The organism is Comamonas sp. BIGb0124, assembly GCF_003752175.1.
Lineage (GTDB): Bacteria > Pseudomonadota > Gammaproteobacteria > Burkholderiales > Burkholderiaceae_C > Comamonas_F.
Genome location: NZ_RJVF01000010.1, coordinates 286658 through 343648, shown reverse-complemented (window position 1 = coordinate 343648; position 56991 = coordinate 286658). Strand labels below are relative to the sequence as shown.

Here is a 56991-nt window from a genome sequence, read left to right as displayed (position 1 = left end):
GCGTCGGAAGACAGGGCGGCCCTGGACGGCGGCCCGGCCGGCGGCGACGGCTCCACCGACCCGGCCGCACACGACGCCGCACGCGAGGCCGGCCCCGACGGCGCGGCTCCCGCTGCGGCTGCGCATCCTGCCCCGCCGCCGGCCGCCGAAGCCGAGCACGATCCGGAACCCAGTCTCCAGCGCCAACTGGCTCAGCGTCTCAATTTCGACCTCGAAGGCGGTCATGGTCATCTGATCGTGCTGCGCGACAGAGCCGGACGCGAGCGCTGGCAGCGTGCGCTGCCGCAACTGCGTGCCGCCGGTGTCGCCGCCCGCTGGCTGGAGGCCGACGAGGTCCGAGGCCTCGAGCCCGGCATCCAGGAAGAAACGCCGCTGGCCGGTGCGGTGCTGCTGCCCGAAGACGAGGTCGGCAACTGCCGTCAGTTCGCCCTGGCCCTGCGTGCCGAGGCCCAGCGCCTGGGGGTGAATTTCCTGTTCAACCGGCGAGTCGTTTCGATCGAGCCGCGCGAAGGCCGCACGGCCTGGTCGCTGCGTCTGGCTTCGGGCGAAGAGCTGACGACGGAACATCTGGTCCTCTGCAACGGAGCGGCGGCGCCCCGGCTGCTGCAGCCGCTGCGCATCGCGCTCGATGCCCGCCCGCTGCACGGCTACACCTGGAGCGCGGCGCTGCGCGAGCCGCTTCACGCGCCACGCCATGCGATGGTGACGGATGCAGCCCGGCAGGCCAGCATCAGCCGCATGGGTCATCGCATCCGCGTGAGCGGGGCCTACCGGCTGGGCGTCCACGACGAAGGCCGGGACGAAAGCGCGCTGCGCGAGATCCACCAGAGCCTGACCGACTGGTTTCCCGGCGCTGCATCGCGCGACGCCGGTGCGCAGATGTGGCGCTCGACCGTGCTGCAGACAGCCAGCGGCCAGCCCATCGTGGGCAGCAGCGAACGACGCAACCTGTGGTTCAACCTGGGCCACGGTCTGCAGGGCTGGTCGCAGAGCCTGCCCTGCGCCAACCTGTTGGCCAGCCAATTGCGCGCGCTGCGCTGAGGGCCGCGCCAGACGGATGGCAGCCGATGCCCGGCTGGGGTTTAATAGGCGGCATGCAAGCGATCCCGCATGGCCTCGGGGCCACGAACACCGTGCTGGTGGAAGCTGGCCCGCGTCTGCCGCTGTTCGACGGCTGCGCCACGCGCCGCCTTGAAAAGGACTGGCAGGCCGCATTGCCCGCGCACACCCTCATGGCCCGGGCCGGCCTGGCGGCGGCGCGCCTGGCACTGGCCTTGAGGCCCCACGCGCAGCGCATCTGGGTGGCGTGCGGCCCGGGCAACAACGGTGGCGACGGCCTGGAGGCCGCCCTGCACCTGGCACGCTGGGGCAAGGCCGTTCACCTGACCTGGCTGGGCACGCCCGAGCGCACGCCGCCGGACAGCCACCGCAGTTGGGCGCAACTGGAAGCCTGGCGGACGGCGACCGGCACCACCGCACTGCAGTGGGCCGAAGCCCCGCCGGAGCGCTTCGATCTCTGCATCGACGCCTTGCTGGGCATCGGCGCCCAGCGTCCTCCCGAAGGCCGGGCAGCCGCATGGATCGGCCATATCAATTCGGGCCGGGAAGCGGGCGCCACGGTGCTCAGCCTCGACCTGCCGTCGGGCCTGTTCGCCGGCTCGGGCGTCGCGCATGACTGCCATGTGCAGGCCACCGACACGTTGAGCCTCTTGACGCTCAAGCCGGGGCTTTTTACCCACCAGGGGCGCGACGCCTGCGGGCGCATCTGGCTGGATGACCTGGGCACCGACAGCCAGACGCCTGAGGGCAAAGGCGTGCCGACGGCCTGGCTCAATCCGGCACCGGCGAACACCGTTCAGGCCCATGCCAGTCACAAGGGCTCACGCGGCGATGTGGTGGTGGTGGGCGGCGCCCCCGGCATGACCGGAGCCGCCTGGCTGGCATCGATGGCGGCCCTGCATCACGGCGCCGGGCGGGTCCATACCGTCTTGCTGGACGCGGCTGACACCGGTGCACCGGCCTTCCATCCCCTGCAACCCGAACTCATGACGGCGGAGCTGGCCGGCCAGGACCTGGCACGCCCTCGTTCGGCCGTGGTCTGCGGCTGCGGCGGCGGCCGGGCCGTGCAGACCGTGCTGACCCGGGTGCTGGCCGACAGCGCACGGCTGGTGCTGGATGCCGACGCCCTCAACGCGCTGGCCGGGGACAGCCGCACGGCCCCAGCCTGGCGCCGGCAACTCGCGCAACGCCACGCGGCGGGCCGATCGACGGTGCTCACGCCCCATCCACTCGAGGCGGCGCGCCTGCTGGGCAGTGATACGGCCCACGTGCAGGCCCACCGGATGAGCAGTGCGCAGAAGCTGGCCGAAACCTACCGGTGCACCGTGGTCCTCAAGGGATCGGGCACCGTGATCGCCGCCGCCGGGCGCACGCCCCACATCAATCCGACGGGCAACGCACGACTGGCCACGGCCGGAACGGGCGATGTGCTGGCCGGACTGATCGGCGCGGAGCTGGCCGGTGGCCACTCCGATTTCGAAGCGGCCTGCCGCGCGGTGTACCACCATGGCCATGCCGCAGGGCCGCTCGACGACGACGGCCCAGCCCTGACCGCGAGCGTGCTCGCCCGCGGCGGCTGAACCACAGGGGTGAGCGGCGCCGCCGCCGCATCAGGCACAATTTGGGTGCGCCGCACGCAGGCGTACCGGCCCTCGAGGCCTTCGCCCGCCCTGGCAACTCGCCATGGCGCGGTGCTCCCGTCCACTGTCCGCCACGCCCTTCATCCCGTCCCGTTACCCCCTCGCGACCCATGCACGAGCTGTTTTCCATCACGCTGACCGTTCAGGACGTCCTGCGTTTCCTGGTCGGCATGATGACCATTTTCTGCCCCCCGGTGGCGATTTCGATCTACACGCCGGTGGCCAAGAGTTTTTCGCGCGAGGACCAGCGGCTGATCGCCAAGCGCATGTTCTATGTGCTGTCGGGCGTCCTGGTGATGTTTGCGTGCTTTGGCCAGATTCTGTTGCGTGCGCTGGGCGTGACCAGCGTCGCACTGAGCCTGACGGGCGGCCTGGTGCTGGTGCTGTGGGCCATTCCCATGATGATGGGCCAGGGCCATACCGGCGGCGACACCCACAAGAACGCTGAGCTCGCCGCTCGGCTGCAGACCGACTGGCGCTCGGTCATCGCCATCCCGCTGGTCTTCCCGTTTTCGGTGGGCGGGGCCTCGGTGTCCTTCATCATCGCCATGACGGGCCGTTACAACACCGTACCGGACATCCTGATCCTGTCGCTGGCCTGCGTGGCCATGGCGGCCTTCATGGCCCTGACTTTCCTCATCAGTGGACCGCTGTCGCTGCGGCTGGGCAAGGTCGGCATGGAGCTGACCAACCGCGTGGCCGGCATCCTGCTGACCGCGATCGCGCTGCAGATCGTGGCACAGGCCCTGCGCGAGCTGTTCCCCGGCCTGGCCACGACCGCCAACTGATTCCGGCACCTCTCGCCACGGGGGGCGGCCCGTTCCCTCTGCGACAATCACGCGCCATGTCTTCTGCCCCTTCCGCTCCCCCTTCTTCGCCACGCACGCCGGTGCCTTTTTTCGATGTGGTGGTGATCGGTGCCGGCGCGGCCGGGCTGTTCTGCGCCGGCCAGGCCGGACAAGCCGGCCTGCGTGTCCTGGTCGTCGACCACAGCGAAAAGGTGGCCGAGAAAATCCGCATCTCGGGCGGCGGCCGCTGCAACTTCACCAACCGCGAGGCCAGCCCGGCCCAGTTTCTCAGCGCCAACCCGAACTTCTGCCGCTCGGCGCTGACGCGTTATCCGGCCTCGAAATTCATCGACCTGGTCCAGCGCCACCGCATCGCCCATCACGAAAAGCACAAAGGCCAGTTGTTCTGCGACGACAGCAGCGAGTCCATCATCGACCTGCTGCTGCGCGAAGCCGAGGCCGGCCGGGTGCAGCGCTGGCAGCCCTGTGCCGTACAGGCGGTTGCGCATCGCCCCGACACCGGGGGCCAAGCGCCCGGCGCGGCCGCCTACGTGCTGGACACCGACCGCGGACCCGTGCACTGCACGGCCGTGGTGGTGGCCACCGGCGGGCTGTCCATCCCCAAGATCGGCGCCACGGACTTCGGCCATCGGCTGGCGCGGCAATTCAAGCTGCGCGTGACCGAGACCCGGCCGGCCCTGGCCCCGCTGACTTTCGACGCAGCGCACTGGAAGCCCTACGCCTCGCTGGCCGGCCTGGCGCTGCCTGTGCAGATCGTCACCGGCAAGGGCAAGGCGCGCGGAGAATTCCTCGAGGATCTGCTGTTCACGCACCGCGGACTGTCGGGCCCGGCCGTGCTGCAGATTTCGAGCTTCTGGCAACCCGGCGCGCCGCTGCGCATCGACCTGCTGCCCGACGTGGACGTGCAGCAGGTGCTGCTGGCCGCCAAACAAGCCGGCTCACGCAAGCTGCTGGCCAACGAGCTGGCCCAGAACCCGGCGATCGGTCTGCCGGCACGGCTGGCCGACACCTGGGTGCAGGGCCAGGAGGCATGGCAGCGTGCGGTCAATGCCTGCACCGACAAGGCACTGGTGCAACTGGCCGATAGCCTCAAGCACTGGGAGATCACGCCCAACGGCACGGAGGGCTACCGCAAGGCCGAGGCGACGCTGGGTGGCGTCGATACGCGCGACCTGTCTTCGCAGACCCTGGAATCGAGTCAGCCCGGCCTGTATTTCATCGGCGAAGTGGTGGACGTGACCGGCTGGCTGGGCGGCTACAACTTTCAATGGGCCTGGGCCAGCGCCCATGCCTGTGCACAGGCCCTGGCCCGTGCCCATGCAACGCCACGGGCCTGACATCCCGCACATAAAAAAGCGGCCGGAACCTGGGTTCCGGCCGCAAAAACATGATCTGGCATGCGTGTCCAGATCAAGCCCGCCTTCACTTCTCGCCGAAGTGACTGGTGCAGGCCGCATCGCATCGAAGCGGCTGCATGGACACAGACTGTGCCCGTACGGCCACGCAAGGACAAGGAATGCGTGCGCATATCGATATCTGTCCCAGCGCTTGCAGCCTCCCTGCCGCTATCGGAACTCTGCTTCGTTTTTGATATCCCACCACGTGTTTCCGACTCGCGCGATCGCCCGTGGCATCCCGGCTCGCCGCCGGAGCCACGTATGATGACGCGCGCACCTGCAGACCGGCGCCCGCCGCCAGCATGCGTGTGCACCCCGCCCTCCCCACAAAGCCATGAAACGACTTTCCCAATATTTTCTGCGCGGCCTCGTCGCGCTGCTGCCCATCGGGCTGACCATCTATCTGCTGTTCCTTTTCCTGTCGTGGTCTGAAAACCTGGCGCGTCAAGTCATTCAACCCATCTTCGGCAGCCTGTATGTGCCGGGCATGGGGCTGATCCTCGGCGTGGCGGCCGTGTGCGCCGTGGGCTTTGCGGTGAGCAAGGACTATCTGTCGAAGGTGATGGAGTTCATCGAGCTGCCCTTCAACAACCTGCCGGTGATCAAGAGCATCTACAGCTCGCTCAAGAGTTTTGCCGACTATTTCTCGCCCCAGGAAAAAGACAAGCCGCAGCAGCAGGTCGTGGTGGTCCGTTCGCCGAACCAGGACATCGAGATCATCGGTCTGGTCACGCGCGACAGCCTCTGGGCCCTGCCCGACGGCGTGACGCGCGAAGACCGCGTCGCCGTCTACCTGCCCATGAGCTACATGATCGGTGGCTACACCTTCTTTGTGCCGCGCGCCTGGGTGACGCAGATCGACATGTCGGTCGAGGAAGCGATGCGCATGTCGCTCATCGCCTGGATGTCGGGCAAACAATCGGCCCAGGCCGTCGGCCCCGTACCGCCCGTCGAGCCGATCGAGCCGCCGCCCGCCGGAACCGTCCCGCCGACTCAACCGACCACACCGACCCGGCCGACCCCGCCCGTTCCGCCGGTGCCTCCGGTGCCTCCGGTGCCGCCGCACACGCCGCCTCAGCCCTGATCCGATTGCCGGCGGGCGGTGCGCCGCTGGCTTCGCACGCCGCCGCGGGCAGGCCGGGACGGGCAGCCTCGGGCGACAGGCCGAACACGTGAACCCCGTATTTGCGCGACAGAGACGATATAGGCGCTATAATGTCGGGCTTTGCTAGCAAACCCGGGCTGATATCCGGGGGTACCACGCGCGAAGCCCGATCTTCTTCGCGCACATATTTCGGAAACCATTACGTAATGACCACTATCCGCGTTAAAGAAAACGAGCCGTTTGACGTCGCACTGCGTCGCTTCAAGCGCACCATTGAAAAGCTGGGCCTGCTGACCGAACTGCGCGCACGCGAGTTCTACGAGAAGCCCACGGCTGAACGCAAGCGCAAGAAGGCAGCCGCCGTCAAGCGTCACTACAAGCGCGTTCGCAGCATGCAGCTGCCCAAGAAGCTGTACTGATACGATCACGGTCGCACTGAAGGCTCTGCACACGCTGCAAGGTCTTCGGCAGGCCCGATGAACCCGCTCCAGGGACGCTTGGTGCGGGTTTTTTGTTTCTTACCAGGAAAACACCATGAGCCTCAAAGCCCAGATCACCGATGACATGAAGACCGCCATGCGCGCCAAGGACAGCGTGCGGCTGGGGACCATCCGCATGCTGCTGGCCGCCCTCAAGCAAAAGGAAGTGGACGAGCGCATCGAGCTCGACGACACCGCCGTGGTTGCCGTGGTCGACAAGCTGATCAAGCAGCGCAAGGACTCGATCGCCGCCTACGAGCAGGCCGGCCGTGCCGACCTCGCTGCCATCGAACAGGCCGAACTGCTGGTGCTTCAGGCCTACCTGCCCGCCCGCCTGTCGGCCGAGGAAGTCCAGGTCGAAGTGCAGGCCATCGTGACCGAACTCGGCGCCAGCGGCCCGGGCGACATGGGCAAGGTGATGGGCGCCGTCAAGACGCGACTGGCCGGCAAGGCCGAAATGGGCCTGATCTCGGCCGCCGTGAAGGCAGCGCTCGCCAAGGGCTGAGCGACTGCCCTTGCCCTGCCGCAGCCGGCGTCATGCCGGCTGCCAGGCGAGTTCGGTGGATTCGCCCGCCACGGCCCAGGCTTCGACCACCAGCTCGCTGTCCGCACCGGCGGCAAACGACTGGCCCGGCAGCAGGACATGGTCGACCGCCTGCGGACCGGAAGCGGTACGCCGCAGCCGTGCAGCCCAACCGAAGCGGGCCTGCGAGGCGGGGGGCCGCACGGTCAGCCAGACCCGGCCCGACGTGACGAACAAGCGGCCCGGCGCGGCCGGACGAAGCGTCTCGGCGATGCCGGCCTCAAGGCGCCAGGCGGTATAGGGGCCGTTCGCCAGGCTGGGGGCAGACGAACCTGCCGCGCGTGGCGAAACGGCCTTGCAGTCCGCCGAGGATGGCGCGGAGAGCAAGGAATCGAGAACCAGGGTGTGCATGACGGACTCCGCAGCAGGATGGAATGCCACCTGCGGTCTGCCGGACTTCGCCGCCGTCGTCACACCGGGTCACGACGGGGAAAAGGCACTCGACAGCCACGGGCATGGCGATGTATCGGTTCCGGAATCATCCTGCGCGCGCATCGGCCAGTCCAATGAAAGCGGCTGCCCCGATTGATGGTAAAAACGCATCAATCCCCGAACGGCCGCCCCAGCGGCACCCGACATGAGCCGTCCCACTTCCCTGCCGCTGCGCACACGCCCCTTGCAGATCGGCCATCTGCGCGCATTCGAAGCCGTGGCCCGTCACCTGAATTTCCGCGCGGCGGCCGAGGAACTGTCGTTGACACAGTCGGCGGTGAGCCGGCAGATCCAGTCGCTGGAGGAAGAAGTGGGCGTGCCGCTGTTCTACCGCCACACCCGTGCCGTGGAGCTGACGAGCGCGGGCGGTCAACTGCTGCAGGCCACCACGGCTTCGCTCCAGCGCATCGATGCCAGCGTGCGGCTGATCCGCCAGAACGCCGGACGGCGCAGCGTGGCGATCACCACCTGGGCCTCGTTTGCCTCGATGTGGGTCATTCCGCGGCTCGAGGCATTCCAGCATGCCCATCCCGACATCGACATCCGCATCGATGCAACCGATGTGAGCATCGACCTCGACACCGCCGATGTCGATCTGGCCTTGCGTTATGCACGCCCCAGCCACATGCCGCCTTCGGCCATCCGGCTGTTCGGCGAGCAGCTGACGCCGGTGGCCAGTCCGTGGCTGCTCAAGAGCGGCCCGCCGGTGCACGAGCCGACCGACCTGCGGCATTTCCCGCTGATCGAGGCAGGCGACGCGCACCGCACCCTTCACCTGGAGTGGCTGACCTGGCGACGCTGGTTCGAGCAGCAGTCGCACAACCATGTCGAAGCCAAACGCTGGCTTTATTTCAACTATGCACACCAGATCGTGCAGGCGGCCGTGGCGGGCCAGGGCATCGCGCTGGCGCGGCTGCCTCTGGTGGCGGACAGCCTGGCGCGCGGCGACCTGGTCGAGGTGCTGCCGGGCCGCCGCATGGATTCACCGCTGTGCTACTGGCTGATGGTCGGCCCGCGCAGTGCCGCGCGGCCCGAGGTGCAGGCCTTCAAGGCGTGGCTGACCGAAGAAGCACGGGCCAGCCGGGAGGTGACCGGCGACAGGCAGGACCCCGATACGCTGGACGACCTGGACTGACGCTGCCTCAGCGGTCTTGACCGGTCGCGGGGCCGGCCCAGACCACGCCGTTGTCGTTGAGGATGGCGTCGAGTGCGACGTCGTGCGCCTCGGGCTCGAAATCGGGCAGGAACCCGTGGGTGTAGCCCAGGCCGACCGTCAGCGGAGCCGGCTGCAGCGTGGCGAGCGTGCGGTCGTAGAAACCGCCGCCGTAGCCGAGCCGGTAGCCGCCCGCCGCGTAACCCACGCAGGGCACGAACAGCAGGGTGGGCACCACGATCTCGGTGTCTTTGGGTTTGGGAATGCCGTAGGCGTCTTCTTCCATCGGGCAACCGGGATACCAGGCGTGGAAGATCAGGGTCTTGTGGACCTTGTCGACCACCGGCAACCCGATTTTTCGGGGTGACCGGCTGGCCAGGCTCTGGTGGGCCAGAGGCGGCATCTCGGTCGCCTGTGTCGCGGGCTCGGAACTTTGTGCCAGCGTTGCCCCCAAAACAGCATCTTCTTGCCAGCGATAAAGCGCCGGCAAGGGATCAAACTCCCCTTTGATCGGCCAGTATGCGCCAATAATGGTATCGGGCCGGTCGATCAACCAGAACCGCATCACGCTTTGCAGGCGTTCGGCCAGTTCGAGACGATTGGGCAATGCCAGACGTTCCGAGACCAGTCGTTTCCTGAGTTCGATCTTGCCTGCTGCCTTATCCATAAATCCTCTCATGCGCCATCAGACTCGAGCCATTCTGACACTGTTGTGCAGCGCTGCCGTGCTCCACTTGCCCGCATCCGCGCAAATTTCGCCGCTGAGCGCCCCGGTGACGATCTCGGCCAGCGACCAGGCCGTGCTCGACATGAACGAAGCCTACCGCAAGGGCGACAAGAAACGGCTGGCCGAGCTGCTGCCCCTGGCACGCGGCAATCTGCTGGAGCCGTGGGCGGCCTACTGGGCGCTGAGGGCCCGGCTCCGGGAAGCGCAGCCGGCCGAGGTCGACCAGTTCCTGCGCCAGTATGCCGGCACCTACCAGGAAGACAGGCTGCGCAACGACTGGCTGCTGCTGCTGGGCCAGCGCCGCGACTGGGCCGGTTTCAAGGCCCTGCACGGCGCGTTCCGGATGAACGACGACCCGCAGGTCCAGTGCTACGCCCTGCTGGTCGAGCGGCTGGACCGCGGCACACCGGTGGCCGCGCCGGTGGCCGAACGCTGGCTGGCGGCACGCAACGACGAGGATGCCTGCACCACGGCTGCCGAACTGCTGGTCAGCACCCGCGAGATGCCCGAAGCCACCGTCTGGCAGAAGGCCCGGCTGGCCATCGAGGCCAACCGGCCCGAAGTGGCCCGCAAGGCCGTCGGCCTGCTGTCGGCCGATCTGGGCAAGCAGGTCTCGGTGCTCAACGGCAACCCCGCGCGTTACCTGGCCCAGAGCGCCTCCAGCGACGACCGCCAGAGCCAGGAACTGGCACTGCTGGCGATCATCAAGCTGGCATCCAGCGATGCCGACAGTGCGGCGGCCCAGCTCAAGGGCGGCTGGGAGCGACGGCTGACCGCCGAGGAACGCGCCTGGGCCTGGGGCCAGATCGGCAAGCAGGCCACGCTGTCGCTGTCGGGCCAGGCGCTGGGCTATTTCACGCAGGTCAAGAGCCGGGACCTCAACACCGACCACCTGATCTGGAAGACCCGTGCCGCGCTGCGGGCGGGCGACTGGGCGCAGGTGAAGGAAAGCATCGAGGCGATGGATCGCGAGACCCGGTCGGACAGTGCCTGGGTCTACTGGCACGCCCGCTCGCTGCAGGCCCTGGGCCGTGGCGACGCGCAGCAGCAGGCGGCGCGGGCCTACGCCTCGATCGCCGGAACCTCGGGTTTCTATGAAATGATGGCACTCGAGGCCCTGGGCCGCCCGGTGACGCTGCCGCCGCAGCCTCAGGCGGTCACGCCGAGCGAACAGGCCTGGGCCCTGCGCGAGCCGGGCCTGCAGCGCTCGCTGCAGGCGATCGCGATCGGGCTGCGCGGCGAAGGCGTGCGCGAATGGAACTACACCATCGCCCTGGCCCAGCCCGGCGGTCTGCCGGACCGCCAGTTGCTGGCCGCTGCGCAACTGGCCTGCGAACGCGAGATCTGGGACCGCTGCATCAACACCAGCGAACGCACACGCGAGCAGGTCGACATCCTTCAGCGTTTCCCGCTGCCGCTCAAGGACCTGGTGGTGCCGCGCAGCCTGGCCATCGGACTGGACCCCGCCTATGTCTACGGCCTGATCCGGCAGGAAAGCCGTTTCGTGACACATGCCCGCTCGGGCGCCGGCGCTTCGGGGCTGATGCAGGTGATGCCGGCCACCGCACGCTGGACGGCACGCAAGATCGGCATGACGGACTTCGCGCCCTCCCGCATCAACGAACGCGAGGTCAACGTGACGATCGGCACCGCCTACCTCAAGCTGGCGCTGGACGACTTCGACGGCTCGATGGCCATGGCCAGTGCCGCCTACAACGCCGGACCGGGACGGCCGCGCAACTGGCGTGCACCGGGCGGCACCGGCCCCGTGCTGGAAGCCGCGATCTGGGCCGAGAACATTCCGTTTGCCGAGACCCGGGACTACGTCAAGAAGGTGCTGGCCAACACCACGCTGTATGCGGCGCTGCTGCACGAGCCGCAGCAGTCGCTGGTGGCACGGCTGGGCCAGGTCGGACCGCGCCCGTCGAACGATGCGCCGATCGATGCGGACCTGCCCTGAGCGCCTTGCGGGCTCAGGGGCGGCTCTCGCCGTCCGGGACGATCAGGAGGCGGACGGGCTGCCGGTGACCAGCAAGGCCCGGATATCGGCCAGCTTGGCCTTGATGGTCCGGGTGTGCGCCGGTCCCATGCGCAGCAGCGTCTTCTGCGCCACGGACAGGCCCTCGAGCGCCGGATCGGCATACCGGTAGGTGACCCAGGGCCGGACGGTATCGGCATGGGCCTCGCCGGCCGCCGGCAGGCGAACCTCGACCGGCCCGGCCGGCTCGGGCGTGCGCAGCAGTTCGTCGATGGCGGTGAGCACGCTGTCGTTGAGGTAGTAGCTGGCGTAGTTGTGCCCCAGGCTGGCATAGGCCTTCTGCAGCAGCGGATAGGCCCGCACATAGGCGGAGACCAGCCGGGCGGTATCGGTGGCCATCAGCAGTTGCACCAGCGGATCGTAGCGGCGGGCGTTGTCGGGAGCGATGAAGGTCTTGCCGTTCTGCTCCACGGTGGCGAAGCGGCCTTCCGTGGTCCGCACCGGCCAGAAGGCCGAGGGCAACTGGTGGCGCGGCAGGTCGACCGAGCTGCGGGCCAGGCGCCGTGCGAAGTCTTCGACCGGGAAAAAACGCTGCTGCGCCTCGAGCCCCACCAGGGACGTCAGCAGGTTGAAGACATAGATCTGCGAGGCATCGCGATCGAGCGGCAGATTCGTGTCGCTGGTGACACGGGTGCCGTCGGGCAGCGTCAGGGCGGTGACGGGGTGCACGGCCTGGGGCAGTGCATACGCCACGGCCTGCTGGGGCGTGCTGCGGCGGGCGATCTCGCCGTCCGTCAGCGTCTCGATCGGGCGCGGCGTGCGTCCCATCGCCATCCACAGCAGCAGGGCCGCGGGCAGGAGCACGATCAGGCCGAACAGCACATAGCGGCCGGGCGAAATCTTGCGCTTGGGGGGCTGGGCGGCGGGCGGGGGTCGGGTCGGATCGGTCATGCAGGGGGATCGCTGGGGCGCGCAGGCGCGCCGGTTTCTCAGAGGATGAGCAGGGCTCGGAAGTCGTTGACGTTGGTGTGCGTGGGCCCGGTCACCAGCAGGTCGCCCAGCGCGTCGAAGTAGCCATAGGCATCGTGGCGGGACTGGTGCTCGTCGAGCTTGAGGCCCAGCGCACGCGCGCGTTCGAGCGTGTCGGGACCGACGAACGCACCCGCATTGTCCTCCACCCCGTCGATGCCGTCGGTGTCTGCGGCCAAGGCGTGGACGGCGGCATGGCTTTGCAGGCCCTGGACCAGGCCCAGGCAGAACTCGCCGGCACGTCCTCCGCGGCCGGGCTTGGCGCCCTCGCGGCGCGGTCCGACGGTGACGGTGGTCTCGCCGCCCGAGAGGATGACGCAAGGCCGCGCAAAGGGCTGGCTGCGCAGCGCGACGGCACGTGCGAGAGCGGCATGGACTTTGCCGACTTCACGCGACTCGCCTTCGATCTCGTCGCTCAGGATATGGACCGCGAGGCCCGCCTCGCGCGCCAGGGCGGCTGCGGCTTCGAGCGATTTCTGCGGCGTGGCGATGAGGTGGACCTCGTGCCCGTCGAACAGTGCGTCGCCGGGCTTGGGGGTCTCGAGCCGACCCTGGACCAGGGCCTCGCGCACGGCGGCCGGCAAGGCGATGCCGTAGCGGTCGAGAATGGCCAGCGCGTCGGCGCATGTGCTGGCGTCGGGGACCGTGGGACCGCTGGCGATGACGGAGGGCTCGTCGCCCGGAACGTCGCTGATGAGCAGCGTGACCACGCGGGCCGGCGCACAGGCCTGGGCCAGACGGCCGCCCTTGATGCGCGAGAGGTGCTTGCGCACGCAATTCATCTCGCCGATGCTGGCGCCGCTGTGCAGCAGCGCCTGGTTGAGCGCCTGCTTGTCGGCCAGGGTGAAGGCACCGCCCTCGATGTCGGCAGGCAGGGTGAGCAAGGCGGAACCGCCGCCGGAGATGAGGCAGATGACCAGGTCGTCGGCGCTCAGCCCCCCGGCAAGATCCAGGATGCGTGTGGCCGCGCGCAGCCCGGCTTCGTCGGGGACGGGATGCGATGCTTCGACGACCTCGATCCGGCAGCGAGTGCCTTCGGCCTGGGGCGGCGTGTGGCCGTAGCGCGTCACGACCAGGCCCGAAATCGGCCGGTCGGCGGGCCAGAGCCGGTCGAGGGCCTGCGCCATGGCCCCGGCGGCCTTGCCTGCACCCAGCACCAGTGTCCGCCCGGCGGGCGGGGACGGCAGGCAGGCGGCGAGCCCTTGCTCGGGCAATGCTTCGAGAACGGCACGCTCATAAAGCGCCTGCAGGAATTCGCGCGGCTGGCTGCGGTAGTCGGGCACGGCACGGGAAAACGGCGGGGTCATCGAGTCTCCTTTTGTTCGAGATGGCCTGGACCCCCGATGCTAAAGCCTTGAAGGCCTTGAAGGCCTCGAAGGCCTTCAAGGCCTGCCGGCTTGCCGCCTCACCCCGCCGGCGGGACGCTGCCGGAGATCGCCTGCAGCAATTGCGCCGCGACGGCGACGGCAATGACCTCGGGCTCCTTGCCCTGGATGCCGGCCACGCCGATCGGGCAGGTCACGCCGGCGATCTCTTCTTCGCTGTAGCCGCGGCGGCGAAGGCGACCGGCGAACGTCGCCCATTTGCTGCGGCTGCCGATCAGGCCCACGAAAGGCAGATCGGCACGACGGCGGCGGCGATCGAGACAGGCCATCACCACCTCGAAGTCCTCGGCATGGCTGTAGCTCATCACGAGCACGTGACTGCCCGGCGGCAGGTGGCCGACACCGGCCTCGACGGGATCCGAGAACTCGCAGTGCAGATTGGGCGGCATCGCGGCCACGGCGGCGTCGGCCGCCGAAAGGCCAAAAACGTCGTCGCGGCTGTCCATCCAGTGCACGTCGAAAGGCAGCCCGACCAGCACATCGACCAGCGCACGTCCGACATGCCCGCCGCCGAACAGGCCGACCGGCACCAGCACGGCCAGCGCAGCCTGTTCGAGCTCGGACAGTCGGGCCAGGGCCAGCGGCTCGAAAGCCAGCGCGACGCGGCCGCCGCAGCACTGCCCCAAGGACGGCCCGAGCGGAACATCGCGCGTGCCGGGCAGTGCCCCCGCCGGCGCTCCCTGCGCCAGCCAGGCCCGCGCCTCGATCAGCGCCTCGTACTCCAGCCGGCCGCCGCCGATGGTACCCACCAGGGCCTGGGCAAACACGGCCATCCACGCGCCGGCCCGCCGCGGCGCCGAGCCACGGGTGCCGGCCACCCGGACCAGACAGCCCGTCTCTCCCTGCGCCAGGCGGGCACGGCACAGTGCGATGTCGGCCAATATCGCCATGGCGCTGCTCAGGAGCCCCGGTAGGTGGAATACGTCCAGGGACTGGTCAGCAGGGGCACGTGGTAGTGCTGCTCGGGATGGGCCACGCCGAAATCCAGGTTGACGACATCGAGGAACGGCGGCTCGGGCAAGTCCACGCCGCGGGCCCGGAAATAATCGGCGACGGCAAACGACAGCCGGTAAGTGCCCGCCAGCAGTTCGCCGTCGGCGTACAGCGGACCGTCGGTGCGCCCGTCGCGGTTGAGCACGACGGTGCGGACGGGCTCGGCCTGGCCCTCGCGGATGCGGTAGAGGGTGACGGTCATGCCGACGGCAGGACAGCCGTTGACGGTGTCGAGGACATGTGTGCTCAATCCCATGGTTCTTCTCCTTGCGCAAAGTGTATACACTTTAGCCACATACAACTATCATGCCAGGCATGGAAATCCTGACTTCATCGGATGCGGACCCCGGCGCTGCGTCGTCGACCACCGCGATCGTCTCGGCGCTCACGCAGGCCATCCTCGAACACCGGCTGGCGCCGGGCAGCAAGCTGGCCGAGCAGAAGCTGGCCGACCAGTTCGGGGTCTCGCGCACGCTGGTGCGGCAGGCGCTGTTCCAGTTGTCGCAGCAGCGACTGATCAAGCTCGAGCCGGCACGCGGCGCGTTCGTGGCGGCCCCCTCCGTGGCCGAGGCGCGCGAGATCTTTGCCGTTCGCCGCATGCTCGAAGCGGAAATGACACGGGCTTTCGCACGTCAGGTGACGACGGCCAAGATCAAGGCCCTGCGCCAGCACGTCACACGCGAGAAAGCGGCCCTGGAGGGCCACAACGTGAAGGATCGCACCGAACTGCTGGGCGATTTCCATGTGCGCATGGCCGAACTCATGGGCAACGAGGTGCTGGCCCAGTTGCTGGGCGAGCTGATCTCGCGCTGCGCCCTCATCACCATGATGTACCAGAGCAGCCATGCCGCCGCACATTCGCACGAGGAGCACGGCGACATCGTCGAGGCCCTGGCCTCGCGGGACACCGAGCGCGCGGTGCAACTGATGCTCGACCACCTGTCCCACGTCGAGGACAACCTGGCACTCGAGCCGCGGCGCCGTTGAAGCGGCATGGCCCGATTCCTGCAGGCAGCCCCCGAACGCACGCCACCCGTCCCGTCCGAAACATCCGTCCATTGCGCACCATCATGAGTCGAAACTACGCCTCCAACACCGACTATCCCCGCGACCTCATCGGTTACGGCCGCAACCCGCCGCAGGCGCAATGGCCGGGCCAGGCCCGAATTGCCGTGCAGTTCGTGCTGAACTACGAGGAAGGCGGAGAGAACGCCACGCTGCATGGCGACGCCGGATCGGAACAGTTCCTGTCGGAAATGTTCAACCCGGCCAGCTACCCCGACCGCCACATGAGCATGGAAGGCATCTACGAGTACGGCTCGCGGGTGGGAGTCTGGCGCATCCTGCGCGAGTTCGAGAAGCGGCAACTGCCGTTGACGGTGTTCGGCGTGGGCATGGCGCTGCAGCGGCACCCCGAGCTGACCCAGGCCTTCGTCGAACTGGGCCACGAGATCGCCTGTCACGGCTGGCGCTGGATCCATTACCAGAATGTCGACGAAGCCACGGAGCGCGAGCATTTCCGGCTGGGCATGGAGGCCATCGAACGTCTGACGGGACAGCGGCCGCTGGGCTGGTACACCGGCCGCGACAGCCCGCGCACACGCCGCATCGTGGCCGACGACGGCGGCCTGGCATACGACAGCGACTACTACGGCGACGACCTGCCTTTCTGGATGGAGGTGCAGCGGACCGACGGCCAGGTCGTGCCGCAGCTCATCGTGCCCTACACGCTCGACACCAACGACATGCGTTTTGCCCTGCCCCAGGGTTTCTCGCAAGGCGACGATTTCTACACCTACCTGCGCGACAGCTTCGACGTGCTGTATGCCGAAGGCGAACACACGCCGCGCATGCTGAGCATCGGCATGCACTGCCGGCTGCTGGGCCGTCCCGGGCGGCTGATCGCGCTGCAGCGGCTGCTCGACCACATCCAGAAGCACGACCGGGTGTGGATCTGCCGCCGCATCGACATCGCGCGGCACTGGCAACAGGTGCACCCCTACCGCGCCTGAGCCCGCCGCCGCAGCGGCTCGCGCCCCGACCTACCGACCCTGGATACGCCCATGCCCACGCTCACACTGGATCTGCTCAACAGCCTGCCCGCCGAGGAGGCCGCAGCCCGGCTCGACGGCCTCTACGAACACTCGCCCTGGATCGCCGAGGCCGCGCTGCGCGAGCGGCCGTTCCGCGGCCTGGCGCAGTTCCAGCATGCGCTGGCGCGAGCGGTGACCCAGGCCCCGCGCGAGGCGCAACTGGCGCTCATCCGCGCCCACCCGGAGCTGGCCGGAAAGGCCATGGTGGCCCGCACGCTGACCGCCGAATCCACGAACGAACAAGGCAAGGCCGGGCTCACGGCCTGCACGCCCGAGGAGTTCGACCGCATCCAGCAGCTCAACGCCGACTACAACAGCCGCTTCGGTTTCCCCTTCATCCTGGCCGTGCGGGGTCCGCGCGGCAGCGGCCTGGGCAAGCAGGCCATCATCGAGACCTTCGCCCGCCGGCTGCGCAACCTGCCGGACTTCGAGTTCGACGAAGCGCTGCGCAACATCCATCGCATCGCCGAGATCCGCCTGCAGGACAAGTTCGGCATCGAGCCTGCGCTCGGCCAGGCGGCCTGGGACGGCATGGAGACCCTGGCCCGCTACACCGATGCGGGCTACGAGGCGCTGGGCCAGCTCACGGTGACCTATCTGACCGAGGCCCACCAGGCCTGCGCACGCCATCTGGCCGAGCTGATGCGCGAGACCGGCTTCGACGAGGTGCACATCGATGCGGTCGGCAATGTCGTGGGACGCTACCTCAGCGAGGACGCCGAGGCCAAGACGCTGCTGACCGGATCGCACTACGACACGGTACGCAACGGCGGCAAGTACGACGGCCGCCTGGGCATCTACGTGCCGCTGGTGTGGGTTCGCGAGCTGAGGAAACAAGGGCGCCGTCTGCCCTTCCACATCGAGCTGGTGGCGTTTTCGGAAGAAGAAGGACAGCGCTACAAGGCGACGTTCCTGGGCTCCAGCGCGCTGACCGGCGATTTCCGTGCCGACTGGCTCGAGCAGCACGACGCCGAAGGCATCACGCTGCGCCAGGCGATGCAGTCGGCCGGTCTGGACCTGTCGGCGATTGCCGGCCTGCGCCGCCAGCCCGACGATTACCTGGGCTTCGTCGAAGTCCACATCGAGCAAGGCCCGGTGCTCAACGAACTCAATCTGCCCCTGGGCATCGTGACCTCGATCAACGGCAGCATCCGCTACGTAGGCCGGATCGAGGGCATGGCCAGCCACGCCGGCACCACCCCCATGGACCGGCGGCGCGACGCGGCAGCCGCGGCGGCCGAGCTGCTGCTGTATGTCGAACAGCGTGCCGCGCTGGACGGCGATTCGGTCGGCACGGTCGGCATGCTGCAGGTGCCCAACGGCTCGATCAACGTGGTGCCGGGTCTTTGCCATTTCAGCATCGACCTGAGGGCGCCCAACGATGCGCAGCGCGATGCCCTGTCCAACGACGTGCTGGCCCGGCTGCAAGAGATCTGCGCGCGGCGCGGTGTCGCCTACACGCTGGAGGAAACGATGCGGGCTTCGGCCGCGCCCAGCGCCCCGGCCTGGCAGGTGCGTTGGGAAAACGCGGTCGACGCCCTGGGCGTACCGCTTCACCGGATGCCCAGCGGGGCCGGGCACGACGCCATGAAGCTGCACGACATCCTGCCGCAGGCCATGCTGTTCGTGCGCGGCGAGAACGCAGGCATCAGCCACAACCCGCTCGAGAGCAGCACGGCGGACGACATGCAACTGGCCATCGAGGCGTTCGGCGGCCTTGTCGACACGCTGGCTCGCGACATGCGCAAGACGGCATGACCGGCCGCGTGCCGATCCCCTCCGATCCGATCAGACTCCCCTCCACCACTCCATTCCGGGCCGCAGGCCGGCCGCCATCCATGAGCACCCTCCCCTCCTCTCCTTACACCGCGCTCGACGCCTGGGTCGACGCCCATTTCGACGAACAGATCGAGTTCCTGCAAGCCCTGGTCCGCGTGCCGACCGACACGCCGCCGGGCAACAATGCGCCGCACGCCGACTTCACGGCCGAGTGGCTCGAGCGCTGGTCGCTGAAGGCCGAGAAGTTTCCGGTGCCCGAAGCCGAGGTGCGTGACTACGGCATGGCGTCGATCACCAACCTCATCGTGCGCCGCCCCTACGGCAGCGAGGCAACGCAGCAGCACCCCATCGTCGCCCTCAACGCGCACGGCGATGTGGTGCCGCCCGGCGAAGGCTGGACCTACGGCCCGTACGACGCCACGGTGGCCGACGGCCGCATCTACGGCCGCGCCACGGCCGTCAGCAAAAGCGACTTCACGACCTTCACCTTCGCACTGCGTGCGCTGGAAGCGGTGGCCCGCCCCAGCCGCGGCACGCTGGAGCTGCATTTCACCTACGACGAGGAGTTCGGCGGCGAACTCGGCCCGGGCTGGCTGCTCAGGCACGGCCACACCCGGCCCGACCTGCTGGTGGCCGCCGGCTTCTCGTACGAGGTGGTCACGGCGCACAACGGCTGCCTGCAGATGGAGGTCACCGTGCACGGCAAGATGGCCCACGCCGCCGTGCCCGACACCGGCGTCGATGCGCTGCAGGCGACCGTGAAACTGCTCGACGCCCTGTATGCACGCAACGCCCACTACCGCAGCGTGACCTCGCAGGTCGAGGGCATCACGCACCCCTACCTCAATGTCGGCCGCATCGAAGGCGGCACCAACACCAACGTCGTGCCCGGCAAGGTCAGCTTCAAGCTCGACCGGCGCATGATTCCCGAGGAAAACCCGGTCGAGGTCGAGGCCGAGATCCGCGGCGTCCTCGAGCAGGCGGTGGCCGGCCTGCCCGGCATCACCGTCGACATCAAGCGGCTGCTGCTGGCCCACGCGATGAAGCCGCTGCCCGGCAACGCACCGCTGGTCGAAGCCATCCAGCGCCACGGCGAAACCCTGTTCGGACAACCCATTCCTGCGATGGGCACACCGCTCTACACCGATGTCCGCCTGTATGCCGAACAGGGCATTCCCGGCGTGATCTACGGCGCCGGCCCGCGGTCGGTGCTGGAGTCCCACGCCAAGCGCGCCGACGAGCGGCTCGAGCTCGAGGACCTGCGCCGTGCCACCAAGGTGCTGGCGCGGGTGCTGGCCGATCTGCTGCCGCAGGACGCCGCTGCGCCTTGAGCCAGGGGCAAGCCGCCCCCGCCAGGGCGGCGCACGAACGCATGTCCAGACTGGGTCTTGTTTACGTGCGAGAATGAGCCGGTCATGCCAGACGGCGGGTGATCGACCGGCCGCCTGGATACGGTCCGCCCTGGAAAACACCCGGCCCTGGCGGCCCGTTTCTTGCACCGAGGCCTGCCCGGCATTGCGCCACGCAGGTCGCATGGCGTGCCCGGCACGCCTGTTTACCGTCTTTCCGTCCGTGTCAAACCCAGCATGAGCAAACAACTGTCCCCGGCCGAACAGGCCCTGCGCGAAGCCGCGCTCGAATACCATCGCACGCCCGTCCGCGGCAAGATCGCGGTCACGCCGACCAAGCCCCTGTCCAACCAGCGCGACCTGTCGCTGGCCTACTCGCCGGGCGTCGCCTACCCCTGCCTGGACATCCAGGCCGATCCGTCCCTGGCCGCCGAGTACACCTCGCGCGGCAACCTGGTGGGCGTGATCACCAACGGCACGGCCGTGCTGGGCCTGGGCGACATCGGCCCGCTGGCCGGCAAACCGGTGATGGAAGGCAAGGGTTGCCTGTTCAAGAAATTCGCCGGCGTCGATGTGTTCGACATCGAACTCGCCGAACGCGATCCGGACAAGCTCGTCGAGATCATCGCCTCGCTCGAGCCCACGCTGGGCGGCATCAACCTCGAGGACATCAAGGCGCCGGAGTGCTTCTACATCGAGAAGGAACTCTCCAAGCGCATGAACATTCCCGTCTTCCACGACGACCAGCACGGCACGGCGATCATCTCGTCGGCCGCCCTGGTGAACGGCCTGGAACTGGTGGGCAAGGACATCGGCGCGGTCAAGGTCGCCGTCTCCGGCGCCGGCGCGGCGGCCATCGCCTGCCTGGACGTGATGGTCGGCCTGGGCGTCAAGCGCGAGAACATCTACGTGGTCGACTCCAAGGGCGTGATCTACGAAGGACGCCCCGGCGGCTTCGATGCGTCGAAGGCAGCCTACGCACAGCACACCGAAGCACGCACGCTGGCCGACGTGGTCGACGGCGCCGACGTGTTCCTCGGCTGCTCGGCACCCGGCGTGCTGACGGTCGAGATGGTCAAGACCATGGCCGCCAAGCCCATCATCCTGGCGCTGGCCAATCCCGAACCCGAGATCCGGCCCGAACTGGCCAAGGCCGCACGCCCCGACTGCATCATCGCCACCGGCCGCTCGGACTATCCCAACCAGGTCAACAACGTCCTGTGTTTCCCGTACATCTTCCGCGGCGCGCTCGATTGCGGCGCCACCAAGATCACCGAGGAAATGAAGCTGGCCTGCGTGCGCGAGATCGCCGCGCTGGCCAAGGCCGAGACCAGCGACGAAGTGGCTGCCGCCTACGCGGGCCAGGAGCTGTCGTTCGGCCCTGACTACATCATCCCCACGCCCTTCGACTCGCGCCTGATCCTGAAGATCGCGCCGGCCGTGGCCCGTGCGGCTGCCGCCTCGGGCGTGGCCACGCGCCCGATCGCCGACATCGAAGCCTACCGCGACAGCCTGACGCAGTTCGTCTACCAGACGGGCATGTTCATGCGCCCCGTGTTCGCCACGGCCAAGGCCGCCGCCAAGAAACGCGTCGCCTACGCCGAGGGCGAGGACGAACGCGTGCTGCGTGCCGTGCAGGTGGTGGTCGACGAGAAGCTGGCCGAGCCCATCCTGGTGGGCCGCCCCGCCGTGATCGAAGCACGCATCAAGAAGGCCGGCCTGCGCCTGCAGCCCGGCAAGGATGTCGAGATCGTCGATCCGGAAGACGATCCGCGTTTCCGTCAGTACTGGGAAACCTACCACGGCATCATGGGCCGCGACGGCGTGAGCCCCGAGACCGCCAAGGCGGCCGTGCGCCGCTCGAACACGCTGATCGCCGCGCTCATGGTGCGCCTGGGCGATGCGGATGCGTTGCTGTGCGGTCTGGTCGGCCGCTACGACGGCCACCTCGAGCACGTGCGCAACGTGATCGGCCTCAAGCCCGGCGTGCCCGAACTGGCCGCGCTCAACGCGCTGATGCTCGAGAACCACACGCTGTTCATCGCCGATACCTACATCAACGAAGAACCCGACGCCGAGCTCCTGGCCGGCATCGCCAAGATGGCAGCCGAAGAAGTGCAGCGTTTTGGACTGCCGCCCAAGGTGGCTTTCCTGTCGCACTCGAACTACGGCTCGTCCAAACGCAAGTCGGCGGTCAAGATGCGCCAGGCGCACGAACGTTTCCTCGAGATCGCCCCCGGCATCGAGAGCGACGGCGAACTGCATGGCGACGCGGCCCTGTCGGAGAGCGTGCGTGCCAGCTCGCTCAAGGACCACACGCTGCAGGGATCGGCCAACGTGCTGATCTGCCCGAACCTGGATGCCGCCAACATCCTCTTCAACGTGCTCAAGACCACCAGCGCGCAAGGCGTGACGATCGGCCCGATCCTGCTGGGTGCGGCCGCTTCGGCTCACGTGCTGACGTCGTCGTCCACCGTGCGCCGCGTGGTGAACATGACGGCACTGGCCGTGGCGGACGCCAACAGCAGTGCGCAGTGAGCCCTGCGCAGCCTTGACCCGGGCCGCGCGGTGACTGCCGCTTGAGCCCCACCGCCATCCGCTCTCGGACTCGGGATGGCCTAAGAACAGCCGGTTCGCCGAAAGGCCAGCCGGCTTTTTTTCGCTTAGGGGACGCAGAGGACGGCGGCGTCGGGCCGAATCGGCTCAGCGCCGAGCCGCGGGCACCGGCGCGAACAGGCTGCGCAGGTCGATCTCGGGTTCGGCCTGCTCGGGGCGCAGCAGCCGGGCCGCGTACTCGCCGATGTGCGCGGCCATGAGGTGAGCCGCGCGGTCGTTGTCGCCGGCCTCGATGGCGTCGAGGATGGCGGTGTGTTCATCGGCCGAACAGGCGGAGTGGGACGGCGCCTCGTACAGGCCGATCATCAGCGACGAGCGCGCCACCAGGCTGGCCAGCAGGTGCTGGATTTCGGTGTTGCCGTGAACCTTGGCGAGTCCGGTGTGGAAGTCGCCCGACAGGCGGACCCAGCGTTTCCAGGGGCCCTGCTCGCGCACGCGATGCTCCTCGCCGACCCGCTCGCGCAACGGGGCCAGTGCCTGGCCCAGGGCCCCGGCCTGCGCCCGCCGGGCCAGCTCGGCCACCATGCCCTGCTCGACGATGCGGCGGGCTTCGAAGACATGATGGGCGTCCTGCAGGCTGGGGGCCGCGACCGATGCGCCCCGGTTGGGCTGGAGCTCGACCACGCGTTCGTGCGACAGGCGCAGAAACACCCGGCGCAGGATGGCACGCGTCACCCCGAAGGCCTCGCACAGCGGCGCCTCGACCAGCCGGGTGCCGGCGGGAAGCTTGTGATCGAGGATGGCGTCGTAGATGGCGTCGCGGATGTGGTCGTCAGTGGCGGCATCGGGCAAATCGGAATCGGGGGGAGAAGAGTCGCGGGTCATCGAGGAGCGGTTTCTGGCCGGACGAGAACTGCCGGCAGCGAAGTCTCGATGATAACGAAATGGATTGTTTTCAATCCACCCGTGTTTTGCAACGTCGCGCCAGGGCAGGCTGCGCCCTCTTTTGGACGCCATCTTGCACACAAGATGTGCAAGGCAAGCGATGCATCGAACATCTTCGCCGCGCACCAAGCTGGAACCAACCGCACCAGATTGACCATCATTCAGTACCAAAATGGTTCACGGGGCAAGGAAAGCGCAGGCACCGCACACCGAACCCGCAGGAAAAGGCGTACTTTTTCATTCCCGCACAAAGACAGGGCGGATCGACGGATTGCATACACTTTTTCAAAACGACTTTGCATCGAGATGCAATCCGGGCATTGATTTTGCATACCAGTTTTCCACGGCCTTCCGCCACCTCTTCATTTGGAAAACCAGGAGCCTTTCATGCGCAAACGTACCTTCGTCCAGTCTGCCATCTTTGCGGTCACGGCCGCCACATGGGGACTGGCCCAGGCCCAGACCACGTCGCTGAAGTTCCAGCTCGACTGGCGTTTCGAAGGCCCCGCGGCCTTCATGACGTATCCCGCCGCGCAAGGCATCTTCAAGCAAGCCGGCCTGGACGTGACGGTGGACGCGGGCAACGGCTCGGGCGGCACGGTGACGCGCGTGGCGTCGGGCGCCTACGACCTGGGTTTTGCCGATCTGGCCGCGCTGATGGAATTCCACGCCAACAACCCCGATGCGCCCAACAAGCCCGTGGCCATCATGATGCTCTACAACAACACGCCGGCCTCGGTGATGGCACTCAAGAAGAGCGGCATCAAGACGCCCGCGGATCTGGCCGGCAAGAAGCTCGGCGCGCCGGTGTTCGACGCCGGCCGTCGTGCGTTCCCCATCTTCGCCAAGGCCAACAAGGTCGAGAACGTGGCCTGGACGGCCATGGATCCGCCGCTGCGCGAGACCATGCTGGTTCGCGGCGACATCGATGCCATCACCGGCTTCACCTTCACCTCGCTGCTCAATCTCGAAGCCCGCGGCGTCAAGGCCTCGGATGTGGTGGTGATGGCCTATCCCGACTATGGCGTCAAGCTGTATGGCAACGCCGTGATCGCCAGCCCCAAGCTGCTCGCCGAGAAGCCCGAGGTGGTCAAGGCCTTCCTCAAGGCCCTGGTGCTCGGCGCCAAGGACGTGATGGCCAAGCCCGACGCGGCCATCGCTTCGGTCAAGGCCCGCGACGGCATCATCAACACGGATCTCGAGACCCGCCGCCTGAAGATGGCCATCGACACCGTGGTCAACACGCCCGATGCACGCAGCGAAGGTTTCGGCCAGATCAATGCCGGCCGCCTGGCGCTGATGGCCTCGCAGGTCTCGGACGCCTTCAACACCAAGACCCGCGTCGACGCCACCAAGGTCTGGAACGGCAGTTTCCTGCCCACGGCAGCCGAACTCGACGTGCTGCCCAAGAAGTAATCCGACGATCACTCGAAGAACCGCCCCATGCAAGAAACCGCATCCCGCCCCTTCGTCGATTTCCGCGACGTCTGGCTGGCCTACAACGACGAGTTGCTGCGCGCCAACCACTTTGCCGTCGAAGGCATCAACCTGCAGGTCAAGGAGGGCGAGTTCATCGCCATCGTCGGTCCGTCGGGCTGCGGCAAGTCGACGTTCATGAAGTTGACGACCGGTCTGCGCATGCCGTCGATCGGCAAGATCTTCATCGACGGCCAGCCCGTGACGGGACCGCTGAAGATCTCCGGCATGGCTTTCCAGTCGCCGTCGCTGCTGCCCTGGCGCACGACGGTGGACAACGTGCTGCTGCCGCTGGAGATCGTGGAGCCCTACCGCTCGACGTACAAGGCCAAACGCAAGGAGTACGAGGAACGGGCACGCCGGCTGCTGCAGAAGGTGGGCCTGGGCGGTTACGAGGACAAGTTCCCCTGGCAGCTCTCGGGCGGCATGCAGCAGCGGGCCTCGATCTGCCGCGCGCTCATCCACGAACCCAAGATGCTGCTGCTCGACGAGCCCTTCGGTGCGCTCGACGCGTTCACGCGCGAAGAACTGTGGTGCATTCTGCGCGACCTCTGGACGGAGCAGAAATTCAACGTGATCCTGGTGACGCACGACCTGCGCGAATCGGTGTTCCTGGCCGACACGGTCTATGTGATGAGCAAGAGCCCGGGACGGTTCATGGTTCGCCGCGAGATCGAGCTGCCGCGCCCGCGGGAACTCGAGGTGACCTACACCAAGGAGTTCACCGACATCGTGCTGGAACTGCGCGGCCACATCGGCGCGATCCGGCAAGGTGCGTCCACCGCCGGCGGCTCGGCCGTCATCGGCCAGTGAGGGCGATGCACGCCCGCGCCGCCGCCCTCTGGCCCCGTACATCTCTCGTCTCGCCATGAACAAAAAACAAGTCGAAATCTGGTCGCCCTGGATCCTGCTGGCCGCGACCATCGTGCTGTGGCAGATCATCTGCTCGGCCTTCAATGTCTCGGAATTCATTTTCCCGAGCCCGCTGCGCATCTGGGACCAGTTCCTGGAGTTCAAGTGGATCATCGCCGGCCACGCCTGGCGGACCTTCTGGGTCACGATGGCAGGCTTCGGCATCGCCATCGTGGTGGGCGTGCTGCTGGGCTTCGTGATCGGCAGCTCGCGCCTGGCCTATGCCGCGGTCTATCCGCTGATGACGGCTTTCAATGCACTGCCCAAGGCGGCCTTCGTGCCGATCCTGGTGGTGTGGTTCGGCATCGGCATCGGCCCGGCCATCCTGACGGCTTTCCTCATCAGCTTCTTCCCCATCATGGTCAACATCGCCACCGGCCTGGCCACACTCGAGCCCGAGCTCGAGGACGTGCTGCGCGTGCTGGGCGCCAAGCGCTGGGACGTGCTGATGAAGATCGGCCTGCCGCGCTCGCTGCCTTATTTCTACGGTTCGCTCAAGGTCGCCATCACGCTGGCGTTCGTCGGCACCACCGTGTCCGAGATGACGGCAGCCAACGAAGGCATCGGTTACCTGCTGATCTCGGCCGGTTCGGCCATGCAGATGGGCCTGGCCTTTGCGGGTCTGATGGTGGTGGGCGCGATGGCGATGCTGATGTACGAGCTGTTCAGCTTCCTCGAAAAGCACACCACGGCCTGGGCGCACCGCAGCACGCACGGCGAATGAGCACGGCCATGACCCTGGATTTCCCCGCACACGTGCCGCTGGCGACGGACCAGATCCTGCAGGCCCTGCGCCGCTGCAACGAGGTGGCACGCCAGGCCATGGCCGAAGGCCACCATCCGTTCGGCGCCCTGCTGCTGGCACCCGACGGCGTGACCGTGCTCGATACGCAGGGCAATGTCGACACCGTCAACCATGCCGAGTCGGTGCTGGTGCGGCGTGCGGCCGCGCAGTACGACGCCGACTACCTGTGGGCCTGCACCCTGGTCAGCAATGCCGAGCCCTGCGCCATGTGCGCGGGCACGCAGTACTGGGGCAATATCGGGCGCCTGATCTATGGCATCAGCGAGACCCGGCTGCTGGCGCTGACCGGCGACCACGGCGAGAACCCCACCATGGCCCTGCCCTGCCGCACGGTGTTCGCCAGCGGGCAGAAGCCGGTCGAGGTGATCGGCCCCGTCGAAGCCATCGAGGACGAAGTGGTGGCCATGCACCGGGACTTCTGGCCTGCGCGCTGAAAGACGTGCCGGGCCTGGGTTAAAGTCCGGCATGCTGCCTGTTTTTGCTCCCCTCACACCCGGCGTCCGCCTGGCCGACCAGGTCGCCCGACTGCTGGAAACGGAAATCCGCGACGGCCGGCTTCAGCCGGGCGACCGGCTGCCCACCGAGGCCGTCCTGGTCGAGCAGTTCGGCGTGAGCCGCACCGTGATCCGCGAGGCCCTGTCGCGCCTCAAGTCGGTCGGATTGATCGAGTCGCGCCAAGGCAGCGGCGTGTATGTGCAGGCCGCCGGCATCGAGCCGCTGCAGTTCGACCCCGCCCATTCGGCCTCGCAGGAAGCCGTGATCCAGATCGTCGAGCTGCGCCGCGCGCTCGAAGCCGAAGTGGCGGAGCTCGCGGCGTACCGTCGCACGCCGGACGACATCGAGCGCATTCGTGCGGCCGTGGACGAGCTGGCACAGGCCGTGCGGTCGGGCCGCGACGGCGTGGCCGAAGACGTCGCTTTCCACCGCGCCATCGCACAGGCCGCCGGCAATCCGTTTCTGATCCGTACGCTGGACTACCTGGCCCAGTTCCTGAGCGGGGCCACCCGTGTGACACGCGCCAACGAAGCGCGCCGAGTCGACTTCGCGCAAGCGGTGACCGAGGAACACGACCTCATCGTGAAAGCCATCGAGGCCGGCGACGCCACGGCTGCCCGCCATGCAGCAGCCTCGCACATGAACAATGCGATTACACGTATCCGGCTGGCCGACCCCTCGTTCTGGGCGCAGGACGGCGGCCGACTGGCACGCGAACTTCTGGGAAAACCCTCTTAAATAGTGGAAAACCCTAGCATCTGTTCGCCATCACGTCTGCACAGGCTTTCTCCCTCTCCATTCGGCGTCGGCCAATAAATTTGCAAACCTAGGGTTTACCCTTTGTTCTGGCGTGTAACTTAATTTGTATGATGACCATACAAATAATGGGCCTCGCCGGTGCGCGAAGCTTTTTCAAAACGCTTAGAGGAGACCCTCAGGTCATGTCCACCCTTGCATTACTGAGCATTGCTGCGGCCAGCATCGGGCTGCTGCTGCTGTTGATCATCCGCTTCCAGGTTCAGGCTTTCGTGGCCCTGCTGGTCGTCAGCCTGCTGGTCGCCATCGCCACCGGCATTCCCATGGGAGACATCGTCCCGACGCTGATCTCGGGCATGGGGGGTACGCTGGGCTCGGTGGCCATTCTTGTCGCGCTGGGTGCCATGCTGGGCCGCATGATCGAGGTCTCGGGCGGCGCCAGCACGCTGGCCAACCGCTTCACGCAGATCCTCGGACCCAAACGGGTGCCGGCGGCGCTGACCGCCTCTGCACTGGTGCTGGCGATTCCCGTCTTTTTCGATGTCGGTTTCATCATCCTGATTCCCATCGTCTACGGCTTCTGCAAAGCCGCGGGCGTGAATCCGGTGAAGTACGGCCTGCCGGTGGCCGGCATCATGCTGGCCGTGCACGTGGTGGTGCCGCCGCACCCGGGCATCGTCGGGGGTGCTGCCGTGGTGAGCGCCGACGTGGGCTGGATCACGCTCATCGGCCTGGCGATCTGTGTGCCGCTGGCCTGGCTGGCGCAGTATGTGGGCCGCTGGCTGAACCTGCGCGAATACACCATGCTGAAGACCACCGCCGAACAGTTCGAGCAGTTCGGCTCGTCGCCAGAAACGTCCGACACCGCCTCGACCAAGCGTCCCAGCGTCGGCGCCATCCTGGCGTTGATCCTGATTCCGCTGGGCCTGATCATGCTGGGTACCACGGGTGCAACGATGCTGCCCAAGGGTGACCCGGTTCGTGATGTGCTGTCGTTTATCGGTGCACCCGTGTTCGCGCTGATGGTGGCCATCGGCCTGGCTTTTGTGCTGCTGGTGCGTCCGCTGGGCTGGAGCCGCAGCCACACCAACAACGTGATGGAGTCCGCCCTGCCGCCCGCCGCCACGGTGATTCTGGTCACAGGCGCAGGCGGCGTGTTCGCCAAGGTGTTGACCGTGAGCGGCATCGGTGCGGCGCTGTCGCAGAGCCTGGCCGCAACGGGCCTGCCGCTCATTCTGCTGGGCTTTCTGATCTCGCTGGCGCTGCGCGCCGCGCAAGGGTCGGCCACCGTGGCCATCCTGACCACCTGCGGCCTGCTGGCCGAAACCATCGCTTCGGGCAGCTTCACTGCATTGCAGGTCGCCTTGCTCGTGGTGGCCATCGGCTTCGGCGGCCTGGGGCTGTCGCACGTCAACGATTCGGGCTTCTGGATCGTGACCCGTTACCTGGGCCTGAGCGTGGCCGACGGGCTGCGCAGCTGGACGGTGCTGACCACCGTGCTGGGCGCCGCCGGCTTCCTCCTGACCTGGGCCATCTGGGCACTGGTCGTCTGACGACCTGCCTCCCTGTTTTCATTCTCTCTGTAGGAATCTTCTCGACATGACCACCAAGAACGTCGGCGTCATCGGACTGGGCGCCATGGGCCTGGGCATCGCCAAAACCCTGCGCAACAATGGCTACAACGTGCACGCCTGCGACGTGCGTCCCGGCAGCGCAGCCGATTTCGCCAAGGACGGCGGCGTGGCCTGCAGCTCGCCGGCCGATCTGGCGGCACGGGTCGATGTGGTGATCTCGGTGGTGGTCAACGCCGCGCAGACCGAGTCGGTGCTGTTCGGCGAACAGGGCGCAGCCGCGGCCATGAAGGCCGGCAGCGTGTTCGTGATGTGCTCGACGGTCGACCCGAACTGGTCGATCGCATTGGAAGCCCGCCTGGCCGAAGCCGGCATCCTGTATGTGGACGGCCCGATCTCGGGCGGCGCGGCGAAGGCGGCTTCGGGCCAGATGACGATGATGACCTCGGCCCGGCCGGAAGCCTATGCGGTGGCGGGCGAGGTGCTCGACAACATGGCGGGCAAGGTCTACCGCCTGGGCGACCAGGCCGGCGCGGGCAGCAAGGTGAAGATCATCAACCAGTTGCTGGCGGGCGTGCACATCGCGGTGGCGGCCGAAGCCATGGCCCTGGGCCTGCGCGAAGGCGTCGATGCCGCCGGCCTGTACGAAGTGATCACGAACAGCGCGGGCAACAGCTGGATGTTCGAGAACCGCATGGCCCACGTGCTGGCGGGCGACTACACGCCGCTGTCGGCCGTCGACATCTTCGTCAAGGACCTGGGCCTGGTGCTCGACACCGCGCGCGCCAGCAAATTCCCGCTGCCGCTGGCGGCGACCGCGCACCAGATGTTCATGCAGGCCTCGACGGCGGGTTACGCCAAGGAAGACGACAGCGCCGTGATCAAGATTTTCCCGGGCATCACCCTGCCCGCGGGCAAGGAGTGACGGCATGACGACACACGCTCCCGCCACGCTGCGCATCGGCTGCATTGCAGACGACTTCACCGGCGCCACCGATCTGGCCAATAACCTCGTGCGCGCCGGCATGCGGGTGGTGCAGACCATCGGCGTGCCCGACGGCCCGCTCGACACCGAAGCCGATGCCGTGGTCGTCGCGCTCAAGTCGCGCACCGTCGCCCCTGCCGAAGCCGTGGCGCAATCGCTGCAGGCCCTGGCCTGGCTGCGCGACCAGGGCGCGCAGCAGATCTACTTCAAGTACTGCTCGACCTTCGACAGCACGCCCCAGGGCAACATCGGCCCGGTCACGGATGCGCTGATGGATGCGCTGGGCAGCGATTTCACCATCGCCACGCCGGCGTTCCCGGACAACAAGCGCACGGTGTTCAAGGGCTACCTGTTCGCGGGCGACGTGCTGCTCAACGAAAGCGGCATGCAGAACCATCCGCTCACGCCGATGACCGACCCCAACCTGGTGCGTGTGCTGCAGGCGCAGACGGCACGCCAGGTGGGATTGATCGACCATGCGGTGGTGGCCCGCGGCGAAGCGGCCATCCGCGAGCGCATCGCCGCGCTGCGCGAGCAAGGCGTGTCGATCGCCATCGTCGATGCCGTCTCGAACGACGACCTGCTGCGGCTGGGTCCGGCCCTGCGCGACATGGCGCTGGTGACGGCCGGCTCGGGCGTGGCGATTGCATTGCCGGCCAACTTCGGCATCGCGCCCTCGAGCCAGGCTGCGGTCTTGCCGCCGGCATCGGGGCTGAAGGCGATCGTCTCGGGCAGCTGTTCGGTGGCGACCAACCAGCAGGTGATGCATTTCATCCAGTCGGGCCGCCCCGCGCTGGCCATCGACCCGCTGCGCATTGCCGCCGGCGTCGACGTGTGCGCCGAAGCCCTGGCCTGGGCCGGCGACAAGATCGCCGGCGGTCCGGTGCTGATCTACTCCACGGCAGACACCTCTGCGGTCAAGTCCATCCAGAGCAAGCTGGGCGTGGAGGCTGCCGGCACGCTCGTCGAACAGACCATCGCGGGCATTGCACGCGGTCTGGTCGAGCTGGGCGTGCGCCAACTGGTGGTGGCGGGCGGCGAGACCTCGGGCGCCTGCGTCCAGGCGCTGGAGATCGCGCAGATGCGCATCGGTGGCCAGATCGATCCGGGCGTGCCGTGGTGCCACGCGCTGGCGCCGGCGGCTCCGGACGGGCTGCACATCACGCTGAAGTCGGGTAACTTCGGTACCGCGGACTTTTTCACGAAGGCATTCGCAGCCTGCGCGGCCTGACCCCCGTCTCTCTTTTCTCAGGCTCGAAGACGCAGCGCCGTGCCGGTGCTGCGTGTTTCCATTCCTCCATCGGATTCCCATGAGCGACTCCACGCCCCTATATCTCTCCGAAGACGAAGCCCGGACGGAAATCTGCCGCGTCGGCCGCGAACTGTTCACGCGCGGTTATGTGCACGCCACGGCCGGCAACATCAGCGTCAAGCTGGCGCAAGGTTTTCTGATCACGCCGACCGATGCCTGCCTGGGCCAGTTGACCCCCGAGCGCCTGGCGCTGCTCGACGACGCCGGTGTTCAGATCGGCGGCGACCGCGCCAGCAAGACCATCGTGCTGCACCGTCGCATCTACGAGGCCAGCGCCCGCACGGCCTCGCCTGCGCGTTGCGTCATCCACACCCACAGCACGCATCTGGTGGCCTGTTCGCTCATGGCGGGGGCCACTGCCGACCGCCAACCCGGAACACCGCCGGCTTTCGCCGAACTGCTGCCGCCGATCACGCCCTACTTCGTCATGAAGGTGGGCCATGTCCCGCACATTCCCTATCACCGGCCGGGCGCGCCCGAAGCGGCACAGGCGGTGGTGGAGGCCATCGAGCAGTACGCGCAGGCGGGCAGCCCCATCCGGGCCGTGATGCTCGCCCGCCTGGGTCCGAATGTGTGGCACGACACCCCGGCCGCAGCCATGGCCACGCTCGAAGAGCTCGAAGAAACCGCCCGCCTGTGGATGATCTGCCAGCCCCAGCCCGCCGCGCTGGCGCCCGAGCACATCGCCGAACTGCGCCGCGTGTTCGGCGCCGCGTGGTGAGCGATCGCCCGCACGCCTGTTTTTGACGTTCCCTGCGTGCGCCGCTCGGCGCACCGCTCCCAGCAAGAAGCAAGAGGAAAACCCGACATGCCCCGTTTCGCCGCCAACCTGACCATGCTCTACAACGATGTGGCGTTCATGGACCGATTCGCCGCCGCCTCGCGCGACGGCTTCCAGGCCGTGGAGTACCTGTTCCCCTACGCCCATCCGGCCGATGAGATCGCTGCGCAATTGCAAGAACATGGCCTGCAGCAGGTGCTGTTCAACGCGCCTCCCGGCGACTGGGATGCCGGCGAGCGCGGCATCGCCTGCGTGGCCGGGCGCGAGTCGGAGTTCATCGCGGGCATCGAGAAAGCCATCGCCTACGCGGGCACGCTGAGCTGCCCCCGCATCCATGTGATGGCGGGCCTGGTGCCGGCCGGCAGCACGGCCGCCGAAGTCGAGGCCACCTATGTCGCCAACCTGCAGGCCGCTGCGGCGCTGGCCGCACCGCACGGCATCGACATCCTGATCGAGCCCATCAACGGCCGCGACATGCCCGGCTTTTTCCTCAGCCGCCAGGACCAGGCCCATGCCCTGATCGCGCGCATCGGTGCCCCCAATGTGAAGGTGCAGATGGACCTCTACCATGCGCAGATCGTCGAAGGCGACCTGGCCATGAAGATCCGCCACTACCTGCCGACCGGCCGCGTCGGCCACATCCAGATCGCGGGCGTGCCCGAGCGCCACGAACCCGACGTGGGCGAGCTGAACTACACCTACCTGTTCAAGCTGCTCGACGAACTGCAGTTCGACGGCTGGATCGGCTGCGAATACCGCCCCGCCCGCGGCACGGCGCCGCATGCCACCCGCGACGGGCTGGGCTGGCTCGCCCCCTGGCTGGGCTGAAGACAGACCAAGCCGCGCAGCTGCATCCGGATTTTCCGTGCCGACATGCGCGGCGTGCGAGTCGATACCGAGGCGCTCAGTATTTGGCGAAGTTCGCCGCGATGCGCTGGCGCAGATAGTCGTCGGCGCTGATGGGCGGGTACTTCTTGCCCGGCCCTTCGATCGTCACATCCATATTGGCCTGGCAGAAGAATGCCAGGCTGTAGCGCGGTCCCTGGTATTCGTGGGGCAGCGGATTCTTCACCCGGTGGAAGTTGCTGGGCAGTTGATCGTCGCTCCAGCGCATCAGCATGTCGCCGATGTTGCAGGTGATGACATCGTCGGCCGGCTCGATGCTGGTCCATTGCTGGGCATCCGCTTCCTTGCCGGGACAGACCTGCAGGCCGCCCTGCCCTTTTTGCTGGAACAGCAGGGTCAGGCAATCGAAATCGGTGTGCGCACCGGCACGCCACAGGCCGAGCTGGTCCTTGAGGGCCGGATCCACCGCAAAGTAATGCAGCATGCGCAACGTGCTTTGATAGGCGTCTTTCGACGGATCGTGGGCGCGTGTGAAGAAGTCCGCATCGAAGCCCAGCTTGTAGGCAAAACAAGACAGGATCTGCATGCCGACCTGCCAGCACTTGGACTCGAAGCCCAGCATGGTGGACTGGAAAGCCGGCAGTTCATCGTCGGTCGGCCACAGGCCCTGCATGCGCGGGCGCGTGATCTGATAGGACTCCTTCTGGTCGGCGGTGCGCACCGAAGGCCGCACCTGGGTCTTGCTTTCCCAGCCGGCATTGCGGTTGAGCGGGCGCAGGGCCTTGGTTTCTGGCGGCAGATCGAAGAACCGCTCCGTCATGGCGAAGGCATCCTGAATCGCCTGCTGCGAGATGCCGTGGTTGTAGACCTGGAAAAAACCGATGTCGACTGCGGCGTTCCACAGTTCGTCGGCAATCTGCGCCTTGCGCTGTTCGAAGTTGGAGAGATCGATGCGGCGAACTTCGCGCGCCGTGGTCTCGACCCCCAGATCGCCCATGCGCGATTCTTTGCGGAGCTCGTCCATGCCGTAATCGGGGTTGGCGGAGACCGTGCTGGAAGCGGTGGCGTGGCTGTTCATGGCGTTCATTCCTTGTAGAGGCAAGGGGCACGGCCTGGCGTGTCGAACGGAGACATGCACGGGACCGAGCCATCTTGAAGGGCGGTAAACCGGCATCTGCTTCCAGCCCGCGAGGGCCGGGAAGACAGCCGCCGGCGGCTTCAAGAGCAATGACCCGCCGATCCGGCCTGCTGCGCAGGCGCTGTGCTGAACGCTTCTACTCTCGGCGAAAGTCGAGCAAGTTTCACGCCAGCCCCGCCCCCCGGCCTCGCAGGCCCTGTCGGGCGGTGCGCACCACAAGATGGCAAAAACGGGTGAGCCGGGCTCGGGCATGCACCATCTTGAACCCCTGAAGTGTATGCAATCGGTGCATGCAGACCCGGCCCTGCAGGCAAGCGCTGTTGGCACGGATGCTGCAACTGACCGATCAGAGTAGAAGCGTTCAGCGGCCCGCCCGGCCGCCCGGAAATTGCTCGAGTCGACCCGTCCGGCCTCTGCGCCGGCGGAACCTGCTTGACATCAGTTCCCGAGAGTTTCCCCATCATGAAACGACGCCAGTTCCTCTCCTCCTTGTCCCTTCCCGCGGCCGCCTGGATCGCGGCGCCGGCGGCGCAGGCACAGTCTTCCTCGGCCCTCACGCCTCTGAAGTTCACGCTCGATTTCCGGGTGACCAGCCAGACCTCGCCTTTTTTCCTGGCGCTGTCCCGTGGTTACTACCGCGAGGAAGGACTGGATGTGAGCATCGACGTGGGCTCGGGTTCGGTGGCCTCGATCACGCGCGTGGCCAGCGGCGCCTACGACCTTGGGCTGGGCGATATCAGCTCGCTGGTCGAGTTTCAGGTGCAGAACCCGCAGGCCACGCCCGTGCAGGCGATCTATCAGTACTACAACCGCGCGCCCTTCGTGATCATCGGACGCAAGGACCGGGGTATCACCACCGACTTTGCCAGCCTGCAGGGCAAGAAGGTCGCCGCCGCCGCAGTCGAGTCGACCCGCCGCTGCTGGCCCATGGTGGCCCGTCAACTCGGCACCCCTCAGGACCTGTTCCAGTGGGTGACCACGGATTTCAGCGCACGCGACAATGTCGTGGTGCGGGGCGACGTGGACGCTGCCACCTACTTCCACGACTCGGCCGTGTCGCTGTTCGCGCGCCTGCCGCAGCAGGACCTGTCGGTGCTCGAGTACGCCAAGACTGGCTTGAATCTCTATGGCAACGCCGTGCTGGCCAGCAGCCGGCTGATCGCCGAAAAGCCCGCGGCGCTGCGCGGTTTCCTGGCCGCCAGCAACCGCGCACTCAAGGAGACGCTGGCCGATCCCGAGCCCGCGCTGGCCGCCATCAAGGCCCGCGAAGGCATCCTCAACCTCGATGTCGAACGCGCCCGCTGGGCCATCACGCGCCAGTACCTGGCCACTGCGGAGAACCGCGAGCTGGGACTCGGCGCGCTGCGCCCCGACATCCTGCAGCACCAGATCGACGAAGTGGCTGCCGTGTTCGGCCTGAACAGCAAGCCGACGGTCGGGCAGGTCTTCCATTCGGGCCTGCTGCCCGCAGCCGCACAACGCCAGGTGAACGCATGACAGGCACCGCCTCGACCCCCCTCCCGGCCGAACAGTCTCTTGGAGAACAGGACGGCAAGTACCTGCGTCTGGCCATCGGCCTGGCCGACCAGGCCCGCGCACGCGGCAACCGCCCCTTCGGCTCGGTCATCGTTTCGGCTGCCGGCGAAGTGCTGGCCGAGGCCTGGAACCGCAACGGCGAGACCGGCGACTGCACGGCCCATGCCGAGACCGAGGCCATCCGCATCGCCAGCCCGCGCTTCAGCCGCGAGGAACTGGCCGGCGCCACGATCTACGCCTCGGGCGAGCCCTGCGTGATGTGCGCGGGCGCGATCTACTGGTCCAACATCCGGCGCGTGGTCTTCGGCATCGATGCGGTGCGCCTGCGGGTGTTCCGCGGCGAGCGGCTCGACCAGCGCGATGCCGAGCTGTCCTGTCGCGATGTGTTCGATGCCTCGCCGGCCGCCATCGAGTGCCTGGGCCCGGCGCTGATCGAGGAGGCGTCGAGCTCGCATGTCGGCGGCTGGAAAACCTGATCCCGAGCCGCGTGTACACGCTGATTTGGCATGCGTCTTGCACGCATGCCGGTCAGCGTCTTTTTTGCACGATCAATTACCCGAGGGATCACGACATGAGCAGTCGCCGTCAATTCGCCCTGCGCGCAGGCCTCCTGGTTCTGGCCGCCACCGCCGCCAGCACCGGAATGGCGCAGACCCCCAAGAAGATCAAGGTCGCCGCGATCTACTCGGTGCCCTACGAACAGCAATGGGTGGGCCGGATCCACCAGGCCTTCAAGGCGGCCGAAGCCCGGGGCGAGATCGAATACAAGTCGACCGAAAGCATCGCCAACGCCGATTACGAGCGTGTGGTGCGCGAGTACGCCATGCAGGGCCAGGACCTGATCGTCGGCGAAGCTTTCCCGGTCGAGGCCGCCATGCGCAAGGTCGCGCGCGACTTCCCCAAGACGGCATTTCTGATGGGTTCGTCGGGCAAGCCGCAGCAGCCCAACTTCTCGACGTTCGACAACTACATCCACGAGCCCGCCTACCTGACCGGCATGATCGCCGGCGGAATGACCCAGTCCAACAAGATCGGCATGGTGGGCGGCTACCCCATCCCCGAAGTCAACCGCCTGATGAACGCCTTCATGGCCGGTGCACGCGAGGCCAACCCCAAGGTCGAGTTCAGCATCTCGTTCATCAACAGCTGGTTCGATCCGCCCAAGGCCAAGGAAGCGACGTTCGCGATGATCGACGCCGGTGCCGACGTGATGTATGCCGAGCGCTTCGGCGTGGCCGATGCGGCCAAGGAACGCGGCAAGCTGGTCATCGGCAACGTGATCAACACCCAGCCGCAGTATCCGGACAGCGTGGTCTCGTCGGCGCTGTGGAAGTTCGAACCGACCGCCGATCATGCGATTGCACAGGTCAAGGCCGGCACCTTCAAGGGCGAGGAATACGGTGTCTATTCACACATGAAGCACGGCGGCGCCGAGCTCGCTCCGCTGGGCACCTTCTCCAGCAAGATTCCCGCCGAACTCAAGGCCAAGGTTGCGACCAAGGAGGCCGATATCCGTGCCGGCCGCTTCGTGGTCAAGATCGAAGACGGCGCGCCCAAGGCCGCCAAGTAAGCGAGGGCGGCCATGCCTGCCCTCCTCCCCGCTTTTCCGTCTGCCGTACCGTGCACCCTCCGCCTGCGATGAGCCCGCCCGGCACCCGGCCGCCGGCCGTACCCCCTTCCCAGGGCCTGCCGCCGGCGCTGGCCCTGCACGGCATCACCAAACGTTTCGGCCCGCTGGTGGCCAACGACGCGATCTCGCTCACCTTGGCCCAGGGCGAAATCCTGGCCCTGCTGGGCGAGAACGGCGCAGGCAAGTCGACGCTGATGTCCATCCTGTTCGGCCACTACGTGGCCGACGAGGGGCACATCGAGGTCTTTGGCCGGACCTTGCCGCCCGGTCATCCGCGCCTGGCGCTGGCCGCAGGCATCGGCATGGTGCACCAGCACTTCTCGCTGGCCGACAACCTGACGGTGCTCGACAACGTGATCCTGGGCACCGAGTCTCTCTGGCGCTGGCGCAGCGATCGCGAGGCGGCGCGCAGCAAGCTGCTGGGGGTGGCCGAACGTTTCCGGCTGGCCGTCGATCCGGACGCCCGGGTGGGCGATCTGTCGGTGGGCGAACGCCAACGGGTTGAAATCCTCAAGGCCCTGTATCGCGGCGCGCGTGTGCTGATCCTGGACGAGCCGACCGCCGTGCTCACGCCGCAGGAAAGCGTGGCGCTGTTCGAGACCCTGGCCCAGATGGTGGCGCAGGGGCTGTCGGTGATTTTCATCAGCCACAAGCTGGCCGAGGTGCTGAGCGTGTCGCATCGCGTGGCCGTGCTGCGCGCCGGCAAGCTGGTGGCCACCGCCCCCACGGCCGGCACCACGCAGGCCGAACTGGCACAGTGGATGGTCGGCAAGCCGGTCCAGGCCCCCAGGCGACAGCCTGCCGGATCCGCCGCCGGCGAAGTGGTCTGCGAACTGCAGGCGGTGTGCACGGCAGCAGGCAGCCGCGACAGACTCGTCGACGCCAGCCTGCAACTGCGCGCCGGAGAAATCGTGGCGATCGCGGGCATCTCGGGCAACGGCCAGGTGGCTCTGGCCGAGCTGCTGAGCGGCACCCGCCAGCCGGTCTCGGGCGAGTTGGTGTTCCTGGGCGTCACGTTTCCCGGCAGCCCGACCCAGTTGGTCAGGCAAGGTGTCGCGCGCGTGCCCGAGGATCGCCATGCGGTCGGCGTAGTGGGCGATCTGCCGCTTTGGGAGAACGCCGTCTCGGAGCGCCTGCGCGAGCCGGCGCTGTCGCGGGGCGGTTGGGTACGGCGGCAGGCGGCACGCGCGCACGCGGCCCATGTGCTGCAGACCTTCGATGTGCGCGGTGCGGGGGCGGACACACCGGCCCGTGCCCTGTCCGGCGGCAACATGCAGAAACTCATTCTGGGCCGTGTGCTGCTCCCGCCACGCACCGCCGAAGGGCAAACCGCGCCGGCGCCCCGTCTCATCGTCGCGCACCAGCCGACCTGGGGTCTGGACATCGGTGCGGTGTCGTATGTTCATCAGCAGCTGTATGCGGCGCGTGCGCTCGGTGCCGCGGTGCTGGTGATCTCGGACGACCTCGACGAAGTGATGATGCTGGGCGACCGCATCGCCGTCATGCACGAAGGTCGTCTCGGCCCGGCCCGGCCTGCCGCCGACTGGACACGCGAAGCGCTGGGCCTGGCCATGGCAGGCGCCGAGGCAAACGACGCGGCAGACCCGGCCACCGCCTCCGGCCCGGCCTTGGAGACCCCTACGCCATGAGACTGGAAAAACGTTCGGAACCCAGCCGCATCGCCCTGGTATGCGCGCCCCTGGGGGCCGTGATCTTCACGCTGATCGTCAGCGCGTTGCTGGTGGCATGGGCCGGCGCCCCCGTCGGCCAGACCTACTCCCTGCTGCTCAATGGCGCCTTCGGCTCGGTGTTCGCCTGGAGCGAAACGCTCACCCGCGCGGTCCCGCTGATCCTGACGGGGCTGGCGGCAGCGGTTGCCTTCCGCGCACGGCTCTACAACATCGGTGCCGAGGGTCAGTTGTATGCCGGCGCGCTGGCAGCCGTGGCCGTGGGCGGCATGACCGAAGGCAACGGCCTGCAGACACTGCCACCGGCGGTGCTGTTCCCGCTCATGATGCTGGCGGCCGCGGCAGCGGGCGCTGCCCTGCTGCTCGGTCCGGCATTGCTCAAGCGGCACCTGGGCGTGGACGAGGTCGTCACCACGCTGCTGCTGAACTTCATCGTGCTGCTGCTGGTGTCCGCCCTGCTCGACGGCCCCATGAAAGATCCGCTGGCCATGGGCTGGCCGCAAAGCGCCGGCCTCGTGCCCGAGCTCGAACTGGGCAAGCTGGTCGAACGCACACGGCTGCATACCGGCCTGCTCTGGGCCGTGGCGCTGGCGGTGCTGGCCTGGGCCCTGCTGCGCTACAGCGTGTTCGGATTCGATGTACGAGCCACGGGCGCCAACGCCCGCGCGGCGGCTTTTGCAGGCGTGCCGATCGGCCGCACGATGGTGCTGGTCGCCCTGTTCTCCGGCGCACTGGCGGGACTGGCCGGGGCCATCGAGGTCGCGGGCCGCACCGGTTACCTGACGCTCGACATGTCGCCCGGCTATGGCTACACCGGCATCGTGATCGCGATGCTGGCCGGTCTGAATCCGCTGGGCGTCGTTGCCGCGGGCGTGTTCGTGGCCGGCGTGCTGGTCGGTGCCGACAGCATGAGCCGGGCCGTGGGCGTGCCCACCTACATCGCCGATGTCATCGTCGCCACCTCGCTGCTGTCGGTGCTGGTGGCCACGCTGCTGGCCCAGTACCGCCTGCGTCTGCGCTGATCTCACGGAGCCAGGAAAACCTCTGACATGACCGAACTGTTCGACATTCTCGTCAACCCGGCGCTGTGGGTCGCGGTGCTGCGCATCGCCACCCCGCTGATCCTGGGCACGCTGGGCGTGCTGTGGTGCGAGCGGGCCGGCGTGCTCAATCTCGGCATCGAAGGCATCATGGTGGCCGGCGCCTTCGCGGGCTGGCTGGCCGTCTATCACGGGCTGCCGCTGGCCGTGGGCGTGCTGGTTGCCGCGGCCACCGGTGCGGCGTTCGGCCTGCTGCATGCGGGTCTCACGGTCGGGCTGGCGGTGTCGCAGCACGTCTCGGGCCTGGGCATCACCCTGCTGGCGACGGCATTGAGCTACTACGGCTACCGCGTCAGTTTTCCCAAGGTCGAAAGGCCGCCGTCCATCGAGCCATTTGCGCCGATGGACTGGCTGCCCATTCCCATCCTCGCACAGCAGACGCCCATGACGCTGCTGGCCCTGGTGCTGGTGCCGCTCACCGCCTGGCTGCTCTACCGGACCCCGGCCGGACTGGCCGTCCGCATGGTCGGCGAAAGCCCGCAGGCGGCTGAAAGCCAGGGGCTTTCGGTGGCGCGCACACGAACGGCCGCCATCGTGGTCGGATCGGCGCTGATGGGTGTCGCCGGCAGCTTCATCACGCTGTCGGCGTTCAATGCGTTCTTCTTCAACATGATCAACGGCCGCGGCTGGATCTGTGTCGCCCTGGTGGTGTTCGCCTCGTGGCGGCCCGGCAAGGCACTGCTCGGGGCCCTGCTTTTTGCGTTTTTCGACGCGCTTCAGCTTCGCCTGCAGCAAAGCGGCGTGTTCGACGTGCCCTATCAGTTGTTCCTGATGCTTCCCTACGTGCTGTCCATCGCCGCGCTGGTGCTGGTGGCCCGCAAGGCCAGTTACCCGCAGGCCCTCATGAAACCCTATCGCAAGGGCGAACGCTGAGCGCCCCGCTTCCTGCAGCGCCCCCGTCAACGAAGACCGGCGCCGAGCGCCCGAAGCGGCCCGGCGCTGCGTACACTCTCGCACCATGCCCTGGCACGCCCGACTCCAACTCGACTACACCGCCCGCCGCTCCGCCGTTCCTGCGGACGGTTCGAGCGCGGCCCTCCCGGCCCTCGCGACGGCCCGGACACCGGCCCGCACGGTGGCCCATTTCCGCCACGACGGCCCGCTGCGCATCCTGCAGAGCCTGTATCCCGAAGGCGAATCGATCTGCCACAACGTGATGGTGCACCCGCCCAGCGGACTGGTCGGCGGCGACGTGCTCGATATCGACGTACGGGTCGGTGCCGGCGCGCATGGCCTGGTCACCACACCGGGCGCGACCCGTTTCTACCGCAGCGAAGGCGAACTCGCGCTGCAGACCACCCGGCTGACGCTGGCCGAAGGCGCACGCCTCGAATGGCTGCCGCTCGAAGCGATCGCCTACGACAGCTGCCTGGCCGAGAACCGGCTGAACGTCACGCTCGCCCCCGGCGCGGAAATGATGGGCTGGGACATCACGGCCCTGGGCCTGCCGGGTGCCGACAAGCCTTTCCTGCAGGGCCGGTTCCAGCAGCACATCGAGCTGCCGGGCGTGTGGCTCGAACGGGGACGGATCGAGGGCGCCGACAGCCATCTGATGGACGGTCCGCATGGGCTGGCCGGCCACCGCTGCTGCGCTTCGCTGTTCTTTCTGACCGGCACGCCGCTGGCGCGTGAACGGCGTGCCGAGCTGCTCGAAGCCGCCCAGCAGACCGCGCAGGAGCACGCACAGGCCCGGACCGCCGGCGCCACCAGCCCCGATGCGCAGGTCGTCGTGCTGCGTGTGCTGTCGCCCATGGTCGAACCCGCCGTCGATCTGCTGCGCACGGTGTGGTCACGCTGGCGCCAACTGGCCTGGCAACTGCCGGCCGATGCGCCACGCATCTGGTCGACCTGAGCGCGCCGGCCCGAGAGGCCGCCTAGATCGCCACCAGTTGCCGCACGCCGTCGGCGGGCATGTCCTTGCCCAGGCCGCTGCGGATGACCTCGCCGCGCTCCATCACCACATAGTGATCGGCAAGCTCCTCGGCGAAGTCGTAGTACTGCTCGACCAGCACGATGGCCATGTTGCCGCGGTCGGCCAGCATGCGGATCACGCGGCCGATGTCCTTGATGATGGACGGCTGAATGCCCTCGGTGGGCTCGTCGAGCACCAGCACGCTGGGCTTGGGCTGCAGCGCACGCGCGATCGCCAACTGCTGCTGCTGCCCGCCCGACAGATCGCCGCCGCGCCGGCCCAGCATCTGCTTGAGCACCGGAAAGAGTTCGAACATTTCAGGGTCGAGCGGCGTGGAAGCCGGCTTGTAGGCCAGCCCCATGCGCAGGTTCTCCTCGACCGTCAGGCGAGAAAAGATCTCCCGTCCCTGCGGCACGTAGCCCAGCCCCAGGCGGGTGCGCTCGTAGGGGCGCAGCCGGTCGATGCGCTGGCCGCCCAGGCTGATTTCACCTGCGCGGATGGGCACCAGTCCCATCAGCGACTTCAGCAAGGTGGTCTTGCCCACGCCGTTGCGGCCGAGGATGACGGTGACCTTGCCGATCTCGGCCTTGAGGTTCACGTCGCGCAGAATGTGCGAGCCGCCGTAGTACTGGTTGACGTTCCTGATTTCGAGCATGTGTGCTCACCTTCCCAGATAGACTTCGATCACACGTTCGTCGGCCTGCACCTCGTCGAGCGTGCCCTGCGCCAGCACCGAGCCGTCGCACAGCACCGTGACGATGTCGCTGATCGTGCGGATGAAGCTCATGTCGTGTTCGACCACCATGAGCGAATGCTTGCCCTTGAGCGTCAGGAACAGCTCGGCGGTGCGTGCCGTTTCCTCGTCGGTCATGCCGGCGACAGGCTCGTCGAGCAACAGCAGTTGCGGCTCCTGCATGAGCAGCATGCCGATCTCCAGCCACTGCTTCTGTCCGTGGCTGAGGTAACCCGACTGCCGGTTCACGCTGTCGGCCAGATGGATGGTGTGCAGCACTTCGGCCAGCCGGTCGCCCTGCGCGCTGTCGAGCGTGAAATGCATGGACGGCCAGACCCGTTTGTCCGTCTTGAGCGCGAGTTCGAGGTTCTCGTAGACCGTCAGTTGCTCGAAAACCGTGGGTTTCTGGAACTTGCGGCCGATGCCCATTTCGGCGATCTGGGCCTCGCGGTAGCGCAGCAGGTCGATGGTCCCGCCAAAGAACACCGTGCCGCTGTCGGGCCGGGTCTTGCCGGTGATGATGTCCATCATCGTCGTCTTGCCGGCGCCGTTGGGCCCGATGATGCAGCGCAGCTCGCCGGGCGCGATGTCCAGCGACAGGCCGTTGATGGCCTTGAAGCCGTCGAAGCTCACGTGCACGTCCTCGAGATAGAGGATGCGCCCATGGGTCAGGTCGAGGTCGCCCGTGCGCACGGCCCGGCCGGTCGACGCCTGACGGCCGCCGGATTCGGTGTCGGCCAGGTTGGCCAGCGTATGGTGCGCGGCCACGCGGCGCGCGCCTTCGTCCATCAGATCGGGGGTCATGCCTGACCTCCTTTCCGGGCCGAGGCTGCATCCGGCGCGGTGCGGCGCAGCCTCCGGGCCAGGCCCACGATACCCTGGGGCAGGAACAGCGTGACCGCAATGAACAGGCCGCCCAGGAAATACAGCCAGATCTCGGGGAAGGTGGCGGTGAACCAGCTCTTGGCACCGCTGACCGCGAAGGCACCGACGATCGGGCCGATCAGCGTGCCGCGCCCACCCACGGCCGCCCAGATGGCGATCTCGATCGAGTTGGCCGGGCTCATCTCGCTGGGATTGATGATGCCGACCTGCGGCACATACAGGGCCCCGGCGATGCCGCACATCACGGCCGATATCGTCCAGATGCTGAGCTTGTAGGCCACCGGGTCGTAGCCCGAGAACATGACGCGGCTTTCCGCATCGCGCACGGCCACCAGCACCCTGCCGTACTTGCTGCGCACCAGCCAGCGTGCAAACAGGAAACAGCCCAGCAGCACCAGCCCCGTGAGCACGAACAGCGTCATGCGCATTTCCTGCGTGGCGATCGGAATGCCCAGGATGCGCTTGAAGTCGGTGAAGCCGTTGTTGCCGCCGAAGCCCGTCTCGTTGCGGAAGAACAGCAGCATCGCCGCGAACACCAGCGCCTGCGTGATGATGGAGAAATACACGTCCTTGATGCGCGAACGGAACGAGAAATAACCGAAGACAAAAGCCACCACGCCCGGCACCAGCACGATCAGCAGCAGGGTCGCCAGGAAGCTGCCCGACAGTGCCCAGTGCCAGGGCAGTTCGGTCCAGTTCAAGAAGACCATGAAGTCGGGCAAATCGCTGCCGTAGTTGCCGTCGGTGCCGATCTGGCGCATGAGGTACATGCCCATCACATAGCCGCCCAGCGCAAAGAACAGGCCATGGCCGAGCGAAAGGATGCCGGCATAACCCCAGATGAGATCCATGGCCAGCGCGCAGATGGCATAACACATGATCTTGCCCAGCAGGTTGACCAGGAAGTCGCTCATGTGCAGCGGACTGTCGGCCGGCACCCACAGATTGAGCACCGGCGCCACCGCGCACACCAGCACCAGGGCCACCAGAAACGCACTCCACCCGCTGCGGGTGAGCAGCGGCGCGGCCTGCGGCAGCACGGTCGGACGGCCTTCGCGGCGCACCGTGGCCGCGCCCGTGGCGCTGCCGAAGGGACGCGGCAGCTCGCCGCCCGTGGTCTCCACTCCCGCCTCGGCGGCGAGGTTCTTGCCTGCTATCGTGCTCATGCTGCCCGTCCCTTCACTGCAAAAATACCCTGGGGCCGTTTCTGGATGAACACGATCACCAGCACCAGCACCGCGATCTTGGCCAGCACCGCGCCCGACCAGCCTTCCAGCAGCTTGCCCGCCAGACCCAGGCCCAGCGCGGCATACACCGTGCCGGCCAGTTGGCCCACGCCCCCCAGCACCACGACCAGGAACGAATCGACGATGTAGCCGCGGCCCAGGTCGGGCCCCACGTTGCCCACCTGGCTGAGCGCACAGCCCGCCAGGCCTGCGATCCCCGAACCCAACGCAAAGGCGTAGGTGTCGATGCGTGCGGTGTTCACGCCCATGCACGAGGCGATGGGACGGTTCTGCGTCACGCCGCGCACGAACAGACCCAGCCGGGTGCGGGCAATCAGCCAGAACACGCCCATCAGCACCGCGAATGCGAAGACGATGATGAGCAGCCGGTTCCACGGCAACATCAGGTTGGGCAACACGGCCAGGCCGCCGCTCATCCACGAAGGGTTCTCCACACCCACGTTCTGTGCGCCGAACAGACTGCGCACGGCCTGCATCAGCACCAGGCTGATGCCCCACGTGGCCAGCAGCGTCTCGAGCGGGCGGCCGTAGAGGAAGCGGATCACCGAACGCTCGAGCGCCGCCCCCACCAGCGCGGACACCAGGAAGGAGACCGGCACCGCCACGGCCAGGTACCAGCCGAACGCATCCGGCAGGTAGCGCTGGAAGACGCCCTGCACCACATAGGTGGCGTAGGCGCCGATCATGATGAGCTCGCCGTGGGCCATGTTGATCACGCCCATCAGGCCGTAGGTGATGGCCAGGCCCAGCGCGGCCAGCAGCAGGATCGAGCCCAGGCTCACGCCGGTGAACAGCACGCCCAGGCGCTCGCCCCAGGCCAGCGTTTCATTGATGGCCTTCACGGCCTGCTCGATGGCAGCCTTGACGCCGGATTCGTTCTCCTCGCGCAGCCGCTCGTTGAGCAGGGCCAGCGTAGCGGGCGTGCGAGTCTCTTGCAGTGCGGCCACGGCAGCCAGGCGCTGCGCGGGGTCGTCGCTGCCCAGCAGCATGCTGGCACGGACCTGCTCGAGCTGCGCCCGAATGTCGGCATCCTGTTCGGCGGCCAGGGCCTTGTCGATCAGCGGCAGCTTGGCCGCATCGGTCTGGCCCGCCAGGTCGCGTGCCGCCTGGGCCCGTGCGGCCTTGTCGGCCGAGAGCAGCTGGATCGCGGCCAGCGCAGCGTCGAGTTCGCTGCGCATGTAATTGTTGTTGAGCACATCCTCGGCTTCTTCGGGCGGCTCGGCCGCCGCACCGGTCACGGGGTCGACATAGGCATCGCCCTGCAGCATGAAGACCTGCGTCTCGGTGAACTTGACCGCATCGTCGGACATGGCCTGGATGAAGGCAGCCGTCCGGGCGTCGGCATCGGGGGCGGTCAGCGCCTGGCTCAGGGCATCGGCGCGGTCGGCAGCGCCGCCCGAGGCCATGGCCAGCGCCTGCTCGGTCGTCAGCGCCTGCGCGGGCAGAACCACCAGTGCCGACAGCAGCACCAACAGCGCCGACAGCACGCGCCGCAAAGGGGTGGAGAGAAAATTCATGGACATCGCGGATCCCAAAAACAGCATGCGGGCCGGCCCGGGATGCATCGGCATCATCCCAGGGCCTGCCCGCACTCGGCCCCGGCGGCCGCCCGAAAGGCAGCAGGCCGGAGAACGTGGCAGCCGGGCGGCTTACATCTTTTCGGGTTCGTCCTTCTTCTTGTCGTTGCCGGGGATGTAGGGGCTCCACGGCTGGGCCTTGATCGGGCCCTTGGTCTTCCAGACCACGTTGAACTGGCCGTCGGCCTTCACTTCGCCGATCAGCACGGGCTTGTGCAGGTGATGGTTCTTTTCGTCCATCTTCACGGTGTAGCCATCGGGCGCCTTGAAGGTCTGGCCGCCCATGGCTGCGATCACCTTGTCGGTATCCGTGCTCTGGGCCTTCTCGACCGCCTGTTTCCACATGTTGATGCCGATGTACGTGGCTTCCATCGGGTCGTTGGTGATGGGCTTGGTGCTTTGGCCGGGCAGTTTCTTGGCCTGGGCATAGGCGGACCACTTCTTGATGAACTCGGTGTTGGTCGGGTTCTTCACGCTCATGAAGTAGTTCCAGGCAGCCAGGTGGCCGACCAGGGGCTTGGTGTCCACGCCACGCAGCTCTTCTTCACCCACCGAGAAAGCGACCACCGGCACGTCGGAGGCCTTGAGTCCGGCATTGCCCAGTTCCTTGTAGAAGGGCACGTTGGAGTCGCCGTTGATGGTCGAGACCACGGCCGTCTTGCCGCCGGCCGAGAACTTCTTGATGTCGGCGACGATGGTCTGGTAATCGGAGTGGCCGAAGGGGGTGTAGGTCTCCAGAATGTCGGAGTCCTTCACACCCTTGGAATGCAGGAAGGCACGCAGAATCTTGTTGGTGGTCCGGGGGTAGACGTAGTCGGTGCCCAGCAGCACAAAACGCTTGGCCGCGCCGCCTTCCTTGCTCATCAGGTACTCGACAGCGGGAATGGCCTGCTGGTTGGGCGCGGCACCCGTGTAGAACACGTTCTTCGACAGCTCTTCGCCTTCGTACTGCACGGGGTAGAACAGCAGGCTGTTGAGCTCCTCGAACACCGGCAGCACCGATTTGCGCGACACCGAAGTCCAGCAGCCGAACACCACGGCCACCTTGTCCTGCGTGATCAGCTGGCGAGCCTTCTCGGCAAACAGCGGCCAGTCCGAAGCCGGATCGACCACCACCGGCTCGAGCTTTTTGCCCATCACGCCGCCCTTGGCGTTGATTTCCTCGATGGCCATCAGCACCGTGTCCTTGAGCACGGTTTCCGAGATCGCCATGGTGCCCGACAGGCTGTGCAGCACACCGACCTTGATGGTGTCGGCAGCTTGTGCGAACGAGCTCAGGCCCAGGGCCATGACGCCCAGTGCGACTGCGGAAAGAGCCTTGCCGGCGCGGCGACGAGTGATGTTCATGAAATCCTCCGATAGGAATTGTCGAGATGGAAAAGGCGGTGACGGGCGGCGTCCGAAGCACTGGGTTGCAGACTCCGGAAACCGATACCTGCAAGCGTACGCAGCCCCTCCCTGCAGGCCAATACGCCATGTGGCGTATGCCGGTCGGACTCAGGGGTGTCGGATCCGTGTCTGCTCTCGAGACCGGGGCAAGCCCTGCGTCGTGCAGGATTCACCGAAACTCCTTACAGTTGGGCGGTTACCGCGCCACACATCCAATCCCGCCAGGAGAAAAAGCCATGACGACAACCCTCGCCCCGACGCCGACCCGCGCCTATGCCGCGACCGCAGCGGACGCCCCGCTGACGCCCTTCGCGTTCGAACGGCGTGCCCCCGGCCCGCAAGACGTGGCCATGGACATCCTCTACTGCGGCGTCTGCCACTCGGATCTGCACACCGCGCGCAACGAATGGCGCAACACCCTGTACCCGAGCGTGCCCGGACACGAGATCGTCGGCCGCGTCACGGCGGTCGGCGATCTGGTGACGAAGTTCAAGGTCGGCGACCTCGCCGGCGTCGGCTGCATGGTCGACAGCTGCCAGCACTGCGCCCCCTGCGACCAGGGCGAAGAGCAGTACTGCGAAAACGGCTTCACCGGCACGTACAACGGCCCCATGTTCGGCGGCGAGAACACCTTCGGCGGCTACTCCACGCACATCGTCGTGCGCGAGTCCTTCGTGCTGCACATCTCGCACGACGAGTCCCAGCTCGCGGCCGTCGCGCCGCTGCTCTGCGCCGGCATCACCACCTATTCGCCGCTGCGCCAATGGGAGGCCGGACCGGGCAAGAAGGTCGGCATCGTCGGCCTCGGAGGCCTGGGCCACATGGGCGTGAAGATCGCCGCCGCGATGGGTGCGCACGTGGTGCTCTTCACCACCAGCGCCAGCAAACGCGAGGATGCGCTGCGCCTGGGCGCCAGCGAAGTCGTGGTCTCGCGCAATGCCGAGGAAATGGCCGCGCATGCCAACAGCTTCGACTTCATCCTCAACACCGTGGCCGCACCGCACGACCTCGATGCCTTCATGGCGCTGCTCAAGCTCGACGGCACCATGACGCTCGTGGGCGCGCCGGCCGAACCGCATCCTTCGCCCAACATCTTCGGATTCATCATGAAACGCCGCCGTCTGGCGGGCTCGCTCATCGGCGGCATCCGCGAGACCCAGGAGATGCTGGACTTCTGCGCCCGGCACGGCATCGTCTCGGACATCGAGACCATCGACATGGACACCATCAACACGGCTTACGAGCGCATGCTCAAGAGCGATGTGAAGTACCGGTTCGTGATCGACATGAAGAGCCTCGCCGCCGCCTGAGACCGAAGCGGCACGGCACGATCCCGGAGGGCTGCAGACAGCCGGTGCAGCGCCTCCCGGACCGGCTTCGGCTTACTGTGCGGCAGGCAGCCAGCACGCCGGCCGAACGGCAGCCGCTCCGCCGCATTGGCGGTACTTGACCGCATACCAAGCCTTGCCCGCCGTGCGATAGCGGCCCGAATTGTTGGTATCGGCCCGCCAGACTTCTTCTTCGAGCAGGTCGTTCCAGAGGCCCGCGGAGGCCGGAGCCGGCAGCTTGCCCAGATCGGCAGCGGTGCGGCCCGAGGCGACCTCATCCGCATCGCCGAGCGCCACCATGCGCATGGCGGCATCGCGCACGGCGGCCGGGTAGCTGCTGACGCTGTCGCCCGAACGCGCGGCAACCACGCCATTGGTCACCGTGACGCGGGCGCGGTCCAGATTCGTCAGCGTGTACCCGGTCAGATCCACGCCCATGGCGCGCAAGCCGCTGCCCCAATAGAACTCGGCGAACTCCGAGACCTCGGCATTGCTGTAGCCCATGTCGCGCGTGAGGTAGACCAGCGAACGATAGGCATCGTCCTGGAAGTTCGCCAGGCCGATGTGTGCGGGCAAGGCCGACGGCTCGATCACGTTGTCCAGGGCATCGCGCAACCAGACATAGTTGTTTTCCGCCATGCGCTGCCAGAACACCTGGTCGTCGGTGATGTCGCTGTAGTTGGCGACCACCCGGACCCACACGGGCAGTTGCGGCCCGCCGTCGCTCAGCTCGTTGAGGGCGGTGAAGGTGTGATGACCGTCGGTGAGATACAGCACGCCTTTCGGGCCGACCACCACGGTCTTCAGCAAAGCCGCCGCATCGGATCCTGCGACGGGCTCGCCTTGGGTGCACTTGAACGTGGCCGGGTCGATCAGGCGCACGGTGAGCGGCCGGTAGAGGCCGTCGTCGACGCCGCCCTGCCCGTTGTCCGCGCAGTAGTCGTCCACCCGCTTGCGCTCGCTGCGATAGAGATAACGCGAGTAGTTGTCGTCGGCGTCATCGCCCAGGTAGCCTGCGGACGAGGGCGCATAACGTCCCGGATCGGGCTGCTTGCGCGCAAGGTGATAGTAGATCTGGTCGTAACCGATCACGCTCTGGGTGGGATGCAGGGCCTCGATGGCGACCCTGAGCACATCGCCGGCCCGGGCATCGGCGTAAGGCGATGCGGGAACGGGCTCGGGCGTCCCCGTCTCCGGCGCCGGCTGGGTGACCTCGGGCGCAGTGACCCCCTCGTCCGCGTCGTTGTCGCTCCCGCCGCAGGCACCCAGCACGGCAGTGCAGGCCAGGGCCATGAAGGTCCATTTCAGGCGGGTCGGCAGGGGTGCCAGGGCGGGGAAGGTACAGCCGTGCAAGATCTTGTCCTCGGGAATGAATGGGGACGGCCAGTGTCGCCCTCTTCCATGTCATCAAGATGACACAACCGTGAACCCGATCCTCGTCGGCGCCGTCGCCGCTACGGCTGCGCCAGGCCTGCAACCCGGTTGACCGCCACGCCCGCCGCCGCCGTCCGGGTCTCGACCCCGAGCTTGGCGTAGATGTGTTCCAGGTGCTTTTTCACGGTGGCCGCGCTGCAGCCCAGGATGTCGCCGATGTCGCGGTTGGTCTTGCCCTTGACCACCCAGTACAGCACCTCGGCTTCCTTGGCGGTCAGCTTGAGGGTCTGGGCCAGCGCCTCGATGCGCGCGGCATCCGAAGATTCCCGCAGCACCAGCAGCCATTCGTCCTCTTCGGTCTGCTGATGCAGGGCCAGGATCAGCCGGCCCTCGCCCTGCCCGGGCGCCAGGGCCTGCACCAGGTTGACCGGCTCGGCGCCGCGTTGCGTGGAAGCGATCTCGCGCCGCAACCAGGCTTGAATGGCGGGCGTGGCGAACTGGGTCTGCGGCTGCAGATCCGCGAAGTAGCGCTCGAGCAGTTGCCGGGCCAAGGGCGTCTGCCACACCAGCCGCCCGTCCACCGCCCGGACCACCACCGTGGCATGGCCAAAGGCGTCGAGCGCGTTGCGGGCGTGGCCGGCCTGGCGTGCACCGCGCATGTGGGCCGCCATGCGGGCCAGCACCTCCTGAGGTCGTATCGGTTTGGTGACGTAGTCCACGCCGCCGGCCGCGAAGGCAGCCACCACATGCTCGGTCTCGGTCAACCCGGTCATGAAGATGATGGGAATGCCGCTGGTCTCGGGCAGCGCCTTGAGCTGGCGTGCCACCTCGAAGCCGTCCATGCCGGGCATGAGCGCATCGAGCAGGATCACGTCGGGCAGGAGCTGCGCAGCCCGCGTCAGCGCCGAGGCGCCGTTGGTCGCCACCAGCACGGTGTAGCCGGCTTCATCCAGCGCATCGTGCAGGAACGACAGGTTGTCGGGCATGTCGTCGACGATGAGCACGATGTCCGACGCACTGCGGTCCAGTGTCCTGCTCTCCTCATTCACTTGCGGTTCTCCAGGGACGGGCGCGATCCGCCCAGACCGGCATCATCGCCGATGTCGGCCGGAAGAACGGCCAAGACCTGTCTAGCCTGCGCAGCGGCCAGGGCGGCCTGGCTCAGTTGCTCGACCTCGTCGAACTGGAAACGGCGCGTGAGCTCCCTCAGGCGTTCCACCCAGGCGGCCTGCGCCCCCTGCAGCCGCAGCACTTCGTCGAGCGCAGCCTGCACACCGCGCGGATAACCGATCGAGGCCGCATCGACCACGGCGGCCAGTGCGGGCTGCAGGGCCGGGGGCCACCCCGGCGGGGTGTCCTTGCGGACGGGCTCGCCGGGTTGCCCCATCGCTGCCGATACGGAGGCGGATTCGAGTGCGGATGCCGTTCCGACCGTCGCGCCGGCACGGCGTGTTCGACGATCCGAAATGTCGCCCGCATCGCGCGCCGGCGCGGCAGCCACGCGCCAGCGCAGCGCCAGGCGCTTGCCCAGCCAGTCCAGAATGTCGTGGATGCGCACCGGCTTGAGCAGGAAATCGGCTTCGGTGATCCCCACCTCGTTGTCCGAGCCCTTCTCGAAGGCATTGGCCGACACGATGGCCACCGGCACCCCGGACAGACCCTCGTCCTGCATCATCGACAGCGTGGTCCAGCCGTCGATGCCCGGCATCGCCAGATCCATGAAAACGGCATGCGGCATGGCAGCCGACCCCTGCACGATGCGCCACTGGGCCAGGGCCTCGGTGCCCGAGCCGAACTGACGCACCTCGAACCCCATGGGCGCCAATGCGCTGACCAGCAGGTCGCGGTCGTCCTGCTCGTTGTCCACCACCCATATCGTCTGGCGTGCCCCTTCGTAACCCACACGCGGCGGCCGCACCGGCACCGGTCCGACCCGCATCGCCTGCATCTCCGGAAGAAACAGACGGATGCGGAACACCGTGCCCACATTCGGCGTGCTGCGCGCCGTCATCTCGCCGCCCATCAGCTCCGTCAGCATCTTGCTGATGGTCAGCCCCAGACCGCTGCCGCCACCGCTGGCGGAGCCGCGCGCAAACGGTTCGAAGACGCTGGCCAGTTCCCCCGCATCCATGCCCGGACCGGTATCCTCGATCTCGAGCACCGCCATCTCGCGCGCATACTGCACCCGGAACACCACCCGCCCCTGCCGCGTGAACTTGACCGCATTTCCCAGCACGTTGATGACGATCTGCCGCACCCGTTTCTCGTCGGCCCGCACCACCTCGGGCAGGTAACCGCCGATCTCGCTGACGAACGCCAGGCCCTTGCTGCTGGCCTGGAGCTCGAACATGTCGGCGATCTCCCGCATGCCTTCGCGAAACCGCATGGGTTTCATGTCGAGCGTCAGCTTGCCGCTCTCGATGCGTGCCACATCCAGCGTGCCTTCGATCAGCGACAGCAGGTGATCGCCGCTGCGGCGAATGGTCGCCACCGCCGGGCGGCGATTGGCCGGAATGGTGGCGTCGTCGTCCAGCAGTTGCGCATAACCCAGGATGCTGTTGAGCGGCGTGCGCAGCTCGTGGCTGATCGCCGACACATAACGGGTCTTGGCCTCGTTGGCCAGCTCGGCGTGGTGCCGTGCCTGCTCGGCCACCTGGCGGGCCTGCTGCAACGCCTCGTCGGTGCGGCGATGGGATTCGATTTCCTGCACCAGCAGTTGGGTCTGGCGGTTCGATTCCTCTTGGGCGACCTGCCGGCTCTTGTGCGTGAGCACCAGCCACCAGGCCACGATGCCCGACAGCAGCAGCAACGCCGCATAGGCCTTCACATACCCCATGCGCAAGGCCAGCGCCACGCGCGGGTCCGACAAGGGCCCCAGCAACTGGGCTTCGTGGGTGTAGATCATCGCCAGCAGTGCGGCCAGCAAAGGCGTGACGACGGCCATCAGCAGCAGGAAATGCCCCAGGCCGGTCTCGAGATAAGGCCACCACGAGCGCGGCAGCACGGCCTGGCTCACGCTGCGCCACTGCACGGCCAGCCGCGCATCGGGCTTGCACTGGTCGTGGCAGCGGGCGTCCAGCGAGCAGCACAGCGAGCAGATGTTGCCCACATAGGCCGGGCAATACGTCATGTCCTCGGCCTCGTACTCGCGCTGGCAGACCGTGCAGCGCAGCACCGCCCCCACCACGGGCGGGCTTTCGGCCACGGCCAGCCAGGCCACCGAAGCCGCCGCCCCGGCGTGCCCGCGTGCGCGGTGGAACTCATGCGTGGCGGCATCCGACCGGCGCGCCGCCCCCTGCACGGGCTGGGCCGTCAGCGTGGTCACGTTGCGATGCGCCAAGTAGTAGCGGCCGCGCGTCGCCCAGGCGATCACGGGCGAGGCCACGAAGGCCGTCACCATCGCCAGCAGCGCGGAAAACGCCTGCGCCATGGCGCCCAGCAGGCCCAGGTAGGCACAGATCGAGGCCAGCGAGGCCAGCACCATGGCGCCCACCCCAACCGGGTTGATGTCGTAGAGATGCGCGCGCTTGAACTCGATGCCGCGCGGCGACAGCCCCAGCGGCTTGTTGATCACCAGATCGGCCACCACCGCCATCATCCACGCGATGGCGATGTTGGCGTACAGGCCCAGCACCGTGCCGAGCGACTGGAACACATTGAGCTCCATGAGGCTCAGCGCGATCAGGATGTTGAAGATCATCCAGACCACGCGCCCGGGATGGCTGTGGGTGAGCCGTGCAAAGAAGTTCGACCAGGCCAGCGAGCCCGCATAGGCATTGGTCACGTTGATCTTGAGCTGAGAGACCACCACGAACACCGTGGTGGCGATGACGGCCCAGCCCACCGTGGGAAAGACGTACTCGTAGGCGGCCAGGTACATCTGGTTGGGATCGACCGCGCGCTCGAGCGGCACGGCATGGCGGATCGCCAGATAGGCCAGCAGCGCCCCCCCCAGCATCTTCAGCACGCCCAGCACCACCCAGCCCGGGCCGCCGGCCACCACGCTGGCCCACCAGCGCAGGCCCTGGCCGGGCTTGCGCTCGGGCATGAACCGCAGGTAATCGGCCTGCTCCCCCATCTGCGTGATCAGCGCGATGCCCACGGTCATGGCCGAGCCGAACTTCAGCAGGTCGAAGCCCGCCGAATCGCCCTGCGCACCCGCGTACGTCATCCATTCGCCCACCAGTCCGGGGTTCTCGTGCAACACGTACACGAACGGCAGCACCAGCAGCACCAGCCAGATCGGTTGGGTCAGCATCTGCAGGCGGCTGATCGTGGTCACCCCGTAGATCACCAGCGGTATCACCACCAGGGCGCACAGCAGGTAGCCCAGCGCCGGCGGAATATCGAAGGCCAGCTCCAGCGCGTAGGCCATGATGGCCGCCTCCAGCGCAAAGAAGATGAAGGTGAAGGTCGCGTAGATGAGCGACGTCAACGTCGAGCCGATGTAGCCGAAACCCGCCCCCCGCGTGAGCAGGTCCATGTCCAGCCCGTAGCGCGCGGCGTAATAGCTGATGGGCAGGCCGGCCAGGAAGATCACCAGCCCCGTGACCAGGATCGCCCAGAAGGCGTTGACGAAGCCCACCTGGACCAGCAGGGTCGCCCCCACCGCCTCGAGCACAAGAAAGGACGCGGCGCCGAAAGCCGTGTTGGCGACCCGGAAACCCGACCACTTGCGAAAACTGCGCGGCGTGAAGCGCAACGCATAGTCTTCCATCGTCTCCTGGGCGACCCAGTTGTTGTAGTCGCGGCGAATCTGGATGACCCGCTGCACGGCGGCAGGGCTTGCGGAAGGAACCGGCAGGTCGGGCGAAGCAGCCGCCGACTCGAGCCGCTCCGCGGACGACGAGGAAGGCGGGAATTGCATGCCGGGACTGCTTGCAAGGCGTATGCCCGTCTACGGTCTGGACACCCCATGTGACTTTTGTATACGCTTGCGCACCAGGATCGCGCATCGCCGGAAAACTGGCACGTATTCCGCTACGGATTTCAATATGGAACTCACTCCTCGCGAAAAAGACAAGCTGCTCATCTTCACCGCAGCCCTCCTGGCCGAACGCCGCAAGGCCCGAGGCCTCAAGCTCAACTACCCCGAAGCCATCGCCTACATCAGCGCGGCTGTCATGGAAGGCGCCCGCGACGGCCGCAGCGTGGCCGAGCTCATGAGCACCGGCCGCCTGCTGCTCACGCGCGACGACGTGATGGAAGGCGTGCCCGAGATGATTTCCGATATCCAGATCGAGGCGACCTTCCCCGACGGCACCAAATTGGTGACCGTGCACCAACCCATTGCATGACACCTGCCTGCTTTCACGTTCAATGCACCAAATTAGCGAATCCAACATGACCGACACGCGCTCTACCCCACCCGCCTCCCGTTTCGTTTCGCACGCCGCCACCCGCACGGCCGCCGTTCTGGCCGCCGCCGCCCTGGGCCTGCTGCCGGCCTTGGCCAGCGCCCACGTCGGTGTCGACGGTCACCACCACCCCGGCTTCGCCATGGGCTTCATGCACCCCGTCACCGGACTCGACCACCTGGCCGCCATGCTCGCGGTCGGCCTGTGGAGCGCCCTGTCGGCCAGCCGTGCCTGGCCCGATCTGCTGTGGGCCCCGCTGGGCTTTGCCGGCATGCTGCTCGTCGGCGCCGTGCTGGGCCTGCAGGGCCTGGCCATTCCCGCCGTCGAACCGATGATCGCCGCATCGCTGCTGGTGATCGGCCTGCTGGCCGCCAGCCGCGTGCATCTGCCCGCGCTGGCCTCGGCCGCGCTGGTCGGCCTCTTTGCCGTCTTCCACGGCGTGGCCCACGGCTACGAGCTCGCGGGCGAAGCCGGCGCCTTCTCCACGCTGGCCGGCATGCTCTGCGCCACGCTGGTGCTGCACCTGTGCGGCGTCGCGATCGGATGGAGCCTGCGCCAGGGCCATGCGCTGGTGCCGCGCGCCGCCGGTCTCGCCGTCGCCGCCCTGGGCACGGTCATGCTGGCCCAGATGGCCTGAGGACACACCGCCATGATTCCAGGAGAAATC

The 56991-nt window shown here is 67.4% G+C and carries 51 protein-coding genes (2 of these 51 only partly in view); 35 read left to right on the top strand and 16 right to left on the bottom strand.

Translation table 11 applies throughout. The annotated features are described in order from the left end of the window. The 7 genes from EC845_RS12140 to EC845_RS12110 all read left to right on the top strand — a co-directional run. Positions 1-1041, top strand: partial view of an FAD-dependent oxidoreductase gene (locus EC845_RS12140; protein ID WP_123298355.1) — the 3' portion only. Its footprint begins 384 nt before the window's first position; the window shows 1041 of its 1425 coding nt (coding positions 385-1425); its start codon lies beyond the left edge, outside the window; it ends in the stop codon at positions 1039-1041. 53 nt (positions 1042-1094) lie between these two features. Beyond that, on the top strand, positions 1095-2639 hold the full coding sequence (locus EC845_RS12135) for an NAD(P)H-hydrate dehydratase (protein ID WP_123298354.1): 1545 nt from the start codon (positions 1095-1097) through the stop codon (positions 2637-2639). A 170-nt stretch (positions 2640-2809) separates the two neighbouring features. Continuing rightward, positions 2810-3487 (top strand): MarC family protein, encoded by a 678-nt coding sequence (locus tag EC845_RS12130; RefSeq protein WP_123298353.1) that lies wholly within the window; start codon positions 2810-2812, stop codon positions 3485-3487. A gap of 56 nt (positions 3488-3543) precedes the next feature. After that, on the top strand, positions 3544-4845 hold the full coding sequence (locus EC845_RS12125) for an NAD(P)/FAD-dependent oxidoreductase (protein WP_123298352.1): 1302 nt from the start codon (positions 3544-3546) through the stop codon (positions 4843-4845). 394 nt (positions 4846-5239) lie between these two features. Further along, positions 5240-5989: a DUF502 domain-containing protein gene (locus tag EC845_RS12120; RefSeq protein WP_123298351.1), complete on the top strand. Its 750-nt coding sequence runs from the start codon at positions 5240-5242 to the stop codon at positions 5987-5989. A 227-nt stretch (positions 5990-6216) separates the two neighbouring features. Continuing rightward, complete coding sequence (rpsU, locus tag EC845_RS12115; protein WP_012346814.1) at positions 6217-6429, top strand: 30S ribosomal protein S21; 213 nt, start codon at positions 6217-6219, stop codon at positions 6427-6429. A gap of 115 nt (positions 6430-6544) precedes the next feature. Continuing rightward, complete coding sequence (locus tag EC845_RS12110) at positions 6545-6994, top strand: GatB/YqeY domain-containing protein (protein WP_123298350.1); 450 nt, start codon at positions 6545-6547, stop codon at positions 6992-6994. A gap of 30 nt (positions 6995-7024) precedes the next feature. On the opposite strand, the gene EC845_RS12105 is transcribed toward EC845_RS12110, so the two are convergent. Then, entirely contained in the window at positions 7025-7423 is a 399-nt protein-coding gene (locus EC845_RS12105; protein WP_123298349.1) for a DUF2917 domain-containing protein, read from the bottom strand. Between the two features lie 226 nt (positions 7424-7649). On the opposite strand from EC845_RS12105, the gene EC845_RS12100 reads away from it, so the two are divergent. Next, the gene (locus tag EC845_RS12100) at positions 7650-8639 is read left to right on the top strand and encodes a LysR substrate-binding domain-containing protein (RefSeq protein WP_123298348.1); all 990 of its coding nucleotides are present in this window, start codon (positions 7650-7652) and stop codon (positions 8637-8639) included. Between the two features lie 7 nt (positions 8640-8646). Here the strand turns inward: EC845_RS12100 and EC845_RS12095 are convergent, their stop codons facing one another. Next, on the bottom strand, positions 8647-9324 hold the full coding sequence (locus EC845_RS12095; RefSeq protein ID WP_123298347.1) for a 5-formyltetrahydrofolate cyclo-ligase: 678 nt from the start codon (positions 9322-9324) through the stop codon (positions 8647-8649). Positions 9325-9334: 10 nt separating this feature from the next. On the opposite strand from EC845_RS12095, the gene EC845_RS12090 reads away from it, so the two are divergent. After that, entirely contained in the window at positions 9335-11344 is a 2010-nt protein-coding gene (locus tag EC845_RS12090; RefSeq protein ID WP_123298346.1) for a lytic transglycosylase domain-containing protein, read from the top strand. A gap of 42 nt (positions 11345-11386) precedes the next feature. Here EC845_RS12090 and EC845_RS12085 read toward each other — a convergent pair whose 3' ends face one another. From EC845_RS12085 to uraH, 4 genes are all read right to left on the bottom strand, one after another. Further along, a complete protein-coding gene (locus EC845_RS12085) occupies positions 11387-12313 on the bottom strand; it encodes a DUF3014 domain-containing protein (protein WP_123298345.1) in 927 nt (308 codons plus the stop codon). A 38-nt stretch (positions 12314-12351) separates the two neighbouring features. Then, positions 12352-13698, bottom strand: coding sequence for a glycerate kinase (locus tag EC845_RS12080; protein WP_123298344.1), 1347 nt, complete (start codon positions 13696-13698; stop codon positions 12352-12354). A 98-nt stretch (positions 13699-13796) separates the two neighbouring features. Then, positions 13797-14666, bottom strand: coding sequence for a xanthine dehydrogenase accessory protein XdhC (xdhC, locus tag EC845_RS12075; protein WP_123298343.1), 870 nt, complete (start codon positions 14664-14666; stop codon positions 13797-13799). 8 nt (positions 14667-14674) lie between these two features. Next, complete coding sequence (gene uraH, locus EC845_RS12070; protein ID WP_123298342.1) at positions 14675-15025, bottom strand: hydroxyisourate hydrolase; 351 nt, start codon at positions 15023-15025, stop codon at positions 14675-14677. Between the two features lie 59 nt (positions 15026-15084). Here uraH and EC845_RS12065 point away from each other — a divergent pair, with 59 nt between their 5' ends. The 5 genes from EC845_RS12065 (at position 15085) to EC845_RS12045 (ending at position 22528) form a co-directional block, all read left to right on the top strand. Further along, a complete protein-coding gene (locus EC845_RS12065; protein ID WP_123298341.1) occupies positions 15085-15756 on the top strand; it encodes a GntR family transcriptional regulator in 672 nt (223 codons plus the stop codon). 83 nt (positions 15757-15839) lie between these two features. Beyond that, the gene (gene puuE / locus EC845_RS12060) at positions 15840-16781 is read left to right on the top strand and encodes an allantoinase PuuE (RefSeq protein ID WP_123298472.1); all 942 of its coding nucleotides are present in this window, start codon (positions 15840-15842) and stop codon (positions 16779-16781) included. A gap of 51 nt (positions 16782-16832) precedes the next feature. Then, on the top strand, positions 16833-18620 hold the full coding sequence (gene uraD, locus EC845_RS12055) for a 2-oxo-4-hydroxy-4-carboxy-5-ureidoimidazoline decarboxylase (protein WP_123298340.1): 1788 nt from the start codon (positions 16833-16835) through the stop codon (positions 18618-18620). 80 nt (positions 18621-18700) lie between these two features. After that, positions 18701-19972 (top strand): M20/M25/M40 family metallo-hydrolase, encoded by a 1272-nt coding sequence (locus EC845_RS12050; protein ID WP_123298339.1) that lies wholly within the window; start codon positions 18701-18703, stop codon positions 19970-19972. Positions 19973-20227: 255 nt separating this feature from the next. Continuing rightward, positions 20228-22528, top strand: a complete 2301-nt coding sequence (locus EC845_RS12045; RefSeq protein WP_123298338.1) for an NADP-dependent malic enzyme — start codon at positions 20228-20230, stop codon at positions 22526-22528. Positions 22529-22693: 165 nt separating this feature from the next. On the opposite strand, the gene EC845_RS12040 is transcribed toward EC845_RS12045, so the two are convergent. Beyond that, complete coding sequence (locus EC845_RS12040) at positions 22694-23431, bottom strand: GntR family transcriptional regulator (protein ID WP_123298337.1); 738 nt, start codon at positions 23429-23431, stop codon at positions 22694-22696. Between the two features lie 447 nt (positions 23432-23878). Between EC845_RS12040 and EC845_RS12035 the strand changes: the two genes are divergently transcribed. From EC845_RS12035 to otnI, 10 genes are all read left to right on the top strand, one after another. Further along, positions 23879-24907: an ABC transporter substrate-binding protein gene (locus tag EC845_RS12035; RefSeq protein WP_123298336.1), complete on the top strand. Its 1029-nt coding sequence runs from the start codon at positions 23879-23881 to the stop codon at positions 24905-24907. Between the two features lie 27 nt (positions 24908-24934). After that, the gene (locus EC845_RS12030) at positions 24935-25780 is read left to right on the top strand and encodes an ABC transporter ATP-binding protein (RefSeq protein WP_123298335.1); all 846 of its coding nucleotides are present in this window, start codon (positions 24935-24937) and stop codon (positions 25778-25780) included. Positions 25781-25835: 55 nt separating this feature from the next. Beyond that, positions 25836-26603, top strand: coding sequence for an ABC transporter permease (locus EC845_RS12025; protein WP_123298334.1), 768 nt, complete (start codon positions 25836-25838; stop codon positions 26601-26603). Between the two features lie 8 nt (positions 26604-26611). Then, positions 26612-27118, top strand: a complete 507-nt coding sequence (locus EC845_RS12020; RefSeq protein WP_199739788.1) for a nucleoside deaminase — start codon at positions 26612-26614, stop codon at positions 27116-27118. A gap of 31 nt (positions 27119-27149) precedes the next feature. Then, positions 27150-27917: a FadR/GntR family transcriptional regulator gene (locus EC845_RS12015; protein WP_123298333.1), complete on the top strand. Its 768-nt coding sequence runs from the start codon at positions 27150-27152 to the stop codon at positions 27915-27917. A gap of 203 nt (positions 27918-28120) precedes the next feature. Continuing rightward, complete coding sequence (locus EC845_RS12010; RefSeq protein ID WP_123298332.1) at positions 28121-29488, top strand: GntP family transporter; 1368 nt, start codon at positions 28121-28123, stop codon at positions 29486-29488. Between the two features lie 46 nt (positions 29489-29534). Then, positions 29535-30431 (top strand): L-threonate dehydrogenase, encoded by an 897-nt coding sequence (gene ltnD, locus EC845_RS12005; protein ID WP_123298331.1) that lies wholly within the window; start codon positions 29535-29537, stop codon positions 30429-30431. Positions 30432-30435: 4 nt separating this feature from the next. After that, positions 30436-31722 (top strand): 3-oxo-tetronate kinase, encoded by a 1287-nt coding sequence (otnK, locus tag EC845_RS12000; RefSeq protein WP_123298330.1) that lies wholly within the window; start codon positions 30436-30438, stop codon positions 31720-31722. A 79-nt stretch (positions 31723-31801) separates the two neighbouring features. Further along, positions 31802-32524, top strand: coding sequence for an aldolase (locus EC845_RS11995; RefSeq protein WP_123298329.1), 723 nt, complete (start codon positions 31802-31804; stop codon positions 32522-32524). 87 nt (positions 32525-32611) lie between these two features. Next, positions 32612-33412: a 2-oxo-tetronate isomerase gene (gene otnI, locus EC845_RS11990; RefSeq protein ID WP_123298328.1), complete on the top strand. Its 801-nt coding sequence runs from the start codon at positions 32612-32614 to the stop codon at positions 33410-33412. A 76-nt stretch (positions 33413-33488) separates the two neighbouring features. On the opposite strand, the gene EC845_RS11985 is transcribed toward otnI, so the two are convergent. Beyond that, on the bottom strand, positions 33489-34508 hold the full coding sequence (locus EC845_RS11985) for an isopenicillin N synthase family oxygenase (protein ID WP_123298327.1): 1020 nt from the start codon (positions 34506-34508) through the stop codon (positions 33489-33491). Positions 34509-35030: 522 nt separating this feature from the next. On the opposite strand from EC845_RS11985, the gene EC845_RS11980 reads away from it, so the two are divergent. The 7 genes from EC845_RS11980 to EC845_RS11950 all read left to right on the top strand — a co-directional run bounded on the left by EC845_RS11980 (position 35031) and on the right by EC845_RS11950 (position 42374). Continuing rightward, the gene (locus tag EC845_RS11980; protein ID WP_123298326.1) at positions 35031-36065 is read left to right on the top strand and encodes an ABC transporter substrate-binding protein; all 1035 of its coding nucleotides are present in this window, start codon (positions 35031-35033) and stop codon (positions 36063-36065) included. After that, a complete protein-coding gene (locus EC845_RS11975; protein ID WP_123298325.1) occupies positions 36062-36580 on the top strand; it encodes a nucleoside deaminase in 519 nt (172 codons plus the stop codon). Before EC845_RS11980 ends, EC845_RS11975 begins: the two co-directional genes overlap by 4 nt. A gap of 95 nt (positions 36581-36675) precedes the next feature. After that, the gene (locus tag EC845_RS11970; protein ID WP_123298324.1) at positions 36676-37674 is read left to right on the top strand and encodes a BMP family protein; all 999 of its coding nucleotides are present in this window, start codon (positions 36676-36678) and stop codon (positions 37672-37674) included. A 68-nt stretch (positions 37675-37742) separates the two neighbouring features. Beyond that, positions 37743-39383, top strand: a complete 1641-nt coding sequence (locus tag EC845_RS11965) for an ABC transporter ATP-binding protein (RefSeq protein ID WP_123298323.1) — start codon at positions 37743-37745, stop codon at positions 39381-39383. Then, positions 39380-40444 (top strand): ABC transporter permease, encoded by a 1065-nt coding sequence (locus EC845_RS11960; RefSeq protein WP_123298322.1) that lies wholly within the window; start codon positions 39380-39382, stop codon positions 40442-40444. Before EC845_RS11965 ends, EC845_RS11960 begins: the two co-directional genes overlap by 4 nt. A gap of 27 nt (positions 40445-40471) precedes the next feature. After that, entirely contained in the window at positions 40472-41395 is a 924-nt protein-coding gene (locus EC845_RS11955; RefSeq protein WP_123298321.1) for an ABC transporter permease, read from the top strand. Between the two features lie 85 nt (positions 41396-41480). Continuing rightward, a complete protein-coding gene (locus EC845_RS11950) occupies positions 41481-42374 on the top strand; it encodes an urease accessory protein UreD (protein WP_123298320.1) in 894 nt (297 codons plus the stop codon). Between the two features lie 22 nt (positions 42375-42396). Here EC845_RS11950 and urtE read toward each other — a convergent pair whose 3' ends face one another. The 5 genes from urtE to urtA all read right to left on the bottom strand — a co-directional run bounded on the left by urtE (position 42397) and on the right by urtA (position 48223). Next, positions 42397-43089 (bottom strand): urea ABC transporter ATP-binding subunit UrtE, encoded by a 693-nt coding sequence (gene urtE / locus EC845_RS11945; protein WP_123298319.1) that lies wholly within the window; start codon positions 43087-43089, stop codon positions 42397-42399. A gap of 6 nt (positions 43090-43095) precedes the next feature. Then, entirely contained in the window at positions 43096-43971 is an 876-nt protein-coding gene (gene urtD / locus EC845_RS11940; RefSeq protein ID WP_123298318.1) for an urea ABC transporter ATP-binding protein UrtD, read from the bottom strand. After that, positions 43968-45218, bottom strand: coding sequence for an urea ABC transporter permease subunit UrtC (urtC, locus tag EC845_RS11935; protein WP_123298317.1), 1251 nt, complete (start codon positions 45216-45218; stop codon positions 43968-43970). Before urtC ends, urtD begins: the two co-directional genes overlap by 4 nt. After that, positions 45215-46816 carry an urea ABC transporter permease subunit UrtB gene (urtB, locus tag EC845_RS11930; protein WP_123298470.1) on the bottom strand — a complete coding sequence of 534 codons (1602 nt, stop codon included), beginning with the start codon at positions 46814-46816 and terminating at the stop codon, positions 45215-45217. The genes urtC and urtB overlap by 4 nt, the downstream gene beginning before the upstream one ends. A 132-nt stretch (positions 46817-46948) precedes the next feature. Next, a complete protein-coding gene (gene urtA / locus EC845_RS11925) occupies positions 46949-48223 on the bottom strand; it encodes an urea ABC transporter substrate-binding protein (protein WP_199739787.1) in 1275 nt (424 codons plus the stop codon). Positions 48224-48501: 278 nt separating this feature from the next. Between urtA and EC845_RS11920 the strand changes: the two genes are divergently transcribed. Continuing rightward, positions 48502-49575, top strand: coding sequence for an NAD(P)-dependent alcohol dehydrogenase (locus EC845_RS11920; RefSeq protein ID WP_123298316.1), 1074 nt, complete (start codon positions 48502-48504; stop codon positions 49573-49575). Positions 49576-49647: 72 nt separating this feature from the next. Here the strand turns inward: EC845_RS11920 and EC845_RS11915 are convergent, their stop codons facing one another. From EC845_RS11915 to EC845_RS11905, 3 genes are all read right to left on the bottom strand, one after another. Further along, entirely contained in the window at positions 49648-50946 is a 1299-nt protein-coding gene (locus EC845_RS11915) for a ParB/Srx family N-terminal domain-containing protein (RefSeq protein WP_123298315.1), read from the bottom strand. Between the two features lie 101 nt (positions 50947-51047). Next, positions 51048-52016 (bottom strand): response regulator transcription factor, encoded by a 969-nt coding sequence (locus EC845_RS11910; protein WP_233598038.1) that lies wholly within the window; start codon positions 52014-52016, stop codon positions 51048-51050. Then, positions 52013-55834: an ATP-binding protein gene (locus tag EC845_RS11905; protein WP_123298314.1), complete on the bottom strand. Its 3822-nt coding sequence runs from the start codon at positions 55832-55834 to the stop codon at positions 52013-52015. Before EC845_RS11905 ends, EC845_RS11910 begins: the two co-directional genes overlap by 4 nt. Positions 55835-55961: 127 nt before the next feature. Here EC845_RS11905 and ureA point away from each other — a divergent pair, with 127 nt between their 5' ends. The 3 genes in view from ureA to EC845_RS11890 are tightly spaced (at most 46 nt apart) and all read left to right on the top strand, a layout consistent with a single transcriptional unit that may run on beyond the window. Beyond that, complete coding sequence (gene ureA / locus EC845_RS11900) at positions 55962-56264, top strand: urease subunit gamma (RefSeq protein ID WP_123298313.1); 303 nt, start codon at positions 55962-55964, stop codon at positions 56262-56264. A gap of 46 nt (positions 56265-56310) precedes the next feature. Next, entirely contained in the window at positions 56311-56961 is a 651-nt protein-coding gene (locus tag EC845_RS11895; protein ID WP_123298312.1) for a HupE/UreJ family protein, read from the top strand. 12 nt (positions 56962-56973) lie between these two features. Further along, positions 56974-56991, top strand: partial view of an urease subunit beta gene (locus EC845_RS11890; protein ID WP_123298311.1) — the 5' end (the start) only. Its footprint extends 288 nt past the window's final position; only the first 18 of its 306 coding nucleotides appear in the window; it begins with the start codon at positions 56974-56976; its stop codon lies off the right edge, out of view.

Bases quoted from the DNA above. Each gene is read 5' to 3' on its own strand.
- EC845_RS12135 (WP_123298354.1), top strand. From the start codon at position 1,095: ATGCAAGCGATCCCGCATGGCCTCGGGGCCACGAACACCGTGCTGGTG.
- EC845_RS12130 (WP_123298353.1), top strand. From the start codon at position 2,810: ATGCACGAGCTGTTTTCCATCACGCTGACCGTTCAGGACGTCCTGCGT.
- EC845_RS12125 (WP_123298352.1), top strand. From the start codon at position 3,544: ATGTCTTCTGCCCCTTCCGCTCCCCCTTCTTCGCCACGCACGCCGGTG.
- EC845_RS12120 (WP_123298351.1), top strand. From the start codon at position 5,240: ATGAAACGACTTTCCCAATATTTTCTGCGCGGCCTCGTCGCGCTGCTG.
- rpsU (WP_012346814.1), top strand. From the start codon at position 6,217: ATGACCACTATCCGCGTTAAAGAAAACGAGCCGTTTGACGTCGCACTG.
- EC845_RS12110 (WP_123298350.1), top strand. From the start codon at position 6,545: ATGAGCCTCAAAGCCCAGATCACCGATGACATGAAGACCGCCATGCGC.
- EC845_RS12105 (WP_123298349.1), bottom strand. From the start codon at position 7,423: ATGCACACCCTGGTTCTCGATTCCTTGCTCTCCGCGCCATCCTCGGCG.
- EC845_RS12100 (WP_123298348.1), top strand. From the start codon at position 7,650: ATGAGCCGTCCCACTTCCCTGCCGCTGCGCACACGCCCCTTGCAGATC.
- EC845_RS12095 (WP_123298347.1), bottom strand. From the start codon at position 9,324: ATGGATAAGGCAGCAGGCAAGATCGAACTCAGGAAACGACTGGTCTCG.
- EC845_RS12090 (WP_123298346.1), top strand. From the start codon at position 9,335: ATGCGCCATCAGACTCGAGCCATTCTGACACTGTTGTGCAGCGCTGCC.
- EC845_RS12085 (WP_123298345.1), bottom strand. From the start codon at position 12,313: ATGACCGATCCGACCCGACCCCCGCCCGCCGCCCAGCCCCCCAAGCGC.
- EC845_RS12080 (WP_123298344.1), bottom strand. From the start codon at position 13,698: ATGACCCCGCCGTTTTCCCGTGCCGTGCCCGACTACCGCAGCCAGCCG.
- xdhC (WP_123298343.1), bottom strand. From the start codon at position 14,666: ATGGCGATATTGGCCGACATCGCACTGTGCCGTGCCCGCCTGGCGCAG.
- uraH (WP_123298342.1), bottom strand. From the start codon at position 15,025: ATGGGATTGAGCACACATGTCCTCGACACCGTCAACGGCTGTCCTGCC.
- EC845_RS12065 (WP_123298341.1), top strand. From the start codon at position 15,085: ATGGAAATCCTGACTTCATCGGATGCGGACCCCGGCGCTGCGTCGTCG.
- puuE (WP_123298472.1), top strand. From the start codon at position 15,840: ATGAGTCGAAACTACGCCTCCAACACCGACTATCCCCGCGACCTCATC.
- uraD (WP_123298340.1), top strand. From the start codon at position 16,833: ATGCCCACGCTCACACTGGATCTGCTCAACAGCCTGCCCGCCGAGGAG.
- EC845_RS12050 (WP_123298339.1), top strand. From the start codon at position 18,701: ATGAGCACCCTCCCCTCCTCTCCTTACACCGCGCTCGACGCCTGGGTC.
- EC845_RS12045 (WP_123298338.1), top strand. From the start codon at position 20,228: ATGAGCAAACAACTGTCCCCGGCCGAACAGGCCCTGCGCGAAGCCGCG.
- EC845_RS12040 (WP_123298337.1), bottom strand. From the start codon at position 23,431: ATGACCCGCGACTCTTCTCCCCCCGATTCCGATTTGCCCGATGCCGCC.
- EC845_RS12035 (WP_123298336.1), top strand. From the start codon at position 23,879: ATGCGCAAACGTACCTTCGTCCAGTCTGCCATCTTTGCGGTCACGGCC.
- EC845_RS12030 (WP_123298335.1), top strand. From the start codon at position 24,935: ATGCAAGAAACCGCATCCCGCCCCTTCGTCGATTTCCGCGACGTCTGG.
- EC845_RS12025 (WP_123298334.1), top strand. From the start codon at position 25,836: ATGAACAAAAAACAAGTCGAAATCTGGTCGCCCTGGATCCTGCTGGCC.
- EC845_RS12020 (WP_199739788.1), top strand. From the start codon at position 26,612: ATGACCCTGGATTTCCCCGCACACGTGCCGCTGGCGACGGACCAGATC.
- EC845_RS12015 (WP_123298333.1), top strand. From the start codon at position 27,150: ATGCTGCCTGTTTTTGCTCCCCTCACACCCGGCGTCCGCCTGGCCGAC.
- EC845_RS12010 (WP_123298332.1), top strand. From the start codon at position 28,121: ATGTCCACCCTTGCATTACTGAGCATTGCTGCGGCCAGCATCGGGCTG.
- ltnD (WP_123298331.1), top strand. From the start codon at position 29,535: ATGACCACCAAGAACGTCGGCGTCATCGGACTGGGCGCCATGGGCCTG.
- otnK (WP_123298330.1), top strand. From the start codon at position 30,436: ATGACGACACACGCTCCCGCCACGCTGCGCATCGGCTGCATTGCAGAC.
- EC845_RS11995 (WP_123298329.1), top strand. From the start codon at position 31,802: ATGAGCGACTCCACGCCCCTATATCTCTCCGAAGACGAAGCCCGGACG.
- otnI (WP_123298328.1), top strand. From the start codon at position 32,612: ATGCCCCGTTTCGCCGCCAACCTGACCATGCTCTACAACGATGTGGCG.
- EC845_RS11985 (WP_123298327.1), bottom strand. From the start codon at position 34,508: ATGAACAGCCACGCCACCGCTTCCAGCACGGTCTCCGCCAACCCCGAT.
- EC845_RS11980 (WP_123298326.1), top strand. From the start codon at position 35,031: ATGAAACGACGCCAGTTCCTCTCCTCCTTGTCCCTTCCCGCGGCCGCC.
- EC845_RS11975 (WP_123298325.1), top strand. From the start codon at position 36,062: ATGACAGGCACCGCCTCGACCCCCCTCCCGGCCGAACAGTCTCTTGGA.
- EC845_RS11970 (WP_123298324.1), top strand. From the start codon at position 36,676: ATGAGCAGTCGCCGTCAATTCGCCCTGCGCGCAGGCCTCCTGGTTCTG.
- EC845_RS11965 (WP_123298323.1), top strand. From the start codon at position 37,743: ATGAGCCCGCCCGGCACCCGGCCGCCGGCCGTACCCCCTTCCCAGGGC.
- EC845_RS11960 (WP_123298322.1), top strand. From the start codon at position 39,380: ATGAGACTGGAAAAACGTTCGGAACCCAGCCGCATCGCCCTGGTATGC.
- EC845_RS11955 (WP_123298321.1), top strand. From the start codon at position 40,472: ATGACCGAACTGTTCGACATTCTCGTCAACCCGGCGCTGTGGGTCGCG.
- EC845_RS11950 (WP_123298320.1), top strand. From the start codon at position 41,481: ATGCCCTGGCACGCCCGACTCCAACTCGACTACACCGCCCGCCGCTCC.
- urtE (WP_123298319.1), bottom strand. From the start codon at position 43,089: ATGCTCGAAATCAGGAACGTCAACCAGTACTACGGCGGCTCGCACATT.
- urtD (WP_123298318.1), bottom strand. From the start codon at position 43,971: ATGACCCCCGATCTGATGGACGAAGGCGCGCGCCGCGTGGCCGCGCAC.
- urtC (WP_123298317.1), bottom strand. From the start codon at position 45,218: ATGAGCACGATAGCAGGCAAGAACCTCGCCGCCGAGGCGGGAGTGGAG.
- urtB (WP_123298470.1), bottom strand. From the start codon at position 46,816: ATGAATTTTCTCTCCACCCCTTTGCGGCGCGTGCTGTCGGCGCTGTTG.
- urtA (WP_199739787.1), bottom strand. From the start codon at position 48,223: ATGAACATCACTCGTCGCCGCGCCGGCAAGGCTCTTTCCGCAGTCGCA.
- EC845_RS11920 (WP_123298316.1), top strand. From the start codon at position 48,502: ATGACGACAACCCTCGCCCCGACGCCGACCCGCGCCTATGCCGCGACC.
- EC845_RS11905 (WP_123298314.1), bottom strand. From the start codon at position 55,834: ATGCAATTCCCGCCTTCCTCGTCGTCCGCGGAGCGGCTCGAGTCGGCG.
- ureA (WP_123298313.1), top strand. From the start codon at position 55,962: ATGGAACTCACTCCTCGCGAAAAAGACAAGCTGCTCATCTTCACCGCA.
- EC845_RS11895 (WP_123298312.1), top strand. From the start codon at position 56,311: ATGACCGACACGCGCTCTACCCCACCCGCCTCCCGTTTCGTTTCGCAC.